The sequence below is a fragment of the Mucilaginibacter sp. genome (assembly GCF_039921305.1).
Classification (GTDB): domain Bacteria; phylum Bacteroidota; class Bacteroidia; order Sphingobacteriales; family Sphingobacteriaceae; genus Mucilaginibacter.
Window position 1 is genome coordinate 1 of the sequence record NZ_JBDSCA010000039.1, and the last position, 57,671, is coordinate 57,671.

46 protein-coding genes and 1 pseudogene (1 of these 47 running past the window's edge) are annotated in these 57,671 nt (G+C 39.5%); 28 read left to right on the plus strand and 19 right to left on the minus strand.

Annotated features, from left to right (window positions below):
• Window positions 1-106: 106 nt before the first annotated feature.
• The 3 genes from ABIN91_RS10525 to ABIN91_RS10535 all read right to left on the minus strand — a co-directional run bounded on the left by ABIN91_RS10525 (window position 107) and on the right by ABIN91_RS10535 (window position 685).
• On the minus strand, window positions 107-280 hold the full coding sequence (locus tag ABIN91_RS10525) for a hypothetical protein (protein ID WP_348051056.1): 174 nt from the start codon (window positions 278-280) through the stop codon (window positions 107-109).
• 67 nt (window positions 281-347) lie between these two features.
• Window positions 348-488: a hypothetical protein gene (locus tag ABIN91_RS10530; RefSeq protein ID WP_348051057.1), complete on the minus strand. Its 141-nt coding sequence runs from the start codon at window positions 486-488 to the stop codon at window positions 348-350.
• Window positions 489-544: 56 nt separating this feature from the next.
• Complete coding sequence (locus ABIN91_RS10535) at window positions 545-685, minus strand: hypothetical protein (RefSeq protein ID WP_348051058.1); 141 nt, start codon at window positions 683-685, stop codon at window positions 545-547.
• A gap of 214 nt (window positions 686-899) precedes the next feature.
• Here ABIN91_RS10535 and ABIN91_RS10540 point away from each other — a divergent pair, with 214 nt between their 5' ends.
• Window positions 900-2,339: a tetratricopeptide repeat protein gene (locus ABIN91_RS10540; protein ID WP_348051059.1), complete on the plus strand. Its 1,440-nt coding sequence runs from the start codon at window positions 900-902 to the stop codon at window positions 2,337-2,339.
• A gap of 9 nt (window positions 2,340-2,348) precedes the next feature.
• Here ABIN91_RS10540 and ung read toward each other — a convergent pair whose 3' ends face one another.
• Window positions 2,349-3,026 (minus strand): uracil-DNA glycosylase, encoded by a 678-nt coding sequence (ung, locus tag ABIN91_RS10545; protein WP_348051060.1) that lies wholly within the window; start codon window positions 3,024-3,026, stop codon window positions 2,349-2,351.
• A 69-nt stretch (window positions 3,027-3,095) separates the two neighbouring features.
• On the opposite strand from ung, the gene ABIN91_RS10550 reads away from it, so the two are divergent.
• Window positions 3,096-3,647, plus strand: a complete 552-nt coding sequence (locus ABIN91_RS10550) for a DUF2892 domain-containing protein (RefSeq protein WP_348051061.1) — start codon at window positions 3,096-3,098, stop codon at window positions 3,645-3,647.
• Window positions 3,648-3,706: 59 nt separating this feature from the next.
• On the opposite strand, the gene ABIN91_RS10555 is transcribed toward ABIN91_RS10550, so the two are convergent.
• From ABIN91_RS10555 to ABIN91_RS10565, 3 genes are all read right to left on the minus strand, one after another.
• Window positions 3,707-3,910 carry a hypothetical protein gene (locus ABIN91_RS10555; RefSeq protein ID WP_348051062.1) on the minus strand — a complete coding sequence of 68 codons (204 nt, stop codon included), beginning with the start codon at window positions 3,908-3,910 and terminating at the stop codon, window positions 3,707-3,709.
• A gap of 126 nt (window positions 3,911-4,036) precedes the next feature.
• Window positions 4,037-5,776, minus strand: a complete 1,740-nt coding sequence (lysS, locus tag ABIN91_RS10560) for a lysine--tRNA ligase (protein ID WP_348051063.1) — start codon at window positions 5,774-5,776, stop codon at window positions 4,037-4,039.
• Between the two features lie 66 nt (window positions 5,777-5,842).
• Window positions 5,843-6,187 (minus strand): hypothetical protein, encoded by a 345-nt coding sequence (locus tag ABIN91_RS10565; protein ID WP_348051064.1) that lies wholly within the window; start codon window positions 6,185-6,187, stop codon window positions 5,843-5,845.
• Between the two features lie 89 nt (window positions 6,188-6,276).
• Here ABIN91_RS10565 and ABIN91_RS10570 point away from each other — a divergent pair, with 89 nt between their 5' ends.
• Window positions 6,277-6,612 carry a DUF1801 domain-containing protein gene (locus tag ABIN91_RS10570; protein WP_348051205.1) on the plus strand — a complete coding sequence of 112 codons (336 nt, stop codon included), beginning with the start codon at window positions 6,277-6,279 and terminating at the stop codon, window positions 6,610-6,612.
• Here ABIN91_RS10570 and ABIN91_RS10575 read toward each other — a convergent pair.
• Complete coding sequence (locus ABIN91_RS10575) at window positions 6,609-7,535, minus strand: metallophosphoesterase (RefSeq protein WP_348051065.1); 927 nt, start codon at window positions 7,533-7,535, stop codon at window positions 6,609-6,611. The two genes, ABIN91_RS10570 and ABIN91_RS10575, sit on opposite strands and share 4 nt — an antisense overlap.
• Window positions 7,536-7,538: 3 nt before the next feature.
• Window positions 7,539-9,452 carry a long-chain fatty acid--CoA ligase gene (locus ABIN91_RS10580; RefSeq protein ID WP_348051066.1) on the minus strand — a complete coding sequence of 638 codons (1,914 nt, stop codon included), beginning with the start codon at window positions 9,450-9,452 and terminating at the stop codon, window positions 7,539-7,541.
• 148 nt (window positions 9,453-9,600) lie between these two features.
• Between ABIN91_RS10580 and ABIN91_RS10585 the strand changes: the two genes are divergently transcribed.
• On the plus strand, window positions 9,601-10,167 hold the full coding sequence (locus ABIN91_RS10585; protein ID WP_348051067.1) for a hypothetical protein: 567 nt from the start codon (window positions 9,601-9,603) through the stop codon (window positions 10,165-10,167).
• Between the two features lie 68 nt (window positions 10,168-10,235).
• Window positions 10,236-10,558, plus strand: a pseudogene (locus ABIN91_RS10590) (DMT family protein).
• Between the two features lie 195 nt (window positions 10,559-10,753).
• Here ABIN91_RS10590 and ABIN91_RS10595 read toward each other — a convergent pair.
• Window positions 10,754-13,612: a prolyl oligopeptidase family serine peptidase gene (locus tag ABIN91_RS10595; RefSeq protein ID WP_348051068.1), complete on the minus strand. Its 2,859-nt coding sequence runs from the start codon at window positions 13,610-13,612 to the stop codon at window positions 10,754-10,756.
• Between the two features lie 492 nt (window positions 13,613-14,104).
• Here ABIN91_RS10595 and ABIN91_RS10600 point away from each other — a divergent pair, with 492 nt between their 5' ends.
• Window positions 14,105-14,650 (plus strand): hypothetical protein, encoded by a 546-nt coding sequence (locus ABIN91_RS10600; protein ID WP_348051069.1) that lies wholly within the window; start codon window positions 14,105-14,107, stop codon window positions 14,648-14,650.
• Window positions 14,651-14,720: 70 nt separating this feature from the next.
• Here the strand turns inward: ABIN91_RS10600 and ABIN91_RS10605 are convergent, their stop codons facing one another.
• Window positions 14,721-17,654: an insulinase family protein gene (locus ABIN91_RS10605; RefSeq protein WP_348051070.1), complete on the minus strand. Its 2,934-nt coding sequence runs from the start codon at window positions 17,652-17,654 to the stop codon at window positions 14,721-14,723.
• Window positions 17,655-18,048: 394 nt separating this feature from the next.
• Between ABIN91_RS10605 and ABIN91_RS10610 the strand changes: the two genes are divergently transcribed.
• The 9 genes from ABIN91_RS10610 (at window position 18,049) to ABIN91_RS10650 (ending at window position 29,056) form a co-directional block, all read left to right on the plus strand.
• Window positions 18,049-18,798: an ROK family protein gene (locus tag ABIN91_RS10610; RefSeq protein WP_348051071.1), complete on the plus strand. Its 750-nt coding sequence runs from the start codon at window positions 18,049-18,051 to the stop codon at window positions 18,796-18,798.
• A gap of 18 nt (window positions 18,799-18,816) precedes the next feature.
• The gene (tkt, locus tag ABIN91_RS10615) at window positions 18,817-20,823 is read left to right on the plus strand and encodes a transketolase (protein ID WP_348051072.1); all 2,007 of its coding nucleotides are present in this window, start codon (window positions 18,817-18,819) and stop codon (window positions 20,821-20,823) included.
• Between the two features lie 80 nt (window positions 20,824-20,903).
• Window positions 20,904-21,611 carry a ribose 5-phosphate isomerase A gene (gene rpiA / locus ABIN91_RS10620; RefSeq protein ID WP_348051073.1) on the plus strand — a complete coding sequence of 236 codons (708 nt, stop codon included), beginning with the start codon at window positions 20,904-20,906 and terminating at the stop codon, window positions 21,609-21,611.
• An 89-nt stretch (window positions 21,612-21,700) separates the two neighbouring features.
• The gene (gene tal / locus ABIN91_RS10625; protein WP_348051074.1) at window positions 21,701-22,798 is read left to right on the plus strand and encodes a transaldolase; all 1,098 of its coding nucleotides are present in this window, start codon (window positions 21,701-21,703) and stop codon (window positions 22,796-22,798) included.
• Window positions 22,799-22,893: 95 nt separating this feature from the next.
• Window positions 22,894-23,514, plus strand: coding sequence for an HAD-IA family hydrolase (locus tag ABIN91_RS10630; protein WP_348051075.1), 621 nt, complete (start codon window positions 22,894-22,896; stop codon window positions 23,512-23,514).
• 144 nt (window positions 23,515-23,658) lie between these two features.
• Entirely contained in the window at window positions 23,659-25,065 is a 1,407-nt protein-coding gene (gene gndA, locus ABIN91_RS10635; protein WP_348051076.1) for an NADP-dependent phosphogluconate dehydrogenase, read from the plus strand.
• A 51-nt stretch (window positions 25,066-25,116) separates the two neighbouring features.
• The gene (gene zwf / locus ABIN91_RS10640) at window positions 25,117-26,637 is read left to right on the plus strand and encodes a glucose-6-phosphate dehydrogenase (protein ID WP_348051077.1); all 1,521 of its coding nucleotides are present in this window, start codon (window positions 25,117-25,119) and stop codon (window positions 26,635-26,637) included.
• 1 nt (window position 26,638) lies between these two features.
• Window positions 26,639-27,364 (plus strand): 6-phosphogluconolactonase, encoded by a 726-nt coding sequence (gene pgl, locus ABIN91_RS10645; protein ID WP_348051078.1) that lies wholly within the window; start codon window positions 26,639-26,641, stop codon window positions 27,362-27,364.
• Between the two features lie 159 nt (window positions 27,365-27,523).
• Window positions 27,524-29,056 carry a glycoside hydrolase family 28 protein gene (locus ABIN91_RS10650; protein WP_348051079.1) on the plus strand — a complete coding sequence of 511 codons (1,533 nt, stop codon included), beginning with the start codon at window positions 27,524-27,526 and terminating at the stop codon, window positions 29,054-29,056.
• A 3-nt stretch (window positions 29,057-29,059) separates the two neighbouring features.
• Here the strand turns inward: ABIN91_RS10650 and ABIN91_RS10655 are convergent, their stop codons facing one another.
• The 4 genes from ABIN91_RS10655 to ABIN91_RS10670 form a co-directional block, all read right to left on the minus strand.
• Window positions 29,060-29,773, minus strand: coding sequence for a hypothetical protein (locus ABIN91_RS10655; RefSeq protein WP_348051080.1), 714 nt, complete (start codon window positions 29,771-29,773; stop codon window positions 29,060-29,062).
• Between the two features lie 74 nt (window positions 29,774-29,847).
• The gene (locus ABIN91_RS10660; protein WP_348051081.1) at window positions 29,848-30,798 is read right to left on the minus strand and encodes an EamA family transporter; all 951 of its coding nucleotides are present in this window, start codon (window positions 30,796-30,798) and stop codon (window positions 29,848-29,850) included.
• A 10-nt stretch (window positions 30,799-30,808) separates the two neighbouring features.
• Complete coding sequence (locus ABIN91_RS10665) at window positions 30,809-31,282, minus strand: Lrp/AsnC family transcriptional regulator (protein WP_348051082.1); 474 nt, start codon at window positions 31,280-31,282, stop codon at window positions 30,809-30,811.
• A gap of 179 nt (window positions 31,283-31,461) precedes the next feature.
• Window positions 31,462-31,770 (minus strand): RNA-binding protein, encoded by a 309-nt coding sequence (locus ABIN91_RS10670; protein WP_348051083.1) that lies wholly within the window; start codon window positions 31,768-31,770, stop codon window positions 31,462-31,464.
• Between the two features lie 132 nt (window positions 31,771-31,902).
• On the opposite strand from ABIN91_RS10670, the gene ABIN91_RS10675 reads away from it, so the two are divergent.
• On the plus strand, window positions 31,903-32,955 hold the full coding sequence (locus ABIN91_RS10675; protein WP_348051084.1) for a nucleoid-associated protein: 1,053 nt from the start codon (window positions 31,903-31,905) through the stop codon (window positions 32,953-32,955).
• 81 nt (window positions 32,956-33,036) lie between these two features.
• On the opposite strand, the gene ABIN91_RS10680 is transcribed toward ABIN91_RS10675, so the two are convergent.
• Window positions 33,037-35,163, minus strand: a complete 2,127-nt coding sequence (locus tag ABIN91_RS10680) for a 7TM diverse intracellular signaling domain-containing protein (protein WP_348051085.1) — start codon at window positions 35,161-35,163, stop codon at window positions 33,037-33,039.
• Window positions 35,164-35,300: 137 nt separating this feature from the next.
• Between ABIN91_RS10680 and ABIN91_RS10685 the strand changes: the two genes are divergently transcribed.
• The 4 genes from ABIN91_RS10685 (at window position 35,301) to ABIN91_RS10700 (ending at window position 41,409) form a co-directional block, all read left to right on the plus strand.
• The gene (locus ABIN91_RS10685; protein WP_348051086.1) at window positions 35,301-35,753 is read left to right on the plus strand and encodes a response regulator; all 453 of its coding nucleotides are present in this window, start codon (window positions 35,301-35,303) and stop codon (window positions 35,751-35,753) included.
• Between the two features lie 262 nt (window positions 35,754-36,015).
• Complete coding sequence (locus tag ABIN91_RS10690; protein WP_348051087.1) at window positions 36,016-39,555, plus strand: PKD domain-containing protein; 3,540 nt, start codon at window positions 36,016-36,018, stop codon at window positions 39,553-39,555.
• A complete protein-coding gene (locus ABIN91_RS10695; protein WP_348051088.1) occupies window positions 39,555-40,562 on the plus strand; it encodes a type IX secretion system membrane protein PorP/SprF in 1,008 nt (335 codons plus the stop codon). Before ABIN91_RS10690 ends, ABIN91_RS10695 begins: the two co-directional genes overlap by 1 nt.
• Window positions 40,563-40,650: 88 nt before the next feature.
• Window positions 40,651-41,409, plus strand: coding sequence for an SGNH/GDSL hydrolase family protein (locus ABIN91_RS10700; protein WP_348051089.1), 759 nt, complete (start codon window positions 40,651-40,653; stop codon window positions 41,407-41,409).
• Window positions 41,410-41,599: 190 nt separating this feature from the next.
• On the opposite strand, the gene ABIN91_RS10705 is transcribed toward ABIN91_RS10700, so the two are convergent.
• A complete protein-coding gene (locus ABIN91_RS10705; protein ID WP_348051090.1) occupies window positions 41,600-42,178 on the minus strand; it encodes a nitroreductase in 579 nt (192 codons plus the stop codon).
• A gap of 134 nt (window positions 42,179-42,312) precedes the next feature.
• Here ABIN91_RS10705 and ABIN91_RS10710 point away from each other — a divergent pair, with 134 nt between their 5' ends.
• From ABIN91_RS10710 to rpmA, 3 genes are all read left to right on the plus strand, one after another.
• Entirely contained in the window at window positions 42,313-42,813 is a 501-nt protein-coding gene (locus ABIN91_RS10710; protein ID WP_348051091.1) for a hypothetical protein, read from the plus strand.
• A gap of 253 nt (window positions 42,814-43,066) precedes the next feature.
• The gene (gene rplU, locus ABIN91_RS10715; protein ID WP_348051092.1) at window positions 43,067-43,375 is read left to right on the plus strand and encodes a 50S ribosomal protein L21; all 309 of its coding nucleotides are present in this window, start codon (window positions 43,067-43,069) and stop codon (window positions 43,373-43,375) included.
• 54 nt (window positions 43,376-43,429) lie between these two features.
• Window positions 43,430-43,858, plus strand: coding sequence for a 50S ribosomal protein L27 (gene rpmA / locus ABIN91_RS10720; RefSeq protein ID WP_348051093.1), 429 nt, complete (start codon window positions 43,430-43,432; stop codon window positions 43,856-43,858).
• Between the two features lie 83 nt (window positions 43,859-43,941).
• Here rpmA and ABIN91_RS10725 read toward each other — a convergent pair whose 3' ends face one another.
• Together ABIN91_RS10725 and ABIN91_RS10730 are read right to left on the minus strand one after the other, a co-directional pair.
• Complete coding sequence (locus ABIN91_RS10725; RefSeq protein ID WP_348051094.1) at window positions 43,942-44,349, minus strand: energy transducer TonB; 408 nt, start codon at window positions 44,347-44,349, stop codon at window positions 43,942-43,944.
• Window positions 44,350-44,371: 22 nt separating this feature from the next.
• Window positions 44,372-45,562 carry a TonB family protein gene (locus ABIN91_RS10730; protein ID WP_348051095.1) on the minus strand — a complete coding sequence of 397 codons (1,191 nt, stop codon included), beginning with the start codon at window positions 45,560-45,562 and terminating at the stop codon, window positions 44,372-44,374.
• A gap of 286 nt (window positions 45,563-45,848) precedes the next feature.
• Here ABIN91_RS10730 and ABIN91_RS10735 point away from each other — a divergent pair, with 286 nt between their 5' ends.
• The 5 genes from ABIN91_RS10735 to ABIN91_RS10755 all read left to right on the plus strand — a co-directional run.
• Entirely contained in the window at window positions 45,849-48,497 is a 2,649-nt protein-coding gene (locus tag ABIN91_RS10735) for a PAS domain S-box protein (RefSeq protein ID WP_348051096.1), read from the plus strand.
• Window positions 48,498-48,520: 23 nt separating this feature from the next.
• The gene (locus tag ABIN91_RS10740) at window positions 48,521-48,883 is read left to right on the plus strand and encodes a response regulator (RefSeq protein WP_348051097.1); all 363 of its coding nucleotides are present in this window, start codon (window positions 48,521-48,523) and stop codon (window positions 48,881-48,883) included.
• A gap of 24 nt (window positions 48,884-48,907) precedes the next feature.
• The gene (locus tag ABIN91_RS10745) at window positions 48,908-51,676 is read left to right on the plus strand and encodes a sugar-binding domain-containing protein (protein WP_348051098.1); all 2,769 of its coding nucleotides are present in this window, start codon (window positions 48,908-48,910) and stop codon (window positions 51,674-51,676) included.
• Between the two features lie 490 nt (window positions 51,677-52,166).
• Window positions 52,167-56,597 carry a two-component regulator propeller domain-containing protein gene (locus tag ABIN91_RS10750; protein ID WP_348051099.1) on the plus strand — a complete coding sequence of 1,477 codons (4,431 nt, stop codon included), beginning with the start codon at window positions 52,167-52,169 and terminating at the stop codon, window positions 56,595-56,597.
• A gap of 369 nt (window positions 56,598-56,966) precedes the next feature.
• Window positions 56,967-57,671 carry the beginning of a fasciclin domain-containing protein gene (locus ABIN91_RS10755; RefSeq protein ID WP_348051100.1) on the plus strand. The gene runs 1,524 nt beyond the window's last position, so the window shows 705 of its 2,229 coding nt (coding positions 1-705); it begins with the start codon at window positions 56,967-56,969; its stop codon lies off the right edge, out of view.

Genomic DNA, 57,671 nt, shown 5'->3' on the forward strand with positions numbered 1-57,671 from the left:
CTACCGAATTTTCTTTAGTGCAAGAAGAAACTAAACCTGTTGTAAGTATTGCGAATGCTATGATGATGAACTTTTTCATGTTTGTAGTTTTTAAGGGGTTTTAATATTAGGGATGAACGTAAGTAGAATCAGAACCATTGTAATCTCCAACTCCTAATTCAGATTTATCGGCAACGATAGTTGTTTTTGCTTTAGCTGGTGCTACAGAGTTGTCTTTAGTGCAAGAAGAGATTAAACCTGTTGTTGCTGCTAATAATGCTATAATGATGAACTTTTTCATGTTTGTATGGTGTGTGTAATGTATTACTGTTTGTTAAATGGGGATTCAGTTTGTATTATTTATTAGATCAGTCTCCAACGCCTAATTCAGATTTATCGGCAACGATAGTTGTTTTTGCTTTGGCCGGTGCTACCGAATTTTCTTTAGTGCAAGAAGAAACTAAACCTGTTGTAAGTATTGCGAATGCTATGATGATGAACTTTTTCATGTTGTTTATTTACTGTTTGTTAAATGGGGAATCAGTTTGTATATGTTTAATTAAAATCAATCTCCAACGCCTAATTCAGATTTATCGGCAACGAAAGTTGTTTTTGCTTTGACCGGTGCTACTGAATTTTCTTTAGTACAAGATGTTGCGATACTTGTGATGAAAATAGCTAAAATAAGTACAAAAAATTTATTCATAAAATGTTAATTATAAATCCGTTACTGATGTTACCTTGACAATTACTTGATGCAAATATAAATTTAAATTTTCATCTTCCAAAATTTTTTTTGTAATTTTGTGCCTTTTTTATTTTGATGTATTTTATCTACGTATTGTAACTTATAATGTAATCCTCCGTATAAAACTAATTATTTTATTTGTTTCAACCGTTCAATATACTACTTTTATTTAATGAAAATAAAATGCTTTTACCTATTGTTGGTAATTTCAATATTTGCACTCCCGATTTATGGAATTGGTATACAGGATAAAAACAATCCCGATTCTACTCAAATCACTCTACAAAATAAGCGTGCCTACGATAATCGGTTAACTGATCCGGAACTGACTGTAAAACAGGCCAAAAGTATTCTTGTTTTAGCTCAGAAAATAAATTTTACGAATGGTGAAGCAGAAGCTAACCGTGTAATTGGAATAGGTTATAGCTACTTAAGTCAGCCAGATACATCACTTAGTTATTACTTAAAAGCATTAGCTCTTTTTCAAGGCAACAACAACCAAAATGGTTTGGCGCGTGTTAATAATAATATTGGTAATTTGTATAAAGAGAGTGATTATGAAAAATCAATTGAATATTATACTGAAGCATTAAATATTGCAAAAAAGGTAAGAGATGAGGATTTGATAGCTACAATTTACCTCAATTTTGGTAATATTTATTATCGCAAGAAGAACTTTAACCAAGCCTTGGTTTTTTATAATCAAAGCAGTGATTTGTTTACCAAGCTGAATAATACTACAAATATGATTCAGTGTTTGCAAAATAAAGGTGTTGTTTATTTTAAAAAAGGTGATCTGGATACGGCTCAAAGTTTATTGTTACAAGCCAATATAAGGGCAAAAGACAAAGATTTGAACACAGCTGTAGCAAGTATCAATTTAACCTTAACATCGCTATTTGTACAAAAAGGCTTATTTGCAGAAGCTGTGAAATATTTACAGGAAGGTTTAACCTATGCACGACTGGTTAAGAGTACTAAACTGGAATACGATTATAAAATAACTACGTATGAGCTTGAACTTAAACGGAAGGATTACAAAGCGGCACTTTTTAGCTTAATGGATATTAATAAATCTGACAGCATAAATAATAAAAGCAATGAATCTATTAAGCTCAACTTACTCAATGTGCAATATAAGCAAACCGAGAATCAGCATAAAACCGAATTATTGGTTGCGCAGCAAAACAGGCAACAAATATTATTTTGGGCTACAATATTAGTTGCCGGTTTACTTTTAGTAGTTATATTTTTGTTGATAAGCAATGTTAACCGTAAAGCTAAAACCAATAAACACCTTACCGAGCTTAACGAAAAAGTAACTGAGCAAAAAGAGAACCTAAATCAGATCAATCATCACCTTGAAGAGATCATTGACGAAAGAACAAAAGATCTGCAGGTGAAAAATAAGAAACTGGCTGATTACTCATTGCATCTTTCGCACCAGATACGCGGGCCTATCGCTACATTAAAGGGCTTGCTTAATTTGGAAAAAGATAAACTGATAGAGCAAGACGAGTGCATTAAACTCATGAATAAATGTGTATCCGAAATTGATGACAACATTATTGATATGAGCGGTATGTTGCACGAATCAGCTAAGAAAGTTTAAGCTAATTGGTTAATGTATTTGCCAGTTGATAGGCTTTTTGCCTTCTTTTCTTAATATCTCATTAGTTTTTGAAAACGGATGACTGCCAAAAAAACCGTTGTATGCGGAGAACGGTGATGGATGTGCCGATTTAATGATGAAGTGTTTTTTATCATCTATCAGCCCAGCTTTGGCTTGTGCGAATTTGCCCCATAGTATAAATACAATACCTTCTTTGTCTTTTGATATCTCACTGATCACTTTATCGGTAAAGTTTTCCCATCCAAATTTTTGATGGGAGCCAGCAGTGCTCGCACGTACAGTTAATGTTGCGTTAAGCAGTAACACACCTTGCTCGGCCCATTCGGTTAAATCGCCATGGTTGGGTATTTTAAAGCCGGGGATATCGGTTTGCAGTTCTTTATATATGTTTTGGAGTGATGGTGGTGGGGCAATTCCTTTTTGTACAGAAAAGGATAAACCATGTGCCTGGTTAGCGCCATGGTAAGGGTCTTGTCCTAAAATAACAACTTTCAGATCTGTAAAAGGCGTTTTCCAGAAAGCGTTAAAAATGTCTTTCCCTTTTGGATATATGGTGTGCCCAGCGTCTTTCTCTTCCTTTAGATATTTTTTAAGTTTAAGCATGTAATCCTGCTCAAATTCGGTTTCTAAAACTTTTAGCCAGGACGGTTCTAAATCAATTGACATAAATGTATTTTACTGTTGGTTAGCAATGCAAATAAACAGATATTTGCAGCGTTTATAAAAATACAAATTATGTCAAATATTGTTCGTTTAATTATTGCCTGCGTTGTTTTTGGTGCAGCTGTTGCCATGTCGGTTTTTGGATTGTGGGGATGGGGGATACTTGTTTTCTTTATCGGAGGCTTAATACTGCTTACTTTCTTTTTAAACGAGAACATGCTTATTGCCCAATATTTTTTACGGAAAGAAAATATTGCCAAATCTGAAGAGTGGTTATTGAAGATAAGCGACTACGAAAATCAATTATATAAAGGCCAGCATGGTTATTATAACCTGTTGATGGGGTTGATAGAATCGCGCAAAGCACCGCTAAAGTCAGAGAAGTATTTTAAAAAGGCTATTGCATTAGGTATGAAAATGTCGCATAACATTGCTTTGGCTAAATTAAGCCTTGCTGGCATAGCTATGGCAAAGCGTAATAAGCGCGAAGCCCAAATGTATTTACAGGAAGCAACAAAAGCCGATACCAATAAAATGCTGACCGACCAGATCAAAATGATGAAGCAGCAAATGGCCCAAGCCGAAAAGCAGCAGGTAGTGCGTGGCGGTAGACCACAGTTTTAATACAAAGAATTGTACAATAAAAAAGCCGGTGTATTGCAATTAGCATAACATCGGCTTTTTTATTTATCGTCTAAATGGCTGTAGTAGTCGGGGCTGCGTAGTACCATATCGTTTGAGTTTTGATCCGTTATTGGATAATCCTCTTTCGGATTTGATACCTCAACTATTTTGAGCAGGTTGCGGATGAATGAAACATCAAACTTGCTACGGCTAAATTTAATGAGATACTCATTTTCGGTAATTTCAAGACTGGTGTTTATCATAACAATTGCATTTTATGAATTATAAATGTAGAGATTCATAAACACACAAAAGTTTTGCCGGAATTAAGTTTCGGTTAAGCTTTTGTAAACAAGCTTTCAAGATGTGTTGAAAACGTTTGTGGAAAACTATGAAAACCAGTTCATTACCATTTCTTTTACAGGCATTGTGATGTCCAGTTTTAGCTTTTTACGCATCCCGCCAAGGTCGTTAAATACCTTGTTGGGGTTAGCTGCTTTTAGCTGCTGAATGGTATCAAACCCCATTTTCTTTAATACCGGAATCCATTCTTCGGGAACACTTGCTTCTGTAAATTCAAGAGCCTGATCTGCTTCGTTTTTGATGTTGTTGATGATGGTTGCCTCTGGGCGCATTTGAGGGAAGAAAAGCACTTCCTGAATGGTGGTTTGATTAGTCATCAACATCACCAAACGATCTATACCGATACCCAAGCCTGATGTTGGCGGCATGCCATATTCCAGAGCACGCAGAAAATCATCGTCCATAGCCATCGCTTCTTCATCGCCACGGCCAGCTAATAGCAATTGCTCTTCAAAGCGTTCACGCTGATCGATAGGGTCGTTCAACTCGCTGTAGGCGTTGCCGATCTCTTTTCCCATTACAAATAATTCGAAACGCTCAACCAGGCCTTCCTTGCTGCGGTGTTTTTTGGCAAGCGGGGTCATTTCGATAGGGTAGTCGGTAATGTAGGTTGGCTGGATGAGGTGTTCTTCAACTTTGGCGCTGAAGATCTCGTCAACGAGTTTGCCTTTGCCCATCGTAGCATCAACTTCGATATTTAGGTTTGTACAAACTTCGCGCAAACCTTCTTCGTTCATTTCTGATACATTGATGCCTGTATATTTCAGGATGCTATCGTACATGGATAATTTTTCGTACGGACCTTTAAAGTTGATATCGTGCTCACCAACTTTAATGGTTGTTTTACCGTGAACGGCTAAGGCTACCTTCTCTAAACAATCCTCAACCATTTTCATCATCCAGATATAGTCTTTATAGGCTACGTATATCTCAACCGATGTAAACTCGGGGTTATGGGTACGATCCATACCCTCATTACGGAACATTTTGCCGAACTCGTAAACACCATCAAAACCGGCTACTATTAATCTTTTTAAATATAATTCGTTGGCTATGCGCAGGTATAAGCCCATGTCCAACGTGTTGTGATGCGTTTTAAACGGCCTTGCAGCAGCGCCGCCGTGAACGGCTTGTAGTATTGGTGTTTCTACTTCCATCCAACCTTCGCTATCAAAAAAGTTCTGCATGGTGCGGATCACTTTGGAGCGGTTGATGAAGATCTGTTTATACTCCGGATTAACGGTTAGATCAACATAGCGTTGGCGATAGCGCAATTCCGGGTCGGTAAAGGCATCGTGTATGGTACCATCTTCTTCGCGGCGAACTACCGGTAGTGGTTTTAATGATTTTGATAGGATGGTTAATTCCTGAACGTGTAATGAGGTTTCGCCGGTTTGGGTAGTGAACACGTATCCTTTAACGCCGATGAAATCGCCTAAGTCTAACAGTTTTTTGAAAACTGTGTTGTACATGGTTTTATCTTCGCCGGGGCAAATATCATCGCGTTTAATGTAGATCTGCAAACGACCGGTAGAATCCTGCAATTCGGCGAACGACGCGCTGCCCATAATACGGCGGCTCATGATGCGACCAGCTACAACTACTTCCTTGTAAGCATCGGGTTTATTCGGAAAATTGGCTAAAATATCCTTTGCGTTGGCATTTACGTTAAATGCTTCGGCAGGATAGGGGTTGATGCCTAAATTGCGTAATTGCTGCATCGCCTCGCGGCGAAATATTTCCTGTTCGGATAGTCCAATGCTCATAGCTGAAAGCGCGTTATTTTAAAAGATTGCAAAAGTAAGATTTTATGGGGAGAGTTGGGAATGTTGTTAATAGTTTTGATAAGGATAGGAGGTGGTTTGGCGTTTTTTGTTTCTGTAGTAAGATATCGCCGCAAATACAATCGCTATTAAAGGTGTACATGCGACAGTTATGAAAAAGCCGCACATCATTACCCCAGCTTCGCCGGTAACACAATGTATTTCATTTTTTTTCCATTGAATCTGACTACATAACAAAGAAAAGGCACTGATAGAAAGAATAATACCCAGAACGAATGCTAACAAAGCTATAATACCTAAATGTAAATTAATCTTAGCTTTTAACTTCAAAGTACTAAGGATTACCTGAATTATTGGAGCCAGAAAGATCATTAATAAAGCAAAATAGCCCATATGATATTATTGATTTACAATTAATACCATCTGTGCCAAAAGGTAACCTATAGTTTGTGTAACGATATTATCTATATTAGTTACGTGATATAGATAATTACTTTAATGATAAACCTGAACCAACAAAAAATTGCCTGCTGTTTTTGCGTGAGTTTATTTTAGCTCACAATTCCGCGATAACCGAAGCCTGGAAATACAGAATGCCTTTTTACTGCTATAAAGGTAAAATGCTTTTCTATTTGTGGACAAACAAAACAACCGGGCAACCTTATATTGGTTTTGTGGATGGTAAGCTGATGGAGCACCCCGAGCTTATAATAGAAAAGCGTGCCCGGATGAAAATAATGATGGTTGATCCATTACTGGATATGCCGGGAGGAACGTTGACAGAGTTACTTGCTATCGCCTTAGCACTGCGCAATTAGCCATAATTAATTATTTCTCTTTTACAGGTACCATCTTCATGAAAATCGAAAACCGCGTAAGCTGGATCAAATTCCTGAAAAGGTCCGCTCCACCAATCGCCGGATATAGCGCCATTGCAATAATAATTGATGCCGTGGTAATGTACCTCATCCTGCAAATGAATATGACCACTTAAAGCCGTTTTAATATTGGGGTATTTGTTAAATAACTTTTTAAGGGCGAAAAAATCGGAGTGCATCAAATTACGTTTAAGCAGCAGATCGCCGTTGGCTTCGTTCTTGTTAAAAAACAAACCCGCACAGATAGACAGAATAGGAATGTGGGAAACCAAACAGATATGCTCTGAAGACGGTATCGCGGCCAGTTTGTTGCTTAACCAAGTGAACTGTGCCTCGTCAATTTTACCGATGTAACCGCCGGCAGGATTGTTTTGCACACTATCCAGAATTATAAAATTCCAGTTTTCTTTTTTTAAATGGTAATAACGCTCCTGCATTTTGAGCTCTTTTAGCGGCCAGTTTTTACCGTAAAGCGGATCGCTTGTATCGGGTGTTTTTTGGAACCATCCATATACGTCGTGGTTGCCGATGCAGGGATAAACGGTTAGTTTATTGTTGGCATCCATAATGGAATGATACAACTCCCACTGCTTTTGCACCGATTCTTTACTCGCCGCGAGGCCGTCCATAATGCAATCACCGCCATTGATAATAAATTCGGCCTTCGGTTTTAAATTTTGTACGTGTTGAATTGCCTTAGCCATTCCAGCTTCGGGCACAGCGCCGGGTTTTACATGGATATCAGAAATAAAGGCAAAGCGGAAGCTCTTTTTTGGGGCATAACTTTTGGCTGTGAGTATTTCGGGCATCATCGAAACACCGGTGGCCAGCAATCCTGATCGTAGAAAGTCTTTTCTTTTCATTGCTTAATCCGCCTCAGTTTCCTGTAAATACATTTCGTCGATAGCTCCGGCGTATTTCTTTTCTATCACCTTACGCTTGGCCTTCATGGTTGGGGTTATTTCACCTTCATCCATGCTGAACGGGTTGAGTTTTACCTTAAAGTTTTTAATACGCTCAAACTTAGCTAACTCATTGCTATACTTGCGGATATCCTGATTGATCCAGTCGATAATAGCAGGATCGTTAATGAAGAGTTCAGGCTTTTCAAAATAAGCGTTATCCAGTTTAAAAACTTCCTGCAAAGTTTCCCTTGCCGGGATGATGATAGCGGTAATGTATTCGCGCTTATCGCCAATTAAAAATACGCCTTCAATTTTAGGGCTTTTTAAATAGGTGTTTTCAACCGGGGTTGGGTAAACATTTTTACCGTAGGCGTTTACCAGCATGTTTTTAAGCCTGTCGGTAATTTGGAGGTTGCCTTTAAAAAATCGGCCGATATCGCCGGTATGGAACCATCCTTCGGCATCAATGGCTACGGCGGTTTCCTGTGGTTTGTTCCAGTAGCCCTTCATTACGCAATGGCCACGAACGATGATCTCGCCTTCTTCGCTCTGATAGGCGGGGTTGAATGATTCGTGAGTTTGGATGGTATGGATATGGCCTGTTTCTACATTTTGAATTGCTACTTCAATGCCGGGAATAATCCGGCCAACGGTACCATAAACCTGACGGTCGTATTCGGTAACCGACATAACCGGTGAGGTTTCGGTTAAGCCGAAACCCTCTAATATTTTGATTCCCAGATCGCCAAAAAACTCGCCGATGTTTTTGGGTAAAGCGCCACCGCCTGATATCATGAATTTTAAGCGGCCGCCTGTTTTTTCTTTGATCTTACTGAAAACCAACTTCTCGGCCAGTTTGTGTTGTTGTGATAACAGGAAGCCCGGTTTTTTACCGGCTTCGTTAACCAATCTGTATTTTTTGCCGATCTCTAAAGCCCAAAGGAAAATTTTGGTTTTGGCGCCTCCGGCTGATGTTCCGTTTTTGATGGCTTTATCGTGGATGCGTTCCAGTAAGCGGGGTACGCAATTCATTACGGTTGGGCGTACTTCGCCCATGTTTTTGGCGAGCAGCTCTAAGCTTTGCGCGAAAGCTATTTTACAACCCGCTGCTAAACAAACGTGATAGGTTGCAGTGCGCTCGAAAACATGAGATAACGGCAAGAAAGATAAGAAGGTTTCATTCTGATCGATAACCGGGATCTGATCTAAGCATACCCGTACATTTTCCACCAAATTGGAGTGGGTTAACATTACTCCTTTAGGTGTTCCGGTGGTGCCTGATGTGTAAATTAAACAGGATAGATCAGATGGTAATATCGCTTCGCGGGCTGCATTGATTGCGGTGCTGTATTTGGTTACGCATTTCAGGCCTTCGGTTATTAAGTCGGTAAAGCCAATTACACCTGCATTCAGGTTTACTTTATCGGTGTGTTTACCAAAATCGTCAAACGCGGGGATGATGCGCATCAGATCTGGGCAGTTGTTGGCTATTTTGAGTACCTTTTTCAATAGGAAAGGATTCCCTACTAATATGGATTTCGCGCCAGAATCATTCAGAATGTATTCAATATCAGCCTCCGAAAGGGTGGGATAGATGGAGGTGTTTACCGCGCCTATCTGCTGTAAAGCCTGATCGTAATAAACGTAATCGGGCCCGTTATCAATGATGAGGGCCAGCCTGTCGCCCTTTTGAATACCGATATCGAGGAAATAGGCCGATACTGCGTCAATTTTATCCAAAGCTTCGCGGTAGGTTATCTCAACCCAATCGTTACCAACTTTGTGTATCAAAAAGGTGTTGGTTTCGGGATGTATGTTGGCTACCGTGTTGCGGATAAGTTTAGGGACGGTTGATTGTGGTGCTACCGGGTTCATTCAATATTGGTTTATTAAGCAGAACAAATTTATATTATTTAACAGAATTACGAAATGTGGAATATGAGGATGAAATAAAAGAGTTTGCCGAGCGGGGTTTTAATGCAAACAAAGCAGTATAATTGTTGTATAGATAAATAATGACCTTATGAAAGCCTTTAAAGCTATATTTTTCCTGTTTATTTTAGCCGCGGTTTACGTGGGATGTGTTAGTGATTCCAAAAAGATTGCTGCGGATAAAACTGTGGCTGTTGTTTCACCCAAAATTGTAAGCGGGGATTTTAACGGTGATGGGAAACAAGAAACTGCAACGCTGATAAAACCACAATTGAACAAAGAGGGAACTGCTTGCTTAGATAACAATTGTATGGCATTTATCCGTTTTTCGGACACCACTATTCACCCTATATCTATAAAGCATTGTATTGGTGGCACACCTGATAATCTGGGCGATCTGAATGGCGATGGCAGAGATGAATTGGGTATTCTGCCTGATTGGTTTACAAGTTGCTGGCGCGATTACGAGGTTTACAGTTATAAAAATAATGAATGGATAAAACCGGTTGCCCCCATACCAACGCATTGCAACCAATGGGAAGCGAAGGTTAAGCCTATTGAAAAGGATTCGTTAAACAAGGGGTATGTTGTGATACGATACAGCGAAATGGTGAAGGATTCCATCAAAACCAAATCAAAAATTGTATCTATAAAATAAAGCAAACGGATAAGATTGTAATGCGTGGATTGAGAACTATTATCTTCCTGATCATATCAAATACCTTTATGACGTTTGCCTGGTATGGGCACCTTAAGTTTAAAGAATGCACCTGGGGTAAAAGTTTGGGATTGTTCTCCATCATTATCATAAGCTGGGGCTGGCATTTTTTGAATACCTTTTTCAGGTTCCGGCTAATGAGGGCGGGTTTAAAGGAAACGGCGGTCCGTTTACGCTGGTGCAGTTAAAAACTATACAGGAAGCTATTACGCTTATTGTTTTTATGATATTCAGCCTTGTGTTTTTTAAAAACGAGAAGCTGGGCTGGAACCATTTAGCAGGCTTTGGTTTAATTGTAGCCGCTGTGTTTGTGATATTTAAAAAGTGGTAAGTTAAATGTAGTGGTTAATTAACGTTATTTAACATTCAGGAAATATACGATGATGTAACTTTACGGTACCAAACGTATTTAGTCAATCATTAAAATCTCGTTCTTTATTTGATAAATAAATAAGGTCAGTTAATACACAAAGGGAAGGCAATGTGCCTTCCCTTTGTGTTTAATAAGGATTATTACGATTGGAAGTTATTTATCTAACTCAAATCCCCATTCTTTACCTTTTTGAGTAGCTGGCAGGCCTTTGCTCATCCAAACAGGCATTGGTGCTCCCTTTAAAAAGTGATCAAAAAATTGCTGTTCGCGTATTTGAATGTCTTTCCGGTTTTGACGGAGTACCAGGTTATGTGCTTCACCATTGTACACCAACAGCCAAACCGGTTTATTTAACCTGCGTAAACCATTAAAAAGCTCAATACCCTGGTACCACGGTACGGCGCCATCGGCATCGTTACTCATAATGGTTAGTGGTGTTTGCACTTTGGGCAATTGGAACAATGGTGAGTTTTGAATATACAGTTCCGGCTTATCCCATAAGGTGGCACCTATGCGGCTCTGTGTTTTTTCGTATTGAGATTCACGGCTGTTACCACTTTCCCAGCGGATACCGCCGTAGGCGGATGTCATGTTGGCTACAGGCGCACCAGCCCATGCGGCAGCATACATATTGGTTTGGGTTATCAGGTACGCTACCTGGTAACCACCCCAGCTTTGGCCCTGAATACCGATGTGAGCGCCATCAACCCACGGATTTTTCTTTAATACTTCGATTCCAGAATTAACGTATTCAATTGCCGATGGACCTGGGTATCCGGTTTCGTAGCTGATATCCGGGGTGAAAACAAGGTAACCACGGCTAACAAAAAATGATATGTTGAGGCGCGATGGCGTAGGGGCAGGGGGGATATAGCTATATAATTTATCGGATATCTTTTCGTAGAAATAGGCTATCATGGGGTATTTTTTCTTCGGATCAAAATCTTCAGGTTTGTACAAGATTCCTTTTGATTTGTAGCCTTTAGGTGTTGTCCATTGTACCAGTTGGGCAGTACCCCAATTGTATTCGGCTTGTTGCGGGTTGATGGCGCTTAACCTGCTTTCTTTTTTTAGATTGTTTGAGACATACAGATCTGGTGAGTGCTGGTAACTTGATTTGGTATAAATCAAATTATCGGCTTGTTTGGCCTTTATTAAAACGCTGTACTCCATAGGGGCCATAACCATCTTTTCGGGTACCTTGTCACTACCTATGGTTTTGCGGTAATAGCCCCATTGCTTAGTTTCTTCGTTTTGAACGCGTAACCATACAGGTTGTTTTACAGGGATGAATTTTTGCTCGACGTTGGTGTTTGCATAGCGGAAGATCAGTTTTTCTTTACGCCCTAAGCCATTGGTAAAGTTTGTGGCCTTACCCGTTTCGGGGTCAAAGCTCCAGATATCATAACGATCGTTTATTAAAACGGCTTTATCATCTTCTGCCCAACCGGCTACTCCATAAGCATCCGGATCATCTGGTTTGTCGTTTAATTCGTCGCCAAACCTAATTCCTGTGGTAGCAGTAATATTGGTTTTCTTTTTGGTAGCTATATTGTAGGTATAGTAATTCTGATCTTTTGAATCAAACCAAAGCACATAGTTGCCACCCGGCGATATGCTGTATTGCCCGCTTAAGCGCTTATTAATGTGCACACGTTCGCCGGTTTTACTATCAATGATAAAAGCTTCTTTTAGCGTTTCGCCTTCCCACATGCCTTGCACACGTGCGCCGGTATCGGTTACACCCAAAACATATTGCGAGTTATTGTTATCGGGCACTAAAATGTTCTCGATATATTGATCACCTAATTGGATTAGTTTATTATCGCCTCCGGCAGGGTGAATTACCGCCAGAAAGCTGCGGCGTAAATCGCGCTGTAGGGTGTTTAACTGTTGTGATTGCAGATAGTCATCTTTATAGTTCCAGACATCCAAACGGGCAACTTCAAAATCAACTATGGTAGTATCAATAGGTTTGGGGATGGGTGCCGTCCCAAAAAATAAACTTGATCCATTTTTACTGAAATATACTTTACCATCGCCGCTAACGGCCCATTTGTTAAGCATGCCTGCTGATTTAGGGCCCGCAATAATTTGAGCTGTATCTTTAGTTACATCATAATAATAAAGTTTGTAGGGCTTAACTAAGGCCTTTTCGGGGGATTTTTCGGCGGTAAAGGCCAGTTGTTTGCCCTCATCATCGAAGGTTAAATTGCGATAAGTGCCATGGCCATTGCTAATTAGTTTGGCTTCATCTTTTTCAACATCATAAATATATACGCCGGGTTTGGTGTCTTTTTCTTTTGGCCCAACGGTTACCGCGAAAGTTACGTACTTGCCATTTTTGCTTAACGTATAGTCGGTTACAAATTTATAGGTGTGTTGCTTACCGCCGATGAGATTTTTAATAGTTAAATCGCCGCCTTCTTTATTAGCCGGGGCAACTGCATTGCCACCGCCCCGGCCACCACGACCACCGCGCGGTGCTGGTGCCGGAGTTACAGGTGCCCCCGGTAAACCCGGCGCGGCTTTTTTAGTAGTATCAACCGGTAAGTTGGCCAACCATGCTATTACAGAGGCTTTTTCTGCTATACGGAATGATTTTACGTTGGGTATTTTGTTGATCTCATGATTACCTAAAGTTAGAAAGCCCAAGGTGTCTTTTGGCATATCCTCAGGACTTTTCTTTTTGATTTTAGCCATGCGGGTATCCTTATAAAAAGGGTGAACCAAAAACACAGCGAATTTTGAGTCGCTGGTTAAACGAACGGTATCGGCACGGGGGACTATTAATTTGTTGTTCTTTTTAACATCGGTTATTACCAGATCGGCATCGCCTTGTTGTGGCTTTATAACGTACACTACCCATTTGCCATCGTCGCTAATGCGCTCGTTGCTTATGCTTTGCCAGGAATCGTACACAGAATGATCAAGCGGTTTTTTGGATGCTTTTTGCGCGAATGTTAAAGTTGCGCTGCTAATTAAAAAAGAAAAGATTAAGAATTTACGCATATGGTTTCAAAAGAGTCAATCAAGTACTAATATGCTAAAATTTAGTAGTTATTTGTGGTTATGTTAGTAAAATTATGATGTAGTATATGCTGAATTATACAGATAAAAATTGATGGGAAAGATGCGGAAACAATCAAATATTGTTAAAATAATAGGCTATCATGAAAATTGGTGTGCAGAAAATCAACCGGTTTTTACCGTTCTGGAAACACTTTTTACACAAAACAGGACACTTTTTTGTATTTAGATCTTTGAAATTATAGCTTGTCAACTCATAATAATTTGTTGGACTATAAAGTGTATTCAAAGTTGAATTATTACTGATAATCAGTGTTTAATAGCCTTTGTGTGGTTCTGTTTTGTGTTGATGGATTGTAATTTGAGCCTATTTTCCATGTTAAATGATCGTTACTGGCAGCATGTTTGAATATTGCTCCACGATCTTCACAATTTAATAGGATCATTATTTAATACTAACGAAAACACAATTTTATGAACACTTCAACAAAATGGATCGCATCAGCTGTAACAGCAGTTGCCATCTTTTTAGGATCAAATGTTAATGCTCAAACTGCAACTTCAAACCCTGGTGATATCTGGCGCTTAGGCGTTGGAGTGGAAGCAGGTGTGCCAACAGGAAACCGTAGCGATTTTTCGAAATTTGAATTGGGCGGTACCGCCAGGTTACAATATGATACCAGGTCAAACATATCATTGATGTTAACATCTGGTTATTACAACATGTTCGCTAAAGAGCAAACTGTAGGTACGGTAAAGGTATCTCCGGATAACGTAGGCATAGTGCCTGTTAAAGCTGGTATTAAAGCCTTTGCTACAAGCAACATATATTTTAGTGGCGAAGTAGGTGCCGGTTTTGAAACTAATTATGCAAAAAACACCAAATTGATTGTATCACCAGGCTTAGGCTATGCTAACGCAGGTGGTTTAGATATCGGTTTGCGTTACGAAAACTTCTCGGGCCAGAGTGATAATTATGGCTTGGTTGGTTTGCGTGTAGCTTATGGGTTTAAACTTTAATACCCAATAGTAATGTTGAATAAAAAAGCGGTGGATCTTTATCCACCGCTTTTTTTATGCTTAACTTAAATTAGTAACCAAATATGGTTTTCAAATCGAGCTTGGTTAATTCACCATACTTTTTCATATCATCTTCGGTAACCCGTTTGTCTGATGCTACAATACAGTAGGTATAAGCTTTATCTTTAAATTCTTTTTCGTGGAATGCCTTGATGTCTTTATAATCCAGTTTTCCCACGGTTTCGAAAGTGTTTTTACGAACATCGTAATCAATGCCCCGGCGTTTATTGGCTAAGTAATCAAACAAGATACCATCCTGTGTAATACGCTCAGTTTCTAACGATTTTACGATATTGTCTTTAGCCGATACTAGAACTTTTTGTGATTCCGGCATATCGGTTAACAACTCATTCATACCCTTAATGGCTTCGTTAAATTTATCGGCCTGGGTACCAACATAGGCGCGTATCAAATAACGATCGTCCTTTTTAGCCGGTTGAGAGTAGAAGGCGTAGGTTGAATAAGCCAGTGCTTTTGATTCGCGAATGGTTTGGAATACAATAGCGCTCATACCAGAACCAAAATAACCGTTAAATAACTCAACTGTTGGTGCTTGTGAGGGAGCGTAAACTTCTGAGTTTCTAACCCATTGAATTTCGGCCTGAACCATATCGTAGTTAGCAAACAGTACTTGTGATTTATCCTGATTTACTTTGTTAAATGTTAACGAAGCCGGGAATGGTTTAAACGTTGCCGGAACAGTATGCAACGGTTTTAAAGTAGCCGCGGCTTGTAAAGCGGTTTGTGGTCCGTAATATAGTATGGTATGGTTAAAATCGGCCAAACCGTGTAAAATATTGATCAAATCTGCTGATGTAACGGCTTCAAGTTCGGCATCGGTCAATACGTTGTTGTACGGGTTTTTAGCTCCATAAGTGGCATAACTAACCAATCCCGACATTATCGCGGCCTTATTTAACTTGGCGTTTTCACGCGATTTTTTAAGGCGTTGTTTTAAACCAGCCAAAGCGGCCTCGTCTGGTTTGCAATTGGCGATCAGGTTCTCGTACAAAGTTACCGATTTGCTGAAATTTTCCTGTAAGCCATCTATTCTAACGTTTGTTACTTCGGTACCGGTTGTGATGTTGAATGATGAAGCCAGTTTGTAAAACTCTTTGCTGATATCATCAGCACTCATTTTATCGGTACCTAAATATTGCAGGTATTGTGTAGCCAGGCTAAACAATTTATTGTTCCAGCTACCCATATTGTACTGGTAGTACAAGCGGAAGATGCTGTTATCCTTGTTTTGAACGGCAAGCAGGTCAACCGCGCCAACTTTGGCTTTCTGAATATCTTTATTATAATCTAACCAAACCGGTTTAACGCTATTTGCCGGAATAGCATCTACTGCTTTAAGGAATGGAGAAGCAGCCTCGCGGTTAACTTCAACAGCGGTGATGTGTGGTTTATCAACCTTAGTGATGTTCTTATCTTCGCCTTGGTGCTTGTAAACTATTACGTAATTACCAGTACCTAAGTATTTGTTGGCAAAGGCAACCATCTGAGCTTTGGTTATTTTAGTAAGCTCGCTTACGCTCGCTACATCATTACGCCAGTCGATGCCGGTTGTAAAATCATTCATCAGGTTATTGGCCCGTGATGTATAACCTTCGTTTTGCTGAATGGTATATTTTTTGGCATTAGCAGCTATTGATTGGATCAGATCATCTGCAAATTCGCCTTTCTTCAATTTTTCAATTTCAACAAGCATCAGGTCACGAACTTCGTCTAAAGACTGGCCCTTGATAGGATAACCGGTTAATTCGAGTGCACTGTAATCTTTTAAGATATCAGACCCGGCGCGTGCGCTTAACAATTTTTGTTTTTTGGTTAAGTCAAGGTCAAATAAACCTGCTTTGCTATTGGTCAGCATCGAACCAAGCAAATCCAGTAAACGTGCGTCGCGTGTGTTAGCGCCCGGGAAACGGTAAGCAATGGTCAGGTTTTCTGGGTTCGGGCCATAAACATCTCTTTTAATAGGAGCCACAATAGGCTTCTCGGCATCAAACTTATAAGCCGGAATTGGCTTGGGTTTCATGTAAGCAAATTTTTGATCTATCTTTTTCACCATAACATCCGGGTTAAAATCGCCAGACATAATTACCCCCATGTTATTAGGTACATAATAAGTATAGTAGTAATTGCGGATGTAGTTTAACGATGGATTTTTCAAATGCTCAACGGTGCCAATGGTAGTTTGTTTACCATAGTTATTATTAGGGAACAATGATTCGAAAAGCGCTTCGAAAACTTTTTCGTTATCGTTATCCAAACCGCGATTTTTCTCTTCGTAAACAGCTTCAAGCTCAGTATGGAACAAACGCAGTACCGGTTTTCTGAAACGCTCGGCCTGTACAGTTAAATACTTATCTACGGCTGATGATGGTACATCGTCGGTATAAACGGTTTGCTCAAAAGATGTAAATGCGTTAGTACCTTGGGCACCCATTGATGCCATCATTTTATCATACTCGTTGGCGATAGCGAATTTTGCCGCCTGGCCGGATACCTGATCTATCTGTTCGTAAATGGCTTTACGTTTAGCTTCATCGGTAGTTGAGTTGTATTGCTCATAAAGGGCATCAATTTTATCAAGCAATGGCTTTTCTTTGGCCCAGTCCAGGGATCCGTATTTGTCGGTACCTTTAAACATCATATGTTCAAGATAATGTGCCAAACCAGTATGGTTGGCCGGATCTGTTTTACTACCTGCCTTAACTGCTATGAATGATTGGATCCTTGGCGCTTTAGGGTTAGCACTTAAAATAACGGTTAAGCCATTTTTAAGTGTGTAAAAACGGGAGTGAGTTGGATCGCCGGTTACATACTTATATGTATACCCCCCGGATGTAGCCTGCTTCCATACAAATGGACTTTGTGCAAAGCTTGTAGCTGTACATAGGCTTAGAAAAAGTGAAACGCTGAGTTTTTTTATATTCATTGTTTTAGTTTTAAGGTTCTAAATATATTAAAATGCCCAAACAATAACTAAAATATAAGTTGTCAAATAAAAATTTGTCGAGGGGTATGATTGTAATATGGGTATTATTAAAAAAGTATAGTGTAATCAACCTGTGGTTGCTATAAATGTTAAAGAAAGTGAGTTTATTTTCAATTTTTGCTATTGTTTTTGATTAATTACTATAAATTTGATGGGTTTTATATGATTTAAATCATATAAAAATGAAATTGCGCTTATGCAATCGGTTGAAATTTTTATATTTGTTAAAATTTATTTGTTAAAATGAAGTTTACAAACAGATAGTACTTTTAATTGTAGATATATCTATACTTGTAGTGTATCTGCGGCAAGGGCAACGAACTGAATAAAATCTATGAAACAAACATCTCCGGGCGATAAAATACTATCTATTGATATTGGGGGCTCACACGTTAAGGCAACTATATTAAACCACGAAGGTGCTTTGCAAATGGAGTACGAAAAAATTGTTACTCCGCCATCGCCAAAGCCGAAACAATTGGTTGAGGTTATACAAACCCTGGTTAAAGCGTTTCCGGTTTACGATAAAATATCGGTGGGTTTTCCAGGATACGTAAAGAACGGGGTGATATTCACGGCACCTAATTTAGGTACCGATGCATTTAAAGGCTTTGATTTGGCTAAAGCTTTAGAGAAAGCCTTAGGAAAACCGGCACGCGTGGTTAATGATGCAGATATGCAGGGCCTGGGCGTGGTAGATGGAAAAGGCTTTGAAATGGTGGTAACACTGGGCACCGGCTTTGGTACAGCTTTATTATCCGACGGGTATTTGCTTCCGCATCTGGAAATATCACAATTGCCTATCCGTAAAGGCAAAAACTACGATGAATACATTGGTGAAAAAGCTTTGGAAAAAGAAGGAGATGTTAAGTGGAACAAGCGTGTTAAAAACGTGATAGAGATATTGAAAAAGGTTTTCAATTATGATACCTTATATATAGGTGGCGGTAACGCCCGGAAAATTACTTTTAAGTTGGATGCTAATATCAAGTTAACATCCAACCGCGACGGTATTAAAGGAGGAGCAAGGCTGTGGAAAGAAGATACCCGCGAACATTTAATCACATCAAAAAAGAATCAATAATTATCATAATACTAAACAATGAGTACAACAACAAAAAGCATTGAAGAGCAGGGTATAGATACCATCAGGGTACTATCGGCAGATGCGGTTCAAAAAGCAAACTCCGGTCACCCGGGAACAGCAATGGCATTAGCGCCAATGGCACACGTACTGTGGACACAGTTTTTAAACTACAATCCTAAAAACCCAAACTGGGCAAACCGCGATAGATTTATCCTTTCAGCCGGTCACGCTTGTATGTTGCAATACAGTGTTTTATACCTTACGGGATATGATGTAAGTTTGGATGATATCAAGAATTTCCGTCAGATGAACAGCAAAACCGCTGGTCACCCCGAGTACGGCTTGTGTCCTGGTATTGATGTAACTACCGGTCCTTTGGGTCAGGGTTTTGCTAACGGAGTTGGTTTTGCTATTGCTCAAAAGCATTTGGCAGGTTACTACAATAAACCGGGCTTCGATCTTTTTGATTACCATATTTACACCATTTGCAGTGATGGTGATATGATGGAAGGGGTAACTTCTGAGGCTGCTTCTTTAGCCGGCCATTTGGAGTTGGGTAACCTTATTTATTTATATGACGATAATAAGATCTCGATAGAAGGTAGTACCGATATCGCTTTTAACGAGGATATCGACAAACGCTTTGAATCATACGGATGGCATGTACAATACGTTACAGATGTAAATGATGTTCACGCCTTAGAATTAGCCATCACAAACGCTAAAGCCGAAAAACAAAAACCATCGTTGATCCGCGTTCGCTCGTTGATCGCTTACGGTAGCCCTAATAAATCGGGTACTGCAGGTTCACATGGTTCTCCGCTTGGCGCTGATGAAATTAAATTGGTGAAGAAATTCTTCGGTTTTGATCCTGAAAAATCATTTGATGTATCTCCGGATGTATTGAAATACTATCACCAAATTGGAGAAAAGGGTACTGGTAAAGAAGATAAATGGAATAAGCAATTTGCGGATTATACAGCCAAATTCCCTGAATTAGCTGCTGAGTTTGAAACCGCGTTTAAAGGTGAATTGCCTAAAGGATGGACCGATGCATTGCCAACCTTTAAAGCCGATGCCGGTAGAATGGCAACGCGCCAGGCATCAGGTAAGGTATTGAACGCTATAGCCGCTAAATTACCACACATGATAGGTGGTGCTGCCGATTTGTCTCCATCAACCGAAACTAACTTAAAAGAATACGATTCATTTACATCCGAGAACCGTAATGGCCGTAACTTCCACTTCGGTATCCGTGAGCACGCCATGGGTTCTGCTTTAAATGGTATGGCGTTAACTAAAGGTATTATTCCTTTCGGTGCAACATTCCTGATGTTTAGCGAATACATGCGCCCACCGATCCGTTTGGCTGCCATTATGAAGATCCGCCCGATATTTGTGTACACACACGATAGTATTGGTTTGGGTGAAGATGGTACTACTCACCAACCGGTTGAGCAATTAGTATCGTTGCGTTCAATTCCAAATAACATGGTAATTCGTCCGGCAGATGCCAACGAAACCGCACAAGCCTGGAAAGTTGCTTTAGAGCATACCGAAGGTCCGGTTTGTTTGATATTCACCCGTCAGGGATTGCCAATTTTAGATCAGGATAAATACGGTAGCGCTACAGGTTTGGTTAAAGGTGCTTATGTACTTTCGCCTGCTGATGGCGACGCCCAGATTATATTGATAGGTACAGGCTCGGAAGTGGAATTGGCTTTGAAAGCACAGGCCCAATTGAAAGAAGATGGTATTGCTGCAACTGTAGTAAGTATGCCATCGTGGGAACTATTCGAAAAACAAAGCGAGGCCTACAAAGAAAGCGTATTGCCTAAAAAATTAAAGAAACGTATTGCTGTAGAAGCAGGCTCAACTTTAGGCTGGCACAAATATGTTACCGACGAAGGTGACATAGTTGGTATGCCAGGCTTCGGTGAATCTGCACCAGCTGATGTGTTGTACAAACATTTCGGCATTACAGTAGAAAACATAGTAAGCAAAGCGAAAGCAATGGTTTAGAGTAAAGAACAAGGAGCAAAGATTAAGGACCAGTAGTTTGGGTCTTTGTTCCTTGCTCCTTAAATCTTTCATCCCCAAAAATGAACTGGCAAAGCAACCTGATCAACAACCTCGAATGGTCTTCCGAGATAATTAATCTCGGCGGTAAGCAAAAGGTGGCTGCTCAAATTGCTAAGAAGGTTAAGGATGGTGATGTTTTAGGCATTGGCTCGGGTTCTACGGTTTATCTGGCTTTGCTGGCTATTGCCGATAGAATAAAAAGCGAAAAGCTGAATATTAAAGGCATACCAACATCGTTAGAGATATCGATGTTTTGCAGTAAGTTGGGTATCCCGTTAACTACCTTGTTTGAAAACAAGCCCGATTGGCTATTTGACGGGGCCGATGAGGTTGACCCGGATAATAGTTTAATTAAAGGCAGGGGTGGGGCCATGTTTAAAGAGAAGCTGTTGATAAGCTCAAGCCCGGTTAATTATATAATTGTTGACGACAGCAAGGTTGTAAAGAAGTTAGGAACTAACTTTCCTGTACCAATTGAGATCTTTCCGCAATCATTGTTATATGTGGAACAACAATTGCGGGCTTTAGGAGCAATAGAAATAGTTTTGCGACCAGCGAAGGGTAAAGACGGAGCTATAATCTCGGAGAATAACAACCTGATACTGGATTGCCACTTTGAAGATATCGGCAAAAGCCTTGAAAAAGATATTAAAGGCATAACCGGTGTTATTGAGAGCGGGCTATTTATAGGCTACGATCTGGAAATTTTAGTAGCCGAAAATAAATAGACAATTAAATATAATTGAATTAGTAAATAAATAACATTAAACAACTCTTATTCCCCCTTTAGGGGGTTAGGGGGCAAAACAACAATACAATGTCAACTAATAACGTAAAGCAGATACACAGTTTTGGCCAGAGCATCTGGTTAGATTTTATTGACCGCGCGATAATCTCGTCGGGTAAACTACAAAAACTGATTGATGAGGATGGTGTAAGAGGCGTAACCTCAAACCCGGCAATTTTTGAAAAAGCGATAACCAGCAGTTCTGATTACGATGCTGATATCAAAGCCTTAGCAGCAGATAGTAAAACTAACGAAGAATTATTCTTCGGTTTAGCTGTTAAAGATATCCAAACAGCTTGTGATTTATTCAAAAGCGTTTACGAAGAAGAAGTTAAAGGTGCCGACGGTTATGTGAGTTTAGAGGTATCTCCGTTTTTGGCTTTAAAAACTGACGAAACCATCGCGCAAGCCTTAAAACTTTGGAAACAAGTTGATCGTGAGAACGTGATGATCAAAATTCCGGGTACACAACCGGGTTTAGCAGCTATTCAAAAAACCATCAGCGAAGGCTTGAACATTAACGTAACCTTGCTTTTTGGTTTAGATCGTTACGAAGCGGTTACCGAAGCTTACATTTCTGGTTTGGAAGACAGGTTGGCTAAAGGTTTGCCAATTAATAACATATCATCAGTAGCCAGTTTCTTTTTGAGCCGTATTGATGTAATTGTTGATCCGTTATTGGATGAAAAAGGTTTAGGCGAATTTAAAGGTGAAGTGGCTATCGCTTCAGCTAAAAAAGCGTACGAAATTTACAAACGCGTATTCACAACTGGCCGTTGGGATAAATTAGCTGCCGCGGGCGCAAAACCACAACGTTTGTTATGGGCAAGTACCAGTAGCAAAAATCCTGCATTTAAAGATACTAAATACGTTGAGGCCCTGATAGGTAAAGATACTGTTGATACCGTGCCTTTAGAAACTATCGAAGCTTTCCGCGATCATGGTATTGCAGCTGATACTTTAGAGCAAGGTTTAGACGGAGCAACTGCTTTGTTAGAAAAATTGAAAACAGCCGGTATTGATTTAGATGCCATTACTCAAACTTTGGAGGATGAGGGTATTGATAAATTCAATAAGCCTTTCGAAAAGCTTTTGCAGTCGATTGAAGATCAAAAGAATAAAATATAATTCGCTTTGAAACCATCATGAGCTAAAGGGGCACAAACCTTACTGTTTGTACGGCTCATGATAGCTTCATTCCCGATGAAAAACAAATTATATAAATGAAAAATCAGCCTGTAAAAGTACTGTTCTTTGATGTTGGGGGCATTTTGCTGAGCAACGGATGGGGGCATGAATCCCGCAAGGTAGCTGCTGAAAAATTCGGACTGGATTATGCTGAAATGAATGTGCTGCACAATTTTATATTTAACGTATATGAAATTGGCAGCATTACATTGGATGATTACCTGGACACCGTAATTTTTACCGAGCACCGGGATTTTACACGCGAAGATTTTAAAGAGTTTATATACGCGCAGTCGGTTGAATTGCCTGATATGCTGGCCTGGCTTAAAGAGTGGAAAAAAACCTGCGGTTTCCGTATCATATCCATCAATAACGAAGGCAAAGAACTGAATGATTACCGGGTTGAAAAGTTTAGGTTACATGAGTGTTTTGACGCGTTCATTTCATCGTGCGAGGTTAAAATGCGCAAGCCCGACCCGGGAATATTTAAACTGGCTATGGGGATAGCCCAAGTAGGCCAAAAAGAATGTGTGTATTTTGACGATAGGGTAATGTTTGTTACCACAGCACAAAAGTTGGGTATACAAGCGTACCAGCATACTGATTTTGAAGAAACGAAAGCGATATTAGAGAGGTTGAAGCAAGAAAATAATTAAGATATAACGAGTTTTGCGAAGTACGAAGCAATCCCCGACCTACAAGGTGGACTTGCACAGCGGCTCTGCCTAAAGAGATTGCTTTGTACCTCGTAATGACGCGGGAGTGATAACTCAATAACCAATAATACAATAACTAACACAATGGATAAATACAATTTTGGAATGATAGGTTTGGGAACAATGGGCCGCAACCTGTTGTTAAACATGGCCGATCATGGCGTTGCCGGTGCCGGTTTTGATAAAGATGCTACTAAGGGCGCACAGCTTGAAAAAGAAGGTGCGGGAAAGAAAGTTAAAGGCTTTAGCGAGGTTGAACCTTTTGTAGCTAGCTTAACCAGCCCGAAAGCAATTATGATGCTGGTACCTGCCGGTAAAATTGTTGACGAAGTTATTGAAGAGTTATTGCCATTTTTAGCCAAGGGCGATATATTGATAGACGGTGGTAACTCGCACTTTACCGATACCAACCGCAGGGTTGATTACCTGGAAAGTAAGGGCTTCCATTTCTTCGGTATGGGAGTTTCTGGTGGCGAAGAAGGCGCGCGTAAAGGCCCAAGCATGATGCCGGGTGGTGATAAAGAAGCTTATAACGTAATGAAGCCGATACTGGAATCTATCGCCGCTAAGGTTGATGGCGCTCCATGTGTAACTTACATTGGGCCCGGTGCATCTGGTCACTTTGTGAAGATGGTGCATAACGGTATTGAGTACGCTTTGATGCAATTAATTGCCGAGACTTATGAAATATTACGCAATGGCTTAAAGTTAAGTGATAGCGAAATTCATGGGGTATTTGAGAAATGGAACAACGGCCGTTTGCAATCATTCCTGATCGAGATAACCCGTGATATATTTACTTATAAAGAGCCTGGTGCAAGCCATTTATTGGTTAACGATATTAAGGATGAGGCCCGTGCTAAGGGTACAGGTAAATGGACTTCGCAAGAAGCGATGAACCTGGAAACACCAATCCCATCGGTAGATTCTGCTGTGTCTATGCGTGATCTGTCTAAATATAAATCGCTGCGTATCAAAGCATCCGAATTATATAGCACCAGCGAACCGCTTTCGGTTAATAAAGATGAGTTTTTGAAAGCACTGGAAGATGCATATTTCTTCAGCATGATCATTACCTATTCTCAAGGTATGCACATGTTATCAAAAGCATCAGCTGAATATAAATACGAATTAAAATTAGATGAAATAGCTAAGATATGGAGAGGCGGATGTATCATTCGTTCAACTTTCTTAGAGCAAATTTATAACGCGTATGGTAAAGATACCAAACTGGAACACTTGCTATTGGATGGCGATGTGAAGGATTTAGTTGTTGGCGCTTTACCGGGTACACGTAATGTAATTGCCGCTGCCGTGAGCGCGGGTATCGCTATTCCGGCTTACGCGGCTTCGTTAAGTTATTTTGATAACTTCCGTACTGCTGATATGCCATCAAACCTGACACAGGCGCAACGTGATTATTTTGGCGCGCACACTTATGCTTTAATTGGCAAAGAAGGCGTTTTCCATACACAATGGATGCCTAAATAATTGCAATATATTGCCGATACTTATATAAATTGACGACCAGAAATATCTGTCATGAAAACTATAAAATCACAACCTACCATATTCTTCATATTTGGTGCTACCGGCGACTTGAGTTCGCGTAAGCTGGCACCTGCGCTTTATAATTTATTTCTTGACGGCTTTATGCCCGAGCAGTTTGCTATTGTTGGTACAGGCCGTACCAAATTGAGCGATGAGGATTTTCAGGGTAAAATGTTTGAAGGCGTTAACAACTTCTCGCGCAGCGGTAAAACTAAAGCCGATAAGTGGAAAACGTTCTCGCAAAACGTAATGTACCAGGTATCAGATGCCAAAGATGCGGAAACCTATAAAGAGTTTGGTGCTAAGATCAAAGAGAAACGTGAAGAGTGGGGGCAAGAGCCGTATGTGATATACTATCTTGCCGTATCGCCTGATTTTTTCCCGATCATATCGAGCAACATCGCTAAAGCTGGTTTAGCTTCGGATATCGAGCGTGTACGTGTGGTAATTGAAAAACCATTTGGACATGATTTAGAAACAGCCCGCGAGTTGAACAAGTTGCTTGGTGACCTATACGATGAAAAACAAATCTATCGTATAGATCATTACTTGGGTAAAGAAACCGTGCAAAACATTATGGCGTTCCGTTTTGCTAACGCGATTTTGGAACCACTGTGGAACCGTAACTATATCGAACACGTGCAAATATCCGTAACCGAGCAATTGGGTATGGGCGAGCGTGGCGATTATTACGACGGCGCCGGCGCTATGCGCGATATGATCCAAAATCATATTTTGCAATTGCTTTGCCTTGTGGCGATGGAAGTGCCAATTGATTTTAGCGCCGAAGAATTACGTAACCGTAAAGTTGAAGTGTTACGCGCTATGCGCAAATTTACTGCGGAGGATATCCGCCATTCAGCAGTTCGTGGTCAATATAGCAGCGGGTGGATAGAAGGTAAACAAGTACCGGGCTACCGCGAAGAAAACAAAGTTAACCCGGAATCGAATACTGAAACGTTTGCCGCGGTTAAGTTTTTTGTAGATAACTGGCGCTGGCAAGGTGTACCGTTCTATGTACGTACCGGTAAACGCTTACACCAATCGTCGTCGGTTATCAGTATACAATTTAAGGATGTTCCACACTTTGTGTTCCCTTCGGAAGCAACCGAAAGCTGGCAGCAAAACAGGCTCATCATCAGCATACAGCCCGAAATGAGTATCCGTTTACAGGTTCAGGCTAAACGCCCTGGCTTGGATATGATATTGAACGCTGTTGATATGGTGTTTGATTACAGCGGTACGTATGAAGGACAAGCCCCTGAAGCGTATGAAACTTTGTTACTGGATACCATGCTGGGCGATCAAACCCTGTTTATGCGTGGCGACCAGGTTGAAGCTGCGTGGGATCTGATTATGCCGATATTGAACGCATGGCAAACCAAAAAGAGCCTGAGCTTCCCTAACTACGCGGCCGACTCATGGGGCCCGGAAATTGCCGAAGCATTAATTGCCCGCGATGGTTTCCACTGGTTTACGTTGCCGTTAAACAACAATAAGAAAAAGAAATAACATGCCTACGCTTAATATATTTAAAACTACTAATGAGGTATTAACCGGTCTGGCTGATTTTTTTGTAAAATGTGCCAGCGAAGCTATTGCCACTCATGGCCGTTTTACGGTTGCTTTATCGGGTGGAAGTTCGCCTAAAGCATTGTATGAGCTATTAGCTTCGGCAGATTATAAAGATCAGGTAGAGTGGGCCAAAGTTTATTTCTTTTTTGGTGATGAGCGCAATGTTTTGGACACCCATCCCGATAGTAATGCCTTGATGGCTAAAAAAGCTTTGTTTGATCCCTTAAATATTGAGCATAATCACCTATTTAAGGTAAACACCATGCATAGCCCTGATGAAGCGGCCAAAGAATATACCGATAATATCAAGAATTTTTTTAATCACGAAACTGCTGTTTTTGATTTAGTATTGTTAGGCCTGGGCGATAATTCGCACACGGCTTCTCTATTTCCGCACACTACCATTCTGCACGATATTACGGCATCTGTTGAACCGGTTTGGCTGGAAGATCAGCAGGTTTACCGTATCAGCTTTACTGCTCTGCTAATTAACCAGGCCAGATACATCGCTTTTTTAGTATACGGCGGAGGTAAAGCAGAAGCTGTTCATCATGTACTTGAAGATGCAAGGAATATTGAAGAATACCCGGCGCAACTAATTCGAACGGATGCTGATGTGCATTGGTTTTTAGATGAACCAGCAGCATCGGTCATAAAACATTAATTAAACTTTTGTCATAGCAAGCCCGTTGGCAAACAGGCTTGCTATGACAAGTTTTAAAGATTGGTTACTCTTCGTAACAATTGTGTGTTCTACACTATAAAGTTCCTCGTTTGTAATATTTTTCTTTAATTAGGTGTGTAAACCAATTACATCCTTTTTATGAAAAACTGCCATCACTTTTTAAGTGTAAGTTTAATTGCAATACTCACTTTATCGGCAACAGCCAAAGCTCAAACCACTGGCTTTTACAGCGTTAAAACCTATGGGGCTACAGGCAATGGTAAAACTGTTGATACCAGGGCTATTGATAAAGCCATAGAAACCGCGGCCGCGGCAGGAGGGGGCACAGTTTATTTCCCAGCCGGAGATTACCTTTCGGTAACCATACATTTAAAAAGTAATGTTGGCTTATACCTTGATCATGGCGCTACCATTATTGCTGATGAAAAAGGGTATGACTTGCCAGAGAAGAATGCCAACGAGATATATCAGGATTACGGACATAGTCATTTTCATAACAGTTTGATATTTGGTGAAAACCTGGAGAATATATCCATTACCGGTCCGGGTAAAATATGGGGTAAAGGCTTGTTACGCACATCAACCAAAACTACAGTTAACGAAGGTTTTGGGAATAAAACCATCAGTTTACGATTATGCCGCAATGTGATACTGCGTGATTTTACCGTACAACATGGCGGCTGGTTTGTGTTGCTGCTAACTGGCGTTGATAACATGACCATCGATAATTTGAAAATGGATACCAACCGCGATGGTATGGATATCATATCGTGTAAAAATGTAAGGGTATCAAATTGCTTTGTGAATTCGCCGCAGGATGATGGGATCTGTTTAAAGAGTGATTACTCGCTCAACTATGCCCGTTCATTAGAAAACGTCACCATTACCAATTGTCAGGTTTCGGGATATGATGAGGGTTCACTTTTAGATGGAACCTATAAGCGCGACCCGAACGCGGTGATGAAGGGTAAGCCAATTGGCCGCATTAAATTGGGTACAGAATCAAACGGTGGGTATAAAAATGTTACCATATCCAACTGTGTATTTGATTATTGCCGCGGCTTGGCTTTAGAAACGGTGGACGGAGCGTTGTTAGAGGATGTAACCATCACCAATATCACGATGCGCGATATTGTAAATACGCCCATATTTATACGTTTAGGTGCCCGGATGCGAGGCCCAGAAGGTACACCGGTTGGCAGTTTAAAGCGGGTTATCATAAGCAACGTAATAGCTTATAATGTTGATGCTGAGCAAGGCGCTTTAATAAGCGGTATACCAGGGCATGATATTGAAGATCTGACCCTGAGTAACATTCGCTTATATTTTAAAGGTGGTGGCACTAAAGAGCAAATAGTTACCGAAGTACCGGAATTGGAGAAGGGATATCCCGAGCCATCGTCGTTTAAAACAACGCCTTCGTACGGTTTTTTTATCAGGCATGTGAAATACTTAAAAGTTAGTGATGTTGAGGTTAGCTTTATGCAGGATGATATGCGCCCTGCTTATGTTTTGGATAATGTTACCGGTGCCGATTTTCAACACATCCGCGCTCAAAAAGCTGCTGGATCCTCTACATTTATGTTAAAACAGGTTAAAGATTTTAACGTGTTTAATAGCATTGGTATACCTACTACAAAGCTAAAAGAAGTTGATAAAAAGGAGTTGTAGGCTCTAATATATAGCAATGCGCCCGTTGGATTTAATTGTGCAGTAAATGTATATAGTAGATGGTACTTTTTGTTTATTAACTGTACCAGGGGCAAACATTTTTTCATCCTCGCTCAGTAGTTCGGGGTTTAGTATGTAGCTGTCTATAATATCTGGCAGCCATTGGTTGTTTTTCCATACTTTGGCGCGCACCAATAACTTGCATTCGGCTAACCGACCAGCGGGGCTTACTAATATTTCCAGGATACCGTATAATGATCCCTCAACGTATTCTTTGTTATTTTTAACTTTAAATTTATTGATATAAGGTAAGTAGCCATACAATACACCACCAATTTTAACAGGAAGCGTTAAAGAATCGGTATCGGCAGGCTTAGGTAAAAACTCGTATTGGATAAGATTGGGTGGTAACTCATTATTCACCAATAAAAGTGGCTGTTGTGTATCGAAATTATAGTGCTGTACTACTTTGCCAGAGCTATTATAGAAATGCCACATGCCCGCCTTTTTGCCTTGAACATATATACCCGCGGCAATTACAGTCTTTTTATTATAAAATGCTCTATATGTGCCATGTTTAATATTGGTTGCATTTTTTAAAACATGATATTCTTCTGTTATCCAGGGAGAATATTTCCCTTTTTCTATAATGGTTTCTTGTGCATAAGCTGCTACGGAGATACAGATAAGAGATGATAAAAAAACAATGCGCAGCATACTTATAGATTTATCTATGGTTATGCAAGTTAAAAACTAATTGTCGAAATAATAAGTACCAGAAAGTACTTATGCTAATTCGTTAGCGGTTTTGCTTGCCCTTCTTTTTGATATTTGGCTAAATTGATCAATAGTACGCTCCCTAAAATAATAATGAGGCCAACTATCTGCAATAAAGAAATATTTTCGTGAGCGAAAAAGATGCCCAATATTACGGCTATCACCGGGTTTACATAGGCGTAAGTGCTTACCTGTGTTGCGGGCCTAACCTGTAGCAACCATACATAAGCGCTAAACGCTGCAATGGAGCCAAATAATATCAGATAGATCAAAGCTAACCAGGCATTAAGCGGAATGGCTTGCCAGTTCATACCAGGCAATTCGTTGTGAATAAATACGCCGGGTATAAATACCAGTCCGGCTATGATCATTTGCCAGGCTGTGTTTACCATTACCGAGCCTTCGGTAGCTTTATATTTAGCATATAACGAGCCGGATGGCCATGCTATAGATGCAACTACTAGCATTAGCATTCCCCAAAGTTTGGATTGGCCATCGGTTTGGTTGAATGATTTCATGATCTGCTCACCAAAGAGTAATATCACACCGGCAAAGCCTATCAGCAAACCAAAAATAGTTGATTTACTTTTAAAGTTTTCGGCCCATTTGGCTTTATCCAACACCACAAACCAAATAGGAGCGGCCGATACCATGATGGCTACCATGGCACTTGGCAACGTTTGTTCGCTCCATATAACTGTACCGTTGGCCACAAACAATAGAAGTATGCCACTCACGGCGGCATGTTTTACATTTTGCCAAACAAATAGTTTTTCGCCTTTAATAGCGCACCAGGTAATTAGCAATAGGCCTGCGCTGAAAAAGCGGATAGCCCCCAATAACATTGGCGGAAAACCACGCTCGCCCATTTGTATAAAAAAGTAGGTTGAACCCCATACAATATAAACAGTAGCAAAGGCTATAATAACCAATAACGGCGAAACGGTTTTTTGAGCTGACGGCATGATACATGTATTAAGGTATTACCAATTGTTGCTCTTCCTTCACAGTTTCGAGCACAATGGTTGTACGGGTTGAAAGTATGTTTGGTATTTTGCTAAAGCTGTTGCGCATGAGCTGCATTAGCGAAGCAGAATCATAAGTGCGGACTTTAATGAGATAGCAATCATCACCGGCTACATGATGAACTTCTTGTACTTCGGGAATTTTGGCTAATTCTAATGATGTAGTGTTTGAACCCGGTCCGTCGGCAGCTTTCATAAAAATGAATGCCAATAATTTTTGTTGCAGCACCGTTGGGTTTAAACGGGTTGTATATTGTAAGATAACCCCCTTTTGCTCCAGCTTTTTAACGCGTTCCAATACGCCGGATGGTGCCATGTTGAGTTCGCGCGCCATATCCGCGTTTGATATGCGTGCATTTTGCTGCATGAGCCTTAAAATATGCAGATCTGTTTTATCAAGAATGATATCGTTTTCGCCAATCATTCTGTGAATCTATTGTTTATCTGAATAAAATTCAAATAAATAGTTTAAAAATGAATTTTAAACTACAAATATTGTTTCTGGCTAAATTTAGAAAATTATGATATTGGCAGAATAGAGAAATAATATTCACATAATCCGGCAGAATGCCGAAAGTGAAGAGGGTTTAGGGAGAGGGGGAACTATTTGTTTCTGTCGGAGCTGCCTTTATATCCGCCTCCGCTAAATCCACCTGGTCTTGAAGTTTTTGGCCTTTCCTCTGCTTCCTTTACAACAATGTGGCGGCCGTAAATTTCTGCTTCGTTCAGGTCTTCAAGAGCTTTAAGGGCCGATTCGCGATCGGGCATTTCGGCAAAGCCAAATCCTTTGCTCTGGCCGGTTTGCTTATCGGTAATAATTTTTAAAGATGTTAGTTCACCATAATCTTCAAAAAGCTCCCGCAACTCCGATTCCTGAATTTTATAAGGCAGGTTCCCAATAAAAATATTCATATATGTTGCTTATTTTAAGCAAGATACTTAATATTTCAATATCCAATGAATTTATTTATAATTTTTTAAATATATCAACATCTTAATTACAATCTTTTTAATTTACTTTCTTTGCATTTCTAAAATCATAATATGATCGCATCTTTTGAAGCTTCGATGGAGCAACTTTCGGTACATAGGGTTGGTAATAAACTGTTAGATGAGTTTTACGTATTATCTGACGACCCAATTGGCATTACGGATGAATTGCTGAACAAGCTGTTAATGCAATACTTTTTAACCCCATTTGAGAAGGTAAACGAAGTTTATCACTTTATGCACTCCAGTGAACTGAGTTTGAATGAACTATTCCATTTCGCGGGCGAAGTATTTAATAATCCGGCGCGTTTTCACGAGGTAAGCCAGCAGATCACTAAGTTTTTGTTTGATAGTACTAATCATCCTAAGATAAAATCGGGCGAGTTATATGTGGCATTGTTTAAGGATGTGCAACTGGAAGGGGAGTTGCTTGACGCGATAGGGATATTTAAATCGGAAACTAAAGAAACCTATTTAAAGGTATATCCCGATAAGGGCGGTTTTAATTTAGAGTATGAAGAAAACGGTATCAATATTAACAAACTGGATAAAGGTTGTTTAATATTTAACAGCGATAAGGAAGATGGTTACAAAGTTTTGGTAATAGACCAAACAAACAAGAGTAATGAAGCTGTTTACTGGAAGGACGATTTTTTAAAATTGAAGATACGCAACGATAGCTTTAACCAAACCAGCAATACGCTAAGTATTTACAAAAATTTTGTAACCCAAAAAATAGACGATGAATTTGAGCTGAGCAAGGCTGATAAGATAGATCTGCTGAACAAATCGATGAAGTATTTTAAGGAAAAAGAAACCTTTGACATGGATGAATTTGCGGGCGAAGTATTGGGCAACCTACAGGCTATTGAATCGTTTAAAACTTATAAGCAGCAATATGAGCAGGATTATGAAACGGAAATAGCATCAACGTTTGATATATCTGACGCGGCAGTTAAAAAGCAGGGGCGGGTTTACAAAAGCGTTTTAAAGCTGGACAGAAATTTCCATATCTATATTCATGGTGATAAGGAATTGATTGAAAAGGGTTTTGACGATGATAAGGCGATGAACTTTTATAAAGTTTATTTTAAGGAAGAAGCGTAAGGGGGAGCTTTAGGTAGCAAGCTTCAGGCTACAAGCTGTTAGTGATTATAAAGCTTGTAGCTTGTGACTTGAAGCTTGCTGCTAACTCAAAGTTTTCGGCAGCATAATTACTACAGTAGTCCCCTTGCCACGTTTGGAGGCTACATCTATGGCTCCTTTGTGTTTTTCGATAATACCGAATACGATGGAGAGGCCCAGGCCGGTGCCTTCACCAACATCTTTGGTAGTGAAAAATGGGTCGAACATTTTTTGTTTTACTTCTTCGGTCATTCCTGCGCCGGTATCGGTAATTTCGATGCTGATGTTATCCGGATAATCTTTTGTTTGGATGAGGATGCTTTCTTTATTGTGCTTTTTCTTTTCGATAATGGCTTGTATGCTGTTATGGATAACGTTCATAAAAACCTGGTTCAATTTACCGGGGTAGCAATTGATAGGTTCTATCTTATCAAAAACAGGTGTTATTTCAATATAGTAAGGGATTGTGTTACGCAAAAGTACCAACGAGTTTAATATGCTTTTATTAATATCGGCAGGTTTTAGTTCTACCTCATCTGTGCGGCTAAAGGCGCGCAGACTTTGAACAATTTCGGCAGTGCGTGATGCTCCTTCTTCTATGCCGTCCAATAAATCGGTGATCTCTTTTCTAATAAAATCAAGGTCTATTTTTTGTTTAAACGCGATTGGCGCCTTAAAGGCTTCGGGCAAATCTGGCTGATGTTCAATAGCAGCATATTGATCTAATAAATCAAAAAGGTCTTTAAAATCAAGTTTAAGCGGCTTAATATTAGAGCGAACAAAGTTGATGGGATTATTTATCTCGTGCGCTATACCGGCTGTGAGTTGGCCCAGTGAGGCCATTTTTTCGGTTTCGATCAATTGCGATTGGGCTGCCTTTAAGTTAGTAATGAGGCCTTGCAAGTTGGCGTTACTCTCAAGCAGCTCTTTGGTGCGGCCCAAAACCATGTTCTCTAATTGGATGTTTTGCTCGGTTATTAGTTTTTCGTTTTCTTTTGCTATTTGGAGGGCAAAGAATTGTGTGTCGTTGTTTTGATCACGATAGAAATTGATCTTATCGGCCAAAGCTATCGCGAAAAGCACGAGCTCTAACACAAAGCCATAAAGTAACGCGTTTGATGTGAAGCTGTTATAAGGTAATATGTCTTTGTTTCGGCCTACTGAAATTAGTATTGATATGAGGAACGAGCTCCAGGCCAGCATAAAAAACTTAGCATGCTTTACACCATTGCGGTAAAGCCATATTCCCATTATCAATAGTAAAATGCTACTTGTGGTAGAGCATACGGTAATTATGGTATAAGCAATATTTGTACGGCCAATTAGTATAAATAGTACCGGGACCGCCCAAATAAAAAACAGTATCCGGAAATATTTATAAATATGTTTGTACTGTTTTTTAAGCTGTAAAAATTGGTTCACAAAAAGGGTTATAGAGAGCCATAAAAGCACCCTGACCATTGGTGTTACATAGCTATTTAGTATCAGGGCATCGGCAAAGTGGAGGCGATAGCCGTGTAATAGACCTTGCGATAAGCTTAAAAGCGACACGTAACATACATAGTATAGGTAGCTTTTATCCTTAATAATAAAATACAAAAACAGATTGTAAAATATCATGATCAATACAATGCCTATAAATATGCCGAAACCGGTATTTTTTGAGCTATAACTTTCCCAGTATTTGTTTTCGCTGTACACCTCTATCGGGATAACGTTTGGGGAATTACTTTGGATACGGATATAAATAGTTTGGGTAGAATTGGGCTGGATGGTGAAGTTGATGATAGTTTCTTTAGGCGAAAAGTAACCAACATCTGATTGATCGGGCTCGAGATGGGTTATCAGGCTTGTTTTTTTATTTTGGTAAAAAACATCAAAACTATCAATTATGGTACTACCTATGGTAATTGGAATATTGGTTTGATTACTGTTGTTTTTCACTTCCATTTTTAACCACACAACCGGGTTAGATACTTTAAGGCTAGGTAAATCGGTTGGCGACTCTACAAAATCTGTACGCTTTAATATGCTATCGAAAGTGAGTTTTTTAGAGGGATCGTTAATTTGTTTGAAGTAATGGTGATTGATCAGTATGACTTCGTTTTCGCGAATGGTTAAGGTATCTGATCCGGCGAAAGCAAAATATCCGTTAATGAACAGGAAGATAAAAAGCAAAACTCTTTTCATTATAAAAACCGGCAGATTTTAATTTGGATATAAATGTGCATAGAAAATTAAACTTTTTGCCTATTTTTTCGTTAAATACACAATCAACGATAACATTTACCGTTGATTTGGTTTATTTCTTTTAATTTAGTGTTTAAATGGTGCAATTTGGTGTTTTATATATTGACGACGAAATACATAATTTAAATAGCTTTAAGGCTGCTTTTAGGCGCGATTTTAATATTTACGCAGCCCAATCTGCCCGTGAAGGAAGAAAGATATTGGAGCAGAACGAGATAGCCGTTATTGTGACAGACCAACGGATGCCTGTGATGACGGGGATTGAGTTCTTAGAGTCAATTATACCTGTTTATCCGGATACTATACGAATTTTATTAACCGGTTTCAGCGATATTAATGCTGTAATGGATGCTATTAACCGTGGGCAGGTATACAAATACCTGGTTAAGCCCTGGGCGGATGAAGAGCTGAAAATGTATATTCAAAACGCGATAGAAATATACCACCTGCGTAAAGAGAACCGCGAATTAGCCAATAAACTCGAACTGGCTAATAAACAATTGAGCAATTTGACTAATACTGCATTATAGTTATTGGCTGATGATAATAGCTATTTTTTTGCGCATTAAATAAGGATTAAACCTGTTTCAATTTCATTTAATTTTCATGCCTGCTTATTAATTTTATTGAATTAATAGGTGAATTTTATAAACCAGATTTAGGTTTACTATTGGATATATTCAAAATAGTAGCTTGCATGTGTTGTTTTAAATTTTTTATCTACATTTAGAGGTAGTAAACCATGTAAAGTTTCTTACCCCTAAATGGTTTATACCCTGAATTAAAATAAACGTGAAGAGAATACAGCGGGCATTGTGTGCGGTTTTGATTTTGCTACTGATTGCGGTTAGTAACCTGTATGCACAAAATTCCAACATCGGTACCGAGTTCTGGACGGGTTTTATGGATCATATAACGGCGCCTTCGGGTGGCACCAAGATGAGTTTGTATGTTGCATCGGATGTATCGTCGACAGTTACGGTTACTATTACCGATGGTAGTTTTGCTCCGATAACGGCTAACGTTGTTGCCAATGTAATTACAATAATTGATATACCGGCTGCAGCATTTTTAGGCAACATTCAAAGTGTAACGTCAAAAGGGATACATATTGTAAGTACGGCGCCTATAGCTGTATATGCTCACATTTACCTGGGCAGCGTATCAGGAGCTACACTGGTATTACCTGTAAATACTTTAGCTACCGAATATTACTCGATCAATTATAAGCAGATATCAAATAACAATCCGGCTTATTCTACCTTTATGATAATTGCTACTGAGGATAGTACAAAAGTAGATATTACACCAACTGCCAAACTGCTTAACGGCGAAGCCGCTAATACCAAGTTTTCGGTAGTATTGCAAAAGGGCCAGATATACCAGGGGCTTTCTCTTACAGATTTAACGGGGACAATGATTAAATCGGTAAATACAGGCAGTGGGTGTAAGCGTATTGCTGTTTACTCAGGAAGTAGTAAAATAAGTATAGGCCGTAGCCCCACTATAACAAACAACGCAGGATCGGCAGATAATTTGATACAGCAGGTTTATCCTACAGCCTCATGGGGGAAAAATTTTATAACCGTTCCGTTAAAATCAAGGGATTATGATATTTTTAGGGTAGTAGTTAGTGATCCAACCGCTGTTGTTACACTTAATGGCACCAAGCTTACCGGTTTGGTAAATAATTTTTATTACGAATTTTATAATGAACAGGTAAACGTGATCAGTTCGGATAAACCTATACAGGTTGCGCAGTATTCTATTACCCAATCGGAAAAAGCTGATGGGACTCACAATAAAACAGGCGATGTAGGTGACCCTGAAATGATCTATTTGAACCCAATAGAACAAAATATAGATCATGTTACACTTTATTCAACTGCTAAGGCAGCTATCAACCCACTTCTGAATTTTATAAATGTGGTAATACCAACGCCTGCAGCATCGTCGTTTATTTTGGATGGCGTTAACCAGGCTTCTAAATTTACCGCTATAGGCAATGGCTATTCAACTGCACAGCTAAATGTTGGAGTAGGGGCTACACACAATATATCCGCAAGCCAGGGTTTCAACGCTACCGCATATGGTTTTGGTAATGCCGAGTCATACGGTTACGCGGCTGGTACCAATGTTAAAAATTTGAATGAGTATGTACAATATGTTGATCCTACTACAAACCAGGTGCAACCATCAAGCTGTACCGGTGTAACCTTAACTCCCCAAATTGTGTTACCGTACCAAACCGCCCGCATTATATGGAATTTTGGTGATAATGTTATTGATACGGTTTATAACGCTGTACCTGCTGTAATTGTTAAGGATGATACCACCAACTTATATAAGTATAGTTATAAAAAAGCGATAACCTATAGCAAATCTGGAAGTTATAATGTTAAGATCACATCGCTTGACCCGCAACTGAACGAGTGCGGCTCGAACGATGAAATATATTTGAACTTTACTATTGTTGACCCACCTCCAGCTAAATTCAGTATCGTAAAAGATTCTGTTTGTTTAAATGATGTAGTGCAATTTACAGATCAATCTGACGGATCGAACAATCCGATAAAAACATGGAAGTGGAAGTTTGGAGATGGCGATACATCGGTAATAGCCAGCCCAAGCCATGCTTATAAAGTTGCTGGTAATTATGTTATATCGCTTACGGTTGCAGGGGCAACAGGCTGTGCTACTACATTTTTAGATACTATACACGTGCGTGCATTGCCGGTTGTGGCATTTGTACCCACACCTTTACAGCCCATTTGCGAAAAGCCATTAACAGTAACGTTTACAGATAAATCAACCACCACAGAAGGAAAAATAGTTGCCTGGTTGTGGGATTTTGGGGATAACTTGACCGATACGACCAAGAGCCCTGTGCATACTTTTGCCAGTGCGCAAGCGCAACCTTATAAGGTTAGTTTAACTGTTGTTACAGACAAAGGCTGTAGTAATATATTGGTTAAAGATGTTACAGTTAATTATACACCCAAAGCCAGCTTTAATTTGCCCGATGTTTGCGAGTACGATCTGGTTACCCGTTTTACGGCTATATCATCGATACCGGATAGCACAATTGATGCGCTTACTTATACCTGGAATTTTGGTGACCCTGGCGCGAACAATACCGCGACAGGCAAAACGGTGGGCCATCACTTTAAAGGTATTGGAAAGTATGATGTTAAGCTTACCGTTACCTCGGCTTATGGTTGCGTTAAAGATACAACGCAAACGATACAGGTTAACGGTGGTAATCCCAAAGCTGCTTTTAAAATAATTGGCGGTAATAAAATCTGCAGCAATAATCCAGTGATATTCAGGAACGATGCTTATGTAGAAGGTGGATTTGAAAATGGTAAGATAACCAGTTTTAAATTTGATTTTGGTGATGGTACGCCGGTTCAGACTCTGCGTGTGGACTCGGGACAGGTATTTACCTATACTTATCCTAAAGAATATTTAACTGAAAAGGTGTACATTACATCGATGATAGCTTACTCTGGCGAAACTTGTTTTAGTGTTAAAGTGTACGATACCATTTATGTTGAACCCATCCCAAAAACAAAATTTGATGTGCCTGCCAAAATCTGTCAGAATGCAAGTCCTTTACAATTAAGAGATTATGCATTGCCAACATATACTGCGGCGCCAGCAGGGAAGCCTGTTTTTGATATTGATAATATCAGATCGCCGGATGGGGTTTTAAACCCGATAATATTGGGTACGGGCAAACATTCATTAACTTGTTATTATATATTTAACGCAACTGGATGTGCCGATACTACGCGGGATACCATAACAATTGAACCCATAGCATCGGTTAAGGCAGGCAAAGATGTTACTATTTTGTTGGGACAGCCAGCGCAGTTAAAACCCACCGTGATTGGTGGCAGTACCAATACCTTTTTATGGTGGCCAAGTGCGGGGTTGAGCGACCCTACGAGTGAATACCCTAAGGCATCGCCATTGGTTAATACAACCTATAGGCTCACGGTCACTTCAACAACAGATAGTTTGGCATGTTCTGTTAGCGATAGTTTGACAATTACTGTATTACAGCCCCCAACGGTGCCTAATACTTTTACACCTAACGGCGATAGTAATAACGATACCTGGTATATTAAAGATCTTAATACCTATCCCGGATGTACAGTGGAGGTGTATACCAGGGACGGCGGACGAGTTTTTTATTCGGTAGGATATGCAACTCCTTGGGATGGTCGTTATAATGGCGTTAATTTACCGGTTGGAACTTATTATTATGTTATAGATCCTAAAAATGGACGGAGTAAAATTGCCGGCTATGTTACAATAATCAGGTAATGAAGAGACTTTATTTTGTTGCGATACTTTTATTGATGTTTATTGGTGTAAAGGGGCAGCAACAGCCTCAATACACACAATATATTTTTAACCCGCTACTGGTTAACCCGGCGGTTAGCGGTATTGAGAATTATGTTGACGTTAAATCGGGTTACCGTAACCAGTGGAGTGGCTTATTAGGTGCTCCCATTACAACTTTCTTTAGTATTACAGCGCCATTGGGGCATAATTTTGTGCAGGGCGATGCCTTGCAGGTGCCGGATAACGGAGATAACCCGATAGGGCGTTCTTTTGTTCAAAGCTATCGCGCTGCCGAGCCGCACCATGGTATTGGCTTTACCGCAATGAGTGATAAAGCAGGCCCCATAAGGCAAACTAATATTGATGTTACTTATGCGTACCATATTGGGATAGGGCCCAATTTAAATCTATCGGCAGGGGTATCCGCAGGCATCACCAATATCAGCCTCGACGCGTCTGCTATCAGTGTTGAAAACTCACAGGATATGGCAATTAATAATGCCAACTACAGCCAGATCAAACCTAATTTAAACGTTGGGGTGTGGGCATATTCGGCTACGTACTTTGCAGGTGTATCTGTGCAGCAGCTAGTACCACAAACGCTTAGTTTTTCAACCAGTTCGGTATATAACCAGGGTAAAACCGTTCCGCATTTTTATATAACTGGCGGGTATAAGTTTTTCTTGTCCGATGATGTATCGTTAATACCATCCATCATGTATAAAATTGTTCAGCCGGCCCAAAATACGATCGATTTAAATATGAAGATGGCTTTTCGCGACCATTTTTGGATAGGGGGCTCATACCGGCAGGATGATGCGGTTGCGGGGATGATAGGTTTTACCATTAGTTCCTTCCTGTCGGTAGGTTACTCTTACGATTATACCTCATCCAATTTAAATACGGTTAGTACCGGTACCCATGAACTTGTTTTGGGAATCCATTTGGGTAATAATGGCGGTTCTGGCGCACAGCGGGGCTTCTAATAAATGTGGCGAAAGATTTGTAACTTTCGCGATATAATTGTATATTTGATACAGTTTAACCCCCTAAGAATTAAACTGTTGATTAAGTATGCAGAAAAACCTACTATTGGTATGTGGTGCTTTGTTATGTTTAGCCATTGCCGCTTGTTCTAAAACTGATGTTGCCCCTGTAGATAGTACTACAGAAGTTCTCCCGGCCATATCTATCCAGTCATTAAACATAGTTCAACAAAATAACATCGTGATTCTCGGGGGCTCTACCGCATGGGGGCAAGGTGCATCGTCGGTTCAAAATACCTGGGTTTATAAACTTCGCGCCAAGCTTAAAACCGTTGATAAAAAAGATACGATCATTAACCTCGCCTTTCCGGGATATACTACTTATCATGTACGCGCTACAGAGGGTGCTAAAGTTACAAAGCGCCCCGATGCTGATACTTTAAGAAACATAACAGTTGCCTTGCGTAAACATCCCAAACTGATCATTGTTAGCTTACCATCAAACGATATTAATAATGGTTATACTAATGAGGAGATATTGAACAATTATAAAGCCCTTGTTAGCACTTTTGTTAAAGAGAATATCCCTTACATTTTAACATCCAATCAACCTCGTAATTTTAGTTATGATCAGCGCCTTAGATTACGCAATTTTACTACACTGCTTGCTAAAACCTTCCCTGGCCATGTGATCGATTATCTCAATCAGTTAGGTGATAGCCAATGGAGCTACAAGTTGATTTATAATTGCGGCGATGGTGTACACCCCAATGATAGAGGGCATGATGTGATCTATAACGCTTTTATTAACTATGCGCCGTTTAAGGCTGCTGTGGGGATGAAATAATTGAGGTAAGAACAAGAATCAGGACCTCTTGAAAATACCCATATATACCCATAATTTGTTATTGTGGTTATTGGTTCAATAGGCTCGGTCGAATGTGCTTTGTAGAGATTGTAACACAATGACGCACGGGATATGCAATATGAAAACACCCATATATACCCATAATTTGTTATCGCGGTTATTATCCGATTTACTTAACCCAGGTTACTTTTTCGCTCAATGGTATGTTGCGTTTGCCGGTTGGTTTGGTATCGGAATAGCCGAGGTAGAGCGCGCCTAATACTACATCATCCTCACCTAAGCCTAAGTATTGTTTCATGGCCGGGCTGTGTATCATGCCGCCTGATCCCCAGTAGGAGGCTAACCCCAATGCTGTAGCGCCTAATAGTATGTTTTGCATGGCACAAGCTGTGGCGGCAATTTCTTCGAGTACTGGTATGCGTGTTAATGGTTTACGCTGCATAGTGCAAAGTATAACGTGTGATGCTTTGTTAGGCATGTTGAGTAGCTTTTCGTAGGTCATTTGCATATACTCATTGGCCGGTGTATTGGCTTTATATAGTTCGGCGTGTTGCTGGCCAAATAGTTTTGGTTGCGCGTATACGATGAAATTCCAGGGTTCGGTATTGGCATGGGTTGGCGCCCAGTCGGCTAATTCAAGCAGTGCGGTTATTTGCTCATCGGGTATTTTTTGGCCGTTCATTTCGGGCGGCTTTGTTGTACGGCGATTTTTTATGATGGAAGCGATGGTATCGAATGTGTTTGACATGTTAATTGAATTGTGTTGCAATGATAATGATTGAATGTAGTGTTTATTTCATGGAGACGTAAAAAACCACGTTTTACTTTATTATTAGATGATTTGATTTTGATTTTTCTACTTTTGGACTTTTAAATAACAACATGAGTAACGGAAAGAAGAAGATATTTTTATTGTTGAGCATTGTAGTGCCATTTATGCTTTATTGCTTTTATTATTATGGGATGATGATCAAAAATGCGCCGTATAAGTTTTCGGAGTTTGATTCGATCGTTTTTAATTATGGTACCGGCGATAGTTTAGTTAATAAATATAATTCAAAAACGATGGATTATGAATATCTGAACACCCGTGATTCGTTAATTAAAGGGCATTTGAAACTAAATAAAGATGATTTGCTGTATTTACACCGTAAAGCTGCTGATCTGGGTTTTTGGGATTTTCCGACGAATATGGTTAACGATACCAGTGTGCGTAAGGATGCTAAGGCTCCGCATTATTATATTGAATTTAAATACAAGCGTAAAAGCAAGCGGGTATTGTTTGATGCTGCTTTTGAGGGCGATCCTAAATTAATTGATGCCGCGCAGCGTTTGATCAAAGAGATACAAAAAAAGCTGGAAGAGGCGGATAAGAGAGGGTAGGGTTTAGAATTGAGAAGCAAGAATCGGGAATAAAGATTTTTTTGCGTTAAGGATAGGAGTGGATACCGGCCCGTGATTAAGGCCTGTGTAGTATGAACGGATAGCCTGGGCCGAAGGTAACGCCATTGTGGTTTTGGAATTGCGATTTCGGATTTTTATATTTTGCCTGATAAACAAATAATAATAGAGTGTTGCTATTTATAAAGTAAAAGCCTATATTTGCACCTCATTTTAAACAAACAAATAATTAACAATGTACGCAATAGTAAGTATAGCCGGACAGCAATTTAAAGTTGCTAAAGACCAGCAGATCTTTGTACACAGATTACAAGGTGATGAGGGCGCTAGTATTGAATTTGACCAGGTATTGTTAGCAGAAAACGAAGGAAAATTCAAATTAGGTACTGATTTGAAAGGCGCTAAAGTTTCGGCTAAGATCGTGTCTCATTTAAAGGGTGATAAAGTGATCATCTTCAAAAAGAAAAGAAGAAAAGGTTACAAAAAGAAAAACGGTCACCGTCAACAATTCACCAAGATCGAGATCACAGGTATTTCGTTATAATTTAAGGTTACACAATCGATAAGCCCTTTAGGCGAATCATAAAAATATTAAAAAATGGCACACAAAAAAGGAGCCGGTAGTTCCAGAAACGGTCGCGAAAGTCATAGCAAGCGTTTAGGTATTAAAATTTTTGGCGGTCAGCCAGCAATTGCCGGTAATATAATCGTTCGTCAGCGTGGTACTAAACACAACCCTGATAAAAACGTTGGTTTAGGTAAAGATCACACATTATTTGCTTTAATTGATGGTGAGGTAGTTTTCAAAAAGAAAGCTGATAACCGTTCATATGTTTCAGTTATTCCTTTCCAGGTTGCTGCGGTAGCTGAGGATGCTGCACCTGCACCAGTTGCAAAAAAGGAAACTAAGAAAGTAGAAGCTGCCCCGGTTGCAGAAGTTGCTGAAGAAGCGCCGGTAGCTAAAGCTCCAAAAGCACCTAAAGCTCCAAAAGCAAAACCTGCTGCTGATACAGAAGAAGAAGCTTAATTAGCAAAATTTATAATAGAAAAGCCCTGTTCATTATTTGAACAGGGCTTTTTTTATGAGGTTAACCGGGTTATTGCGGTTATTTAAGTGTTGCTTAATTGAATTTTGAAGGTGTATCGTACCTTGATGGGCGAGCCGTGCTGCATACCGGGTTTCCATTTGGGAGATGCGTTGATAACACGGAGCACTTCGCGGTCTACAATGTCTGATACGCCGCTTGTAATTTGGGCTTCTGTGATACTACCATCGGTTTCTATAGCCATACTTACTGTTACCGTGCCCTGCATATCGGTTACTTTGGCATCCTTTTCGTAGGCTATATTTTTGGATATGTACTTATAAAACGCCTTTGTTCCGCCCGGAAAGCTGGGTTCTACATCAATGGCTTTTGCGTTTACTTTTGAAGAGCTTACTTTGGTAACTGTCACTTTTTGAGCTTTTAAAGCAAATGGGAGCAGTAATGCGAGTAATATGAATGCGTGTTTAATCATGGTTATATAACGTACAAAAGGTCTAATTAGTTTGTTTTCCGGTTAGGCTAAATTTAATGGGAATAATGAATGATACCGGTACCAATATTCCATTTTGTTGGCCTGGTTTCCATTTTGGTGATGCGAGCATTACCCGGATAGCTTCCTGGCTCAGATCTTCGGATGGGGAGCTTACTACTTCTACATCGTCAACCGTGCCATCTTCTTCAACAACAAATGATAATACAACACGGCCTTCAATCCCGGCTTTTTTTGCTTTATCAGGATAGGCGATATTCTCTCCAAGATATTGAGCTAAGGCTTTATCGCCACCAATAAACGAGGCAGTATTAGCGTTGGGGTTAAACAGATCTTGCTTAATTACCACCCGTTTTCGTTTTTTAACAGGTGCTGGTTGGCTGGCTATTATGGGTTGTTTAATAACAGCGGGTATTGATTTTTTAGCAATTGGTTTTTCAACCTTTTTGGCTATTATGGGAGGAGCTTTTTTAATAACTGGTGGTTCAACTTTCTTAGCAATAACCGGAGTGGGCTTTTTAACAATAGGTTGAACAATCTTTTTAGTTATAACGGGAGGCGTTTTTTTAATTACTGGCGGTTCCACTTTTTTAACAATAACAGGTGCTGGTTTTTTAACAACAGGCGGAATAACCTTTTTTGCTATAATAGGAGCTGGTTTTTTACGCACCGGGGGGAGAGGTTTTTTAACAGGAGGTATCTCTGGTTTCTTTACAGCAACAACCGGAGCTTTTTTAACAGATGGTGTTGTTGCTGGTTTTATAACCGATGGCTTAGCCATAGCGTAAATTGGTTTAGAGATATTGGCAACGGCAGTCTTTATCACCTTTGTTTGTTCAACAGCTTTTTTAGTACCAGTAATAGCGATATCTATATTCAGCACCATATCCATACTTACTTTTTGCCCGTTTAAGGAGGCTGATTCCCATTTTGGAGATGCATTTATCACTTTTACAACTTCGGGATCTATTTTGGGTGATAGGCTCTTTAATATCTTAACCTGTACTATGTCGCCATCGGGTCCAATACTCATCAACAGAATTATCTGTCCTTTAATGCTATTCTCGAAAGTATGATTGGTTTTTAGATTATTGGAAATGTAAGTTTTGAAATCGCCCTGCGGAAACCTTGCCAATACATCAACATGTTTATATGGTATCTTGTTGATTTTGCTTGTTACGGTATCCGACTGCATTTTTAGCAACAACGGAAAAAACAATAAAGGCAATAGGAGCAGATGTTTTATCACAAATACTAAGATATTAGTTATATGCCAAATTAAAGTAATTATTACGCTAAGCACTTAAAATATTACATTAACGGTTTAATTTGACATTATTATCTACCCTAAACTCAATATTGATTTTACATCGAAATAATTTATAATTTAGGATCACATTTACTTATTTTGAAAAAACATTAAGTACTGGAATACTGGTTACATAACTAAATCGTAAATACTAAAGCAACTATACATCTAAATGAATCACAGTATTTTTGAGGTTCCACATGGAGGATACCGGGATGTTTTTTATAACAACCCTTCGGCTCAACTGATTATGAGTACAGATGCTCCTTTTTATACCATTTTAGATGTCAACCAAGCCTATCTGGAATCAACGAATAGTGCGCGCGAAACTATTGTAGGAAAATCGGTATTCGCGGCTTTTCCGGCAAATCCTACTGATAATGTGTCTCAAAATATAGAGCGTACCATTTTTAGTTTTGAAGAAGCCATCAGTACTAAAAAAACGCATACCATGAGTAATTACCGGTATGATATCCCAATACCAGGAACTGATGAATTTGAAGAACGTTATTGGACAACAAGTAATACCCCGGTTTTAGATGAGCATGGCGAAGTCATGTATTTTATCCATTCGCCAAATAACGTAACCGAAAACTATAAACTGGCACAGCGCGAAAAAGCGGGAGTGGTAGCATTGAGCAATCAACGTCAGCAATTATACTCGGTGTTTATGCAGGCACCTGTTGGTATAGTTATACTCAAAGGCACTGATTTTTTTGTAGAACTTGTGAACGATAATTACCTGGAATTGGTTGGTAAAAAACGGGAGGAGTTTGAAAACAGGTCCTTATGGGAAGGTATGCCTGAAGTTGAAAGTCAGGTTTTTAACAACCTGCTGCAAGGGGTATTGAAAACGGGTATAGCCTATCATGGTAGTGAGGCCGAGGTTAACATCGTTCGTAATGGAGTATTGGAAACCTTATATTTTAACTTTGTATACGAGCCTCTTATTGAGCTTGATAACAGGGTATCGGGTATTATCGTAGTTGCAATTGATGTAACCGATATGGTGAAATCTAAAGATCAGTTAAAGGAGGCTGAGGAGCGCGCCCGCCTTGCGGTTGATGCTGTAGGGTTGGGTACATTTGATCTGGATCTGGTTGGTGGCGAGATGATCACTACACCACAGTTTGATAAGATATTTGGCTTTGATAAACATGTGCCACGCGCTGAGTTTGTTAATGCAATGCACCCAGATGATCATGAGATACGGATAAAAGCGCATCAGGACGCTATTAAAAATGGGTGGATATTTTATGAAGTAAGAGTAATCTGGAAGGATGGCTCTGTTCATTGGATACGTGTTGAGGGTAAGGTGTTTTATGATGACAATGGGAAAGAGTTACGCATATTAGGCACCCTGCTTGATATAACAGAACAAAGAAATTTTAGAGAAGAGCAGCGCAAACTTACCACACTGGTTGATAACAGTGTTGATTTGATGAGCATATTAAATCTCAATGGTACAAATTCATACATCAACAAAGCCGGTATGGCCTTGTTGGGTTTTGAAAACGAGGAACATGTTTTAGAAACACCTATAGCCAAGCTGCACACACCCGAAGACCTGGCTTTTGTTGAAGCAGAAGTTTTACCCCAGGTAATGCAGAAAGGCCGCTGGGCAGGGACCATGTATGTGAAACACTTACAAACTGAAGAAATATTCCCTGTATACAATAACTGTATCCGTATTGATGATCCGGTTTCGGGTAATCCTATTGCTGTAGGCGCAGTAATGCGTGACCTAAGGCCTGAGCTTGCAGCCAAGCAAGCGCTTGCCGATAGCGAACAATTGCTGCGTAACATTACCACTGCGGCACCAACGGCGTTATGGATGTCTGACGAGAGCGGAGATATTACTTATGTAAATCAAACCTGGATAGATTGGTCGGGGGTAGATTTTACCAGCAGTTTGGGTGAGCAGTGGATGAAAGCAATTTATGCAGATGACAGACAACGTATTGGAGATAAGTTTATGATTGATCTGGCAAATCGTGCATTCTATGAGGCTGAATTCAGGTTAAATCATTCCGATGGTACAATACACTGGTGCGTAATTACCGGTAAACCTCAATATAATAATGCGGGGGATTTTACAGGTTACATAGGTTCGTGTTCTGATATTACAGAGCAAAAGCATCTGCAACAACAAAAAGATGATTTTATAGGTGTTGCCAGTCATGAGTTAAAAACTCCTGTAACCAGCATTAAGGCGTATACCCAGGTTCTCGAAAAAATGCTAAAAAACCAAGGTGCCGAACGAGAGGCAGGTATGATAGCCAAAATGGATTCGCAAATAAACAGGCTTACCAGCCTAATTGGCGATTTGTTAGATGTGACGAAGATCAATTCGGGCAAGTTGCAGTTTAATGACAGGGAATTTGATTTCAATCAGCTAATAAAGGAATTGATTGATGATCTGCAACATACTGCCGGCAAGCATGTCATAATACAAGAGTTAGAACATGCCGGAATGGTATATGCCGACAGGGAACGTATAAGCCAGGTGATAACAAACCTGATCACCAATGCAATCAAATATTCGCCAGAGTCGGATAGCATCATCGTACGAACATCAATGCAGAATAAAGAAGTCAGCCTTTGCGTTCAGGATTTTGGAATAGGTATAACCAAACAACAACAAGAGAAAGTGTTTGAACAATTCTATCGCGTAAGCGGAGATCTGCAGCATACCTTTCCGGGATTGGGATTAGGATTATACATCTCGTCAGAAATTATTAAACGAGAAGGCGGACGTATTTGGGTAAGCAGTAAAGTAGGCGAAGGTTCAACCTTTTGTTTTGCATTACCTATTAAATAAAATGGAAGTATTTATTAGCTAAGATGCCTGAAAGCAAAAAGATAATGATAGCTGATGATGACCCGGGGATAGTTGATGCTATTGACATAATGCTGAGTTATGAAGGATATGATATTGTTAGCACCTTAACCGGCGATACCGTTTTAAATATGGATAGTGATTATCCTGATCTGATTTTGCTGGATGTGTGGATGCCTGGTCACGATGGTAGGGATATTTGTAAGGTGCTTAAGCAAAAACAAGAAACCAAGCATATCCCGGTTATTATGATATCTGCCAGTCCCGAATTAAAACGTTCGGCTACGGAAGCCGGTGCTAATGATTTTTTAGAGAAACCATTTGATATAGAAATACTGCTTAGGAAAATTACACATTTGATAAAATAACCCACTGTTAAAATGATTTAATTTATGAGGCATATTTCCCATTTCCTTTTTATCGCTATTGTTTTTATTTCGTTAGGGGCAATGGCTCAAAATGGAAAAATCAAGCAGGTTAAGCTGGTTAATTTTGATCTGCAATCGTCTGAGGTCGTTACCAATTCAGGGGCAGAGTTATCTACAGGGGCGTACCATTCCGATAGTAAATGGTACGCGGTTAAAGTACCTTCAACAGTATTAACTGGTTTGGTTGCCAATGGTGTATATCCAAGTCCTTACCAGGGGTTAAATAATATGATCATTCCGGATGCATCGGATGAATTTAACAAGCAATACAAATTAGGTCAGTACAGTTATTTACCAAATAAAGCTAACCCCTGGAAAAAACCTTATTGGTACCGCACTACTTTTAAAGTTGATGCTGCTGATAAAGGACGTGTTTTTCAATTGATATTTAAAGGGATTAATTACCGTGCGGCGGTGTGGTTAAATGGGCATCAAATAGCCGATTCAACCCAAATGGCAGGTATGTTTGCCGAACATAATTTGCAGGTAAGCCCATACATTAAAGCAGGGGAAGAAAACGTATTGGCAGTTAAAATATATCCGCTCGATTACCCCGGTTTACCGGCCAAAGAGCAATTGCAGGCGCTTGGCCCATTTTACGAGAACGGTGGCCCTACTGGTGATATTGGAAAGAATGTAACTATGCTGTGCTCTGTTGGTTGGGATTGGATGCCACCCGTGCGCGATAGAAATATGGGAATATGGCAGCCGGTTTACTTGCGCACAACAGGTGCAGTGACAATCGGAAGGCCACAGATTAAAACCTATTTACCCAATACCAACGTGGCCAAACTGTCGTTGGGTTTGTTTCTTTCCAATCATACCAAAACTTTGGATTATGGTTCAATAAAATTTACCATTAAGCCCGAAAACTTTAAGGGCGCGCAGCCTATTGAATTCTCTAAAAAGATAACTGTACCTGCCGATTCTACTATCAACGTATTTATGGATGCTGATAATGTGAAGCAATTGCTTGTGCAAAATCCACATTTATGGTGGCCAAATAATTATGGTAAGCCTGATCTGTATCGCATACGTATACAATATACCAATGCCAGCGGTATAGCCGATGATACGTCTTTTGTATTTGGTATTCGTACCGTAGGCAGTAGTACTGTTATGATGAATAATTCCATCCGTAGGGATTTTTATGTGAATGGTAGAAAAGTAAACCTTGTAGGCGGTGCCTGGGTGCCGGATATGATGGTAAACCGCGATTCAACCCGTTATGATGCCGAGCTACACCTTTGCCGGAACGCCAACGTGAATTTAGTAAGAATATGGGGTGGGGGAGTTACACCGCCAGATGCCTTTTTTGATGCTGCGGATAAGTATGGCTTAATGGTATGGTCGGATTTTTGGGTAACCGGCGATACACAAGGTGAATTTAAAGGATCGCCGGATTGGCCACTCGAAAGCAAAGTATTCACCAACAATGTGATTAGTACGATATATCGCATACGCAACCACCCAAGCTTGCTGGTTTGGACGGGTGGTAACGAAGGACATGCACGTAAAGAACTTTATGATGTAATGCGCAATAGCATTATTGATCTGGATGGAACACGGCCGTTTATCTCAAGTTCATCAGGCTTTGCTAAGCTCCCTGTCGGATTCAAAGGTTCATGGCCTGATGATAAGCCATCTGGCGTTTACAGTGGCGGGCCTTATGAGTGGAAAGATCCGAAAGAGTATTATAGATTAGCTGATAAAGATGGGGGATGGGTATTTAAAGATGAAACAGGCTTGCCATCACAACCACCATATTCGTCGTTAAGAAAAATTATTCCCGATCTAACCTGGAATCAAAAACTCCCTTATCCTCTAAACGATAGCTGGGGATATCACGATGCTGCAACTGGTGCGGGCAAGTACGATCAGTATTACAAACAAATGGTTGACAGATATGATAAGCCAAATGATCTTAAAGATTTTTCAACCAAAATGCAATTGATGAACGCTGTAGGCTACCAGGGGATATTTGAAGCTGCCGGACATAAGCTGAATGAAACAGGTGGTGTGATGCTCTGGAAGCTAAATGCAGCTTTGCCAAGTGTTATATGGCAGGTTTATGATTGGTACCTGCAACCCAACGCTGGCTATTACTTTATGCAAAATGCTTGTGAGCCTATACACATCCAGTTCAATCAAAATGATTCTACGATAGCTGTTATTAACAGAACGTATTATGGTACTGGTAATTTAACCGCTTATGCTGATGTTTATGATGTGAAGAGTAAACTATTGGAACACAGGGCAGAGAAATTTGAAATGAGCTACACAGGGGTAAAAGGTTTGTTTTCGTTAGCTTATGTATTTCCCAGAACAAGCGGAACTGCCTTTATTATGTTAAGCATTAAAGATGCAACAGGGAAGTTGATATCGCAAAATACCTACTGGCTTGCACCCGATAATAAGTATTTAGATATAGATGCTATGCCACGCACCAAATTGCAGTTTAAGGTTTTTCCAGCTATTGCCGTTGCAACCGAAAAAAAGTGGAATATAGCTATTACCAATCCGTCAAACCAGATTGCTTTTTTTGTTAATTCGCAATTAATGAGTGATAAGGAAGAGGTGTGCCCGGCCTTTTGGTCGACTAATTACTTTTCACTTGCACCGCACCAATCCCTAACTGTTTCTGTAAGTGCACCGCTGGCTAAACTTAAGAACCATAAAACTTCGATAGTTTTTAGCGGATGGAATGTTGATGAAGCAGTAATAGCTCAATAATTTATATTTTTAATCTGTTCATATACTGTTTGTTATATAAAATCATATAAGTACTTTAATTTTTTTCGTAATAGTTGAAACTTATACTTGCTGTTAGTCGTAAAACATTAACAACACCTAATATATACTACTATGTTTCAAATTATTGCTGTATTTTCCCTTGTATTCATTGTGTTTATCTTCACAAGTTTTGTAAACCAAGAGCAAGAAGATGAATGGTTATAAATTATATTGACCAAAGAAATTTCCCTTTCTGTATAAATTTTTCTGTCTGGATATTCAATGCGTTGGGCAATCGCAGGTAAATATTCATTTTGCTTTATACATCATTCCTTCGTTTCGTTATTGATACAAAAATGTAACCGATAACAATTATCATTTTAATACACGATATTTATTATTAAACCCCGATATTGCACAACGCAAAGCGGTTGTTTAATAATGCCGTTTATGCTTATGTAAACCTTTTTAATGTGTATTTTTTGAACTAATGATGAGTTGTAATTTGCTCAAGCGGCTTGCCCTGATCTTTACAATCGGTGTTTTTGCATCCGAATCATTTGCACAGTTAAAATCAAACTTAAAACATTACTCTACCGAAGACGGCTTATCGCATGATCGTGTTTTATGCATGACCAAGGATAGCGAAGGTTTTATGTGGTTTGGTACCTGGGATGGTATTAACAGGTTTGATGGTCACAATTTCATTGCCTATAAAGGTCGGCCTGGTGATAATTCAAGCTTAAAAAACAACAAAATACGAAACATTATAGAAGACAAGCTTGGGTATCTGTGGGTGAAAACTTATGATAACGAAGTTTATCGCTTTGATAAAAGAACCGAGAAGTTTTTAGATATTCCGGATGCCGTTGCTCCTAACCGGTTTGGTAAAGTAATTATAGATAAAATAGTACCGGTATCTAATGGTGATACCTGGTTGGTTACTACCAAACAAGGTCTGTTGTGTTCATTTGGTGATAAAACCCTAGCTAACCCACGGGTTGAGCAGTTTGCCAAGGATGGAATAGGAGACTATAAAATTAGTGGTAATATTATTAATTTTTTGTTTGAAGATAATGCCAACAGATTATGGATAGGTACCACAACCGGTTTGTTTTGCATGGTTAAAACTGGTGGTAACTATCATAAGATACAACTGAATAAGAGCGAGTTTTTTGGCACCCAATATAATTTTACCTGTATTGCAGAGTATGAGGGGGATATTTATATGGGCACATCGCGCGGTGACCTTATAGTTTATCATACAAGTACAGGAGTTATAACAACAAAGGCAATAACTAATGGTGCCGCTATTAATGCGCTGTATTTTTCTAAAAGCAAGGTGCTGTACGCCTCAACTTCGGGTAAAGGTTTAGCGGTTATCAATCCTGATAGTTTTAATATTACCTATACAGGGATACACCCAAGAGATACCTATTATTCTTTATTTGAAGATAAAGCCGGGTTGCTATGGATTGAACCCGAAAAGAAAGGTGTAATTAAATACGATCCTAAAAAGAACTCATTTAAACAGTATAGTCAAAAGGTAGATTCAAATATTACCGGGCCACATACCAATTATAGTGTTTTTAATGGTGCTAACGGAATTGTTTGGGTTAGTATGCGTGGTGGTGGGTTTGGATACTATGATGCTGCAAAAGATGATATGGCTTATTTTTATGATGAGCCGGGCAATACCACTCAGTTGTTTTCGAATATTATAACGGCCATTTATACAGATGCTACCGGTGTACTTTGGTTAAGTGGTTACGAGGGGGGAATTTATCGGGCTATATTTCAACCCGACAATTTTACTCACCAGTTATTGGTTAAAAATCCGAGGAATAAAACAGAAAATGAAGTACGCGCAATTTATGAAGACAACGCAGGCAAATTATGGATAGGTACCAAAGCCGGCCGTTTGTACGTATATAAAAATGGTAAAGAATTAACTGATGTATTTACTAATATCCCTCCTGGCGGTTTAGGAAGCGTTTATACCATTTCGCAAGGCAAAAGCGGTACACTTTGGATAGGTACTAAAGGCAGTGGCTTGTTTAAGGCTGAACCACTACCAACAAACAGCGAAAAATACAAACTAACCCATTACGATACTAACCCACGCGATATTAATAGCTTAAGTAATAGACGTATATATTCAGTTTTAGAAGATAGCCATGCCAGGGTATGGGTTGGTACTTTTGGTGGTGGAATAAATTTGATGGTTAAAGGTATTGGTGATAATGCTACCTTTAAAAATAGTAATAATTCATTTAAAAATTATCCTATTGCCGAGTGTAATGTAGTTAGGCATTTGCAAGAAGATGCGAGCGGCAATATATGGGTAGCTACTACTAATGGATTGGTGATTTTTAACCCCAATTTTGATACACCCGAAACCTATCATTTTTACCGCTACCGTAAAGTTCCGGGCGATGCTACAAGTTTGGGTAATAACGATGTGCAATTTATTTATAAAGACAAAAACCGGAAAATGTGGGTTGGCACCTTTGGTGGTGGGTTGCAGCAATTAATATCAAAAACCAATTTAAAGTATAAATTTAAGTTTAAATACTTTACAACCGAAAATGGTTTACCCAATGATATCATCCTCAGTATTGTAGGTGATAACAAAGGAAGCTTATGGTTAACTACAGAAAATGGATTGTCAAAATACGATCCAAAAGCTGGCGTATTTCAAAATTATGATTATTCTGACGGCTTGCCCAATACTAAGTTCTCGGAAGCGGCTAGTATCAAATCGCGGTCCGGAAGGATAATATTGGGATGCTTGAATGGTTATGTTTCGTTTGATCCCGCTAAGGTTTATAATGCTAAATATAAAGCTAATATTGCTTTAATAAATATCCAGATCTATAATAAAACCGTTGTTCCGGGAGCGGATGGTTCACCTTTAAAGTATCCTGTAGATCAAACCGAACATATCACATTAAACTATGATCAGAATTTAATAGGCATAGATTACACGGTACTTGATTATCGCGAAAGCCATAAAATTTTATATGCCTACAAACTGGATAATCTGGATAAGGATTGGAACTATGTTCGCAATCAACGTCAGGCTACTTATACTAACCTTTCGCCAGGCAAATATGTGTTCAGGGTAAAGAGTGTGAGTTCTGACTTATTTAAAAACGTACCCGAAAAAACTATTACAATTACCATTTTACCGCCGCCATGGCTTACCTGGTGGGCCTATGTTGGGTACCTTATATTGGCCATAGCTTTGCTGGAGGTCACCAGGCGCATTATATTTACCATGATACGTTTACGCAACAGGGTTGTTGTTGAGCAAAAGCTGACTGAGCTTAAATTGCAATTTTTTACCAATATATCGCATGAGCTGAAAACTCCGCTTACACTGATTGTTAGTCCGTTGGAAGAAATTACCCGCGCCGAAAATTTATCGCCCAAGGGCCGCGAATATATTAATGTGGTCAACAAAAATGCCAACAGGATGATTCGCTTTATTAATCAACTGCTGGATTTTAGAAAGGCGCAAAGCGGTAAAATGCGGTTAAAGGTATCGGAAGTAGAGATTGTGGCTTTGGTGAAACAAATAAGCCAGTATTTTACAGAGATAGCGCACGAGAAAAATATTGATCTGATAGTACAATCAAACGTTGATGAATTGTATGCCTGGATAGATGAAGAAAAGCTGGATATTGTAATTTATAACCTACTTTCAAACGCATTCAAATTTACTCCAGCTAACAAAAAAATAGTAGTAGAAATAGATCACGCGGGTGATGAAGTTTTCTGTATCAATGTTATAGATCAGGGCGCCGGCATTCCGAAAGATAAGTTAACTGAGATTTTTGAACTTTATTATGAAGGTGATAAAACTGAAGGGAATAATTTAAAAGGTACTGGCATTGGGTTGGCTCTGTCTAAAGAGCTGATCATTAATCACGATGGTAAAATCAAAGTAAGTAATAACATTGATGGTGGCGCAACTTTTAGTTTGGAACTTAAAATAGGAAAAGAGCACTTCAATAGCAAAGAAGTTGATTTTGTGAACGCATCACATGTGCCGGAGTTTATACAATCTTTTTATGTTGATAAGCCGGAAACCGAAATTGGTATTGTAGAACATATTGAAAGCAATGGCCATACGGTGCTGATAGTTGAAGACAATACAGACCTCCGCAGGTTTTTGTGCAACCAGTTATCAACTTTATACAAAATAATTGAAGCAGCAGATGGGGTAGAGGGGCTAAGGGTTGCAAATGAAAGTTTGCCTGATTTGATCATAAGCGATGTGATGATGCCTAACATGGATGGTATACAAATGCTGGATAAATTAAAAAACAACATTGTAACCAGCCATATACCGGTAATACTGCTTACAGCAAAATCATCCATAGATAACCAGATTGAAGGATTAAAATACGGTGCTGATTTTTATATCACCAAGCCATTCCATACTGATTTTATTTTGGCTTGTGTGGAAAGCTTGATCAAGCAGCGTAAGCAATTGTTCGAATCGATATTAGGTAACAGGAGCATTCTGCAACTATCGCCAGGCGAAATTTTCATCACATCAAAAGATGAGCAGTTGCTTAAAGAGACAATAAAGATAGTGGAAGAGGGCATGTCTGATCCTGAATTTAATATTGATAGCGTAGCAGTAGCTGTTGGTTTGGGCCGCACTACATTTTATAAAAAGCTAAAAAGCTTAACCGGCCTTGCCCCGGTTGAATTTGTGCGCGACATCAGACTGCAACGTGGTGAGCAATTATTGATTGCCGCAGAATACAATATATCCGAGATAGCTTATAAAATTGGCTTTAGCAGTTCAGGATATTTTAGTACCTGTTTTAAAGAAAAATATAACCTCACACCTTCTCAATATCTCAAAAAAGAGAAGGATGTAAATTTGCAAGGCGGTTTACAATAATTAGCTACTCCTTTTACCAAAGATTTGATTTTGGCATGTAAACGAGGCTTTTTACCAAATTTTAAAAACCTTTTGCCAAAATTTAAACACTAAAAAGTGTATTTCAGGGTAGATTTGCTCAACAATTATAAACAGGTCTGTCGTTGAGCCTTGCATATTAAAATCTGACTAAACAAACTCACATAAACACGATGTGATTTTTTATGTTTTTTTTGAAGGCTTACTGATCTTACCTCTAACCAATTTTTATTATAAGCAAAACCTTTAACAGTTTAAAAACTGTTAAACATTATTTAGCTGTAAGCTATTTGAACCTATTTTATTATATAATATATGATTAAATTTTTACAACGTTCGTTTCTTTTTTTAATGCTTGTACTTGTTTTTGCAGGTTGTAAAAAGAAATTTGATGAGTATTACGCAGTTCCCAGCGGTTTAGGAGATCCTATTTATCAAACATTAAAAGCTAAAGGTAACTTTACACATTACCTGAACTTGGTTGACAGAGCCGGATACAAAGATATCTTGAGCACAACTGGATGGTTTACTGTATTTGCACCAAATGATGATGCCTTTAACAAATACTTTACCGATAAAGGGATATCAAGTGATGCCGCGATAAGTGATACACTTGCCCGGGGAATAGTTAAATATTCACTTGTATACAATGGTTATCGTAAAGACCAGTTAAGCATATATCAAATTTCGGGGACAGATGGTGGTATACCTAACATGGGTTATAAACGTAAAACCACATATTATGATGGAGTGCAGCAAAAGGGAGATGCAAAGCACTCTAAAATAATCAACACCAATCGTAACAACACAACATCTACCGATGGAAAATCAACCGTGCTTCAATATAAAGACGGTGATAACAATAATAAGTATATACCATATTTTACCGATGTTTTTTTAGCAGCTAATAGCATTAGTAGTACAGATTATCAAGCTTTTTATCCTGGTTCTACCTTTACCGGTTTTAATGTTTGCGGCGCGAGTGTTGTAAATAAAGATATCATAGCATCAAATGGAATCATTCACGAGATCAATAGAGTGATATCACCGTTGCCA

What these genes read in the sequence shown, in the direction of transcription:
- rpmA (WP_348051093.1), top strand. Translation starts at nt 43,430, where the DNA reads ATGGCACACAAAAAAGGAGCCGGTAGTTCCAGAAACGGTCGCGAAAGT.
- ABIN91_RS10605 (WP_348051070.1), bottom strand. Translation starts at nt 17,654, where the DNA reads ATGAATATAAAAAAACTCAGCGTTTCACTTTTTCTAAGCCTATGTACA.
- pgl (WP_348051078.1), top strand. Translation starts at nt 26,639, where the DNA reads ATGCCTACGCTTAATATATTTAAAACTACTAATGAGGTATTAACCGGT.
- ABIN91_RS10660 (WP_348051081.1), bottom strand. Translation starts at nt 30,798, where the DNA reads ATGCCGTCAGCTCAAAAAACCGTTTCGCCGTTATTGGTTATTATAGCC.
- ABIN91_RS10730 (WP_348051095.1), bottom strand. Translation starts at nt 45,562, where the DNA reads ATGCAGTCGGATACCGTAACAAGCAAAATCAACAAGATACCATATAAA.
- ABIN91_RS10630 (WP_348051075.1), top strand. Translation starts at nt 22,894, where the DNA reads ATGAAAAATCAGCCTGTAAAAGTACTGTTCTTTGATGTTGGGGGCATT.
- gndA (WP_348051076.1), top strand. Translation starts at nt 23,659, where the DNA reads ATGGATAAATACAATTTTGGAATGATAGGTTTGGGAACAATGGGCCGC.
- ABIN91_RS10600 (WP_348051069.1), top strand. Translation starts at nt 14,105, where the DNA reads ATGAACACTTCAACAAAATGGATCGCATCAGCTGTAACAGCAGTTGCC.
- ABIN91_RS10575 (WP_348051065.1), bottom strand. Translation starts at nt 7,535, where the DNA reads ATGAAAAGAAAAGACTTTCTACGATCAGGATTGCTGGCCACCGGTGTT.
- ABIN91_RS10655 (WP_348051080.1), bottom strand. Translation starts at nt 29,773, where the DNA reads ATGCTGCGCATTGTTTTTTTATCATCTCTTATCTGTATCTCCGTAGCA.
- ABIN91_RS10675 (WP_348051084.1), top strand. Translation starts at nt 31,903, where the DNA reads ATGATCGCATCTTTTGAAGCTTCGATGGAGCAACTTTCGGTACATAGG.
- ABIN91_RS10695 (WP_348051088.1), top strand. Translation starts at nt 39,555, where the DNA reads ATGAAGAGACTTTATTTTGTTGCGATACTTTTATTGATGTTTATTGGT.
- tkt (WP_348051072.1), top strand. Translation starts at nt 18,817, where the DNA reads ATGAGTACAACAACAAAAAGCATTGAAGAGCAGGGTATAGATACCATC.
- lysS (WP_348051063.1), bottom strand. Translation starts at nt 5,776, where the DNA reads ATGAGCATTGGACTATCCGAACAGGAAATATTTCGCCGCGAGGCGATG.
- ABIN91_RS10535 (WP_348051058.1), bottom strand. Translation starts at nt 685, where the DNA reads ATGAATAAATTTTTTGTACTTATTTTAGCTATTTTCATCACAAGTATC.
- ABIN91_RS10670 (WP_348051083.1), bottom strand. Translation starts at nt 31,770, where the DNA reads ATGAATATTTTTATTGGGAACCTGCCTTATAAAATTCAGGAATCGGAG.
- ABIN91_RS10665 (WP_348051082.1), bottom strand. Translation starts at nt 31,282, where the DNA reads ATGATTGGCGAAAACGATATCATTCTTGATAAAACAGATCTGCATATT.
- ABIN91_RS10555 (WP_348051062.1), bottom strand. Translation starts at nt 3,910, where the DNA reads ATGATAAACACCAGTCTTGAAATTACCGAAAATGAGTATCTCATTAAA.
- ABIN91_RS10735 (WP_348051096.1), top strand. Translation starts at nt 45,849, where the DNA reads ATGAATCACAGTATTTTTGAGGTTCCACATGGAGGATACCGGGATGTT.
- ABIN91_RS10680 (WP_348051085.1), bottom strand. Translation starts at nt 35,163, where the DNA reads ATGAAAAGAGTTTTGCTTTTTATCTTCCTGTTCATTAACGGATATTTT.
- ABIN91_RS10595 (WP_348051068.1), bottom strand. Translation starts at nt 13,612, where the DNA reads ATGCGTAAATTCTTAATCTTTTCTTTTTTAATTAGCAGCGCAACTTTA.
- tal (WP_348051074.1), top strand. Translation starts at nt 21,701, where the DNA reads ATGTCAACTAATAACGTAAAGCAGATACACAGTTTTGGCCAGAGCATC.
- rpiA (WP_348051073.1), top strand. Translation starts at nt 20,904, where the DNA reads ATGAACTGGCAAAGCAACCTGATCAACAACCTCGAATGGTCTTCCGAG.
- ABIN91_RS10585 (WP_348051067.1), top strand. Translation starts at nt 9,601, where the DNA reads ATGAAAGCCTTTAAAGCTATATTTTTCCTGTTTATTTTAGCCGCGGTT.
- ABIN91_RS10705 (WP_348051090.1), bottom strand. Translation starts at nt 42,178, where the DNA reads ATGTCAAACACATTCGATACCATCGCTTCCATCATAAAAAATCGCCGT.
- ung (WP_348051060.1), bottom strand. Translation starts at nt 3,026, where the DNA reads ATGTCAATTGATTTAGAACCGTCCTGGCTAAAAGTTTTAGAAACCGAA.
- ABIN91_RS10740 (WP_348051097.1), top strand. Translation starts at nt 48,521, where the DNA reads ATGCCTGAAAGCAAAAAGATAATGATAGCTGATGATGACCCGGGGATA.
- ABIN91_RS10700 (WP_348051089.1), top strand. Translation starts at nt 40,651, where the DNA reads ATGCAGAAAAACCTACTATTGGTATGTGGTGCTTTGTTATGTTTAGCC.
- ABIN91_RS10580 (WP_348051066.1), bottom strand. Translation starts at nt 9,452, where the DNA reads ATGAACCCGGTAGCACCACAATCAACCGTCCCTAAACTTATCCGCAAC.
- ABIN91_RS10745 (WP_348051098.1), top strand. Translation starts at nt 48,908, where the DNA reads ATGAGGCATATTTCCCATTTCCTTTTTATCGCTATTGTTTTTATTTCG.
- ABIN91_RS10685 (WP_348051086.1), top strand. Translation starts at nt 35,301, where the DNA reads ATGGTGCAATTTGGTGTTTTATATATTGACGACGAAATACATAATTTA.
- rplU (WP_348051092.1), top strand. Translation starts at nt 43,067, where the DNA reads ATGTACGCAATAGTAAGTATAGCCGGACAGCAATTTAAAGTTGCTAAA.
- ABIN91_RS10530 (WP_348051057.1), bottom strand. Translation starts at nt 488, where the DNA reads ATGAAAAAGTTCATCATCATAGCATTCGCAATACTTACAACAGGTTTA.
- ABIN91_RS10725 (WP_348051094.1), bottom strand. Translation starts at nt 44,349, where the DNA reads ATGATTAAACACGCATTCATATTACTCGCATTACTGCTCCCATTTGCT.
- ABIN91_RS10750 (WP_348051099.1), top strand. Translation starts at nt 52,167, where the DNA reads ATGATGAGTTGTAATTTGCTCAAGCGGCTTGCCCTGATCTTTACAATC.
- ABIN91_RS10540 (WP_348051059.1), top strand. Translation starts at nt 900, where the DNA reads ATGAAAATAAAATGCTTTTACCTATTGTTGGTAATTTCAATATTTGCA.
- ABIN91_RS10565 (WP_348051064.1), bottom strand. Translation starts at nt 6,187, where the DNA reads ATGGGCTATTTTGCTTTATTAATGATCTTTCTGGCTCCAATAATTCAG.
- ABIN91_RS10650 (WP_348051079.1), top strand. Translation starts at nt 27,524, where the DNA reads ATGAAAAACTGCCATCACTTTTTAAGTGTAAGTTTAATTGCAATACTC.
- ABIN91_RS10550 (WP_348051061.1), top strand. Translation starts at nt 3,096, where the DNA reads ATGTCAAATATTGTTCGTTTAATTATTGCCTGCGTTGTTTTTGGTGCA.
- ABIN91_RS10525 (WP_348051056.1), bottom strand. Translation starts at nt 280, where the DNA reads ATGAAAAAGTTCATCATTATAGCATTATTAGCAGCAACAACAGGTTTA.
- ABIN91_RS10610 (WP_348051071.1), top strand. Translation starts at nt 18,049, where the DNA reads ATGAAACAAACATCTCCGGGCGATAAAATACTATCTATTGATATTGGG.
- ABIN91_RS10710 (WP_348051091.1), top strand. Translation starts at nt 42,313, where the DNA reads ATGAGTAACGGAAAGAAGAAGATATTTTTATTGTTGAGCATTGTAGTG.
- zwf (WP_348051077.1), top strand. Translation starts at nt 25,117, where the DNA reads ATGAAAACTATAAAATCACAACCTACCATATTCTTCATATTTGGTGCT.